General features: G+C 68.2%; 45 protein-coding genes and 4 tRNA genes. 40 read left to right on the top strand and 9 right to left on the bottom strand.

All coding sequences use genetic code 11. From position 1 onward, the window contains the following. Nucleotides 1-165 precede the first annotated feature (165 nt). Together ACFWP7_RS12480 and ACFWP7_RS12485 are read right to left on the bottom strand one after the other, a co-directional pair. Nucleotides 166-1,521 carry a sensor histidine kinase gene (locus ACFWP7_RS12480; RefSeq protein ID WP_384380278.1) on the bottom strand — a complete coding sequence of 452 codons (1,356 nt, stop codon included), beginning with the start codon at nt 1,519-1,521 and terminating at the stop codon, nt 166-168. A gap of 246 nt (nt 1,522-1,767) precedes the next feature. Next, nucleotides 1,768-3,009 carry a sensor histidine kinase gene (locus ACFWP7_RS12485; protein ID WP_384380281.1) on the bottom strand — a complete coding sequence of 414 codons (1,242 nt, stop codon included), beginning with the start codon at nt 3,007-3,009 and terminating at the stop codon, nt 1,768-1,770. A 232-nt stretch (nt 3,010-3,241) separates the two neighbouring features. Between ACFWP7_RS12485 and ACFWP7_RS12490 the strand changes: the two genes are divergently transcribed. The 14 genes from ACFWP7_RS12490 (at nt 3,242) to ACFWP7_RS12555 (ending at nt 17,171) form a co-directional block, all read left to right on the top strand. Then, nucleotides 3,242-3,715 carry an NADH-quinone oxidoreductase subunit A gene (locus ACFWP7_RS12490; RefSeq protein WP_384380283.1) on the top strand — a complete coding sequence of 158 codons (474 nt, stop codon included), beginning with the start codon at nt 3,242-3,244 and terminating at the stop codon, nt 3,713-3,715. Next, the gene (locus tag ACFWP7_RS12495; RefSeq protein WP_384380286.1) at nt 3,706-4,452 is read left to right on the top strand and encodes an NADH-quinone oxidoreductase subunit B; all 747 of its coding nucleotides are present in this window, start codon (nt 3,706-3,708) and stop codon (nt 4,450-4,452) included. Before ACFWP7_RS12490 ends, ACFWP7_RS12495 begins: the two co-directional genes overlap by 10 nt. Next, a complete protein-coding gene (locus tag ACFWP7_RS12500) occupies nt 4,449-5,822 on the top strand; it encodes an NADH-quinone oxidoreductase subunit C (protein WP_384380289.1) in 1,374 nt (457 codons plus the stop codon). The genes ACFWP7_RS12495 and ACFWP7_RS12500 overlap by 4 nt, the downstream gene beginning before the upstream one ends. Further along, nucleotides 5,819-6,787 (top strand): NADH-quinone oxidoreductase subunit H, encoded by a 969-nt coding sequence (locus ACFWP7_RS12505; protein WP_384380292.1) that lies wholly within the window; start codon nt 5,819-5,821, stop codon nt 6,785-6,787. Before ACFWP7_RS12500 ends, ACFWP7_RS12505 begins: the two co-directional genes overlap by 4 nt. 2 nt (nt 6,788-6,789) lie before the next feature. Further along, nucleotides 6,790-7,572 (top strand): 4Fe-4S binding protein, encoded by a 783-nt coding sequence (locus ACFWP7_RS12510; protein ID WP_384380294.1) that lies wholly within the window; start codon nt 6,790-6,792, stop codon nt 7,570-7,572. Nucleotides 7,573-7,607: 35 nt separating this feature from the next. After that, entirely contained in the window at nt 7,608-8,366 is a 759-nt protein-coding gene (locus ACFWP7_RS12515; RefSeq protein WP_384380594.1) for an NADH-quinone oxidoreductase subunit J, read from the top strand. Further along, nucleotides 8,366-8,806 carry an NADH-quinone oxidoreductase subunit NuoK gene (gene nuoK, locus ACFWP7_RS12520; protein ID WP_384380297.1) on the top strand — a complete coding sequence of 147 codons (441 nt, stop codon included), beginning with the start codon at nt 8,366-8,368 and terminating at the stop codon, nt 8,804-8,806. Before ACFWP7_RS12515 ends, nuoK begins: the two co-directional genes overlap by 1 nt. After that, on the top strand, nt 8,803-10,794 hold the full coding sequence (locus ACFWP7_RS12525; protein ID WP_384380299.1) for an NADH-quinone oxidoreductase subunit L: 1,992 nt from the start codon (nt 8,803-8,805) through the stop codon (nt 10,792-10,794). Before nuoK ends, ACFWP7_RS12525 begins: the two co-directional genes overlap by 4 nt. A gap of 6 nt (nt 10,795-10,800) precedes the next feature. Continuing rightward, complete coding sequence (locus tag ACFWP7_RS12530) at nt 10,801-12,378, top strand: NADH-quinone oxidoreductase subunit M (RefSeq protein ID WP_384380302.1); 1,578 nt, start codon at nt 10,801-10,803, stop codon at nt 12,376-12,378. Then, nucleotides 12,375-13,898 (top strand): NADH-quinone oxidoreductase subunit N, encoded by a 1,524-nt coding sequence (locus tag ACFWP7_RS12535; protein WP_384380305.1) that lies wholly within the window; start codon nt 12,375-12,377, stop codon nt 13,896-13,898. Before ACFWP7_RS12530 ends, ACFWP7_RS12535 begins: the two co-directional genes overlap by 4 nt. Before the next feature lie 181 nt (nt 13,899-14,079). Next, nucleotides 14,080-14,943: a zinc metalloprotease HtpX gene (gene htpX / locus ACFWP7_RS12540; protein WP_384380307.1), complete on the top strand. Its 864-nt coding sequence runs from the start codon at nt 14,080-14,082 to the stop codon at nt 14,941-14,943. Beyond that, entirely contained in the window at nt 14,940-15,332 is a 393-nt protein-coding gene (locus tag ACFWP7_RS12545; protein WP_384380310.1) for a YccF domain-containing protein, read from the top strand. The genes htpX and ACFWP7_RS12545 overlap by 4 nt, the downstream gene beginning before the upstream one ends. A 15-nt stretch (nt 15,333-15,347) precedes the next feature. Then, nucleotides 15,348-16,523 carry a barstar family protein gene (locus ACFWP7_RS12550; protein WP_384380312.1) on the top strand — a complete coding sequence of 392 codons (1,176 nt, stop codon included), beginning with the start codon at nt 15,348-15,350 and terminating at the stop codon, nt 16,521-16,523. Nucleotides 16,524-16,604: 81 nt separating this feature from the next. Next, nucleotides 16,605-17,171, top strand: a complete 567-nt coding sequence (locus ACFWP7_RS12555) for an SMI1/KNR4 family protein (protein ID WP_384380315.1) — start codon at nt 16,605-16,607, stop codon at nt 17,169-17,171. Between the two features lie 166 nt (nt 17,172-17,337). Here the strand turns inward: ACFWP7_RS12555 and ACFWP7_RS12560 are convergent, their stop codons facing one another. Further along, nucleotides 17,338-18,636 carry an APC family permease gene (locus ACFWP7_RS12560; RefSeq protein WP_384380318.1) on the bottom strand — a complete coding sequence of 433 codons (1,299 nt, stop codon included), beginning with the start codon at nt 18,634-18,636 and terminating at the stop codon, nt 17,338-17,340. Between the two features lie 196 nt (nt 18,637-18,832). Between ACFWP7_RS12560 and ACFWP7_RS12565 the strand changes: the two genes are divergently transcribed. Next, on the top strand, nt 18,833-19,099 hold the full coding sequence (locus tag ACFWP7_RS12565) for a GlsB/YeaQ/YmgE family stress response membrane protein (RefSeq protein ID WP_384380321.1): 267 nt from the start codon (nt 18,833-18,835) through the stop codon (nt 19,097-19,099). Nucleotides 19,100-19,254: 155 nt separating this feature from the next. On the opposite strand, the gene ACFWP7_RS12570 is transcribed toward ACFWP7_RS12565, so the two are convergent. Continuing rightward, nucleotides 19,255-19,743: a YajQ family cyclic di-GMP-binding protein gene (locus ACFWP7_RS12570; RefSeq protein ID WP_384380324.1), complete on the bottom strand. Its 489-nt coding sequence runs from the start codon at nt 19,741-19,743 to the stop codon at nt 19,255-19,257. A gap of 201 nt (nt 19,744-19,944) precedes the next feature. Between ACFWP7_RS12570 and ACFWP7_RS12575 the strand changes: the two genes are divergently transcribed. Both ACFWP7_RS12575 and ACFWP7_RS12580 read left to right on the top strand, forming a co-directional pair. Next, a tRNA-Tyr gene (locus ACFWP7_RS12575) sits at nt 19,945-20,026 on the top strand. A gap of 116 nt (nt 20,027-20,142) precedes the next feature. Beyond that, entirely contained in the window at nt 20,143-20,355 is a 213-nt protein-coding gene (locus tag ACFWP7_RS12580; RefSeq protein ID WP_384380326.1) for a hypothetical protein, read from the top strand. A 134-nt stretch (nt 20,356-20,489) separates the two neighbouring features. Here the strand turns inward: ACFWP7_RS12580 and ACFWP7_RS12585 are convergent, their stop codons facing one another. Beyond that, on the bottom strand, nt 20,490-21,146 hold the full coding sequence (locus tag ACFWP7_RS12585; RefSeq protein ID WP_384380329.1) for an SDR family oxidoreductase: 657 nt from the start codon (nt 21,144-21,146) through the stop codon (nt 20,490-20,492). A 96-nt stretch (nt 21,147-21,242) separates the two neighbouring features. Here ACFWP7_RS12585 and ACFWP7_RS12590 point away from each other — a divergent pair, with 96 nt between their 5' ends. Continuing rightward, nucleotides 21,243-22,313 carry a hypothetical protein gene (locus ACFWP7_RS12590; protein WP_384380332.1) on the top strand — a complete coding sequence of 357 codons (1,071 nt, stop codon included), beginning with the start codon at nt 21,243-21,245 and terminating at the stop codon, nt 22,311-22,313. Between the two features lie 235 nt (nt 22,314-22,548). Here the strand turns inward: ACFWP7_RS12590 and ACFWP7_RS12595 are convergent, their stop codons facing one another. Further along, nucleotides 22,549-23,787, bottom strand: coding sequence for an amidohydrolase family protein (locus ACFWP7_RS12595; protein ID WP_384380596.1), 1,239 nt, complete (start codon nt 23,785-23,787; stop codon nt 22,549-22,551). 397 nt (nt 23,788-24,184) lie between these two features. On the opposite strand from ACFWP7_RS12595, the gene ACFWP7_RS12600 reads away from it, so the two are divergent. From ACFWP7_RS12600 to ACFWP7_RS12635, 8 genes are all read left to right on the top strand, one after another. Then, nucleotides 24,185-24,257: transfer RNA gene (locus tag ACFWP7_RS12600), tRNA-Thr, on the top strand. A 46-nt stretch (nt 24,258-24,303) separates the two neighbouring features. After that, nucleotides 24,304-24,376 (top strand) — tRNA-Met (locus ACFWP7_RS12605). A gap of 89 nt (nt 24,377-24,465) precedes the next feature. Continuing rightward, nucleotides 24,466-24,630: a 50S ribosomal protein L33 gene (rpmG, locus tag ACFWP7_RS12610; RefSeq protein WP_004571794.1), complete on the top strand. Its 165-nt coding sequence runs from the start codon at nt 24,466-24,468 to the stop codon at nt 24,628-24,630. A gap of 135 nt (nt 24,631-24,765) precedes the next feature. Then, the gene (locus ACFWP7_RS12615) at nt 24,766-25,212 is read left to right on the top strand and encodes a MaoC family dehydratase N-terminal domain-containing protein (protein WP_384380335.1); all 447 of its coding nucleotides are present in this window, start codon (nt 24,766-24,768) and stop codon (nt 25,210-25,212) included. A gap of 2 nt (nt 25,213-25,214) precedes the next feature. Further along, nucleotides 25,215-25,643 (top strand): MaoC family dehydratase, encoded by a 429-nt coding sequence (locus ACFWP7_RS12620; RefSeq protein ID WP_384380338.1) that lies wholly within the window; start codon nt 25,215-25,217, stop codon nt 25,641-25,643. 110 nt (nt 25,644-25,753) lie between these two features. Next, a complete protein-coding gene (locus ACFWP7_RS12625) occupies nt 25,754-26,353 on the top strand; it encodes a TetR/AcrR family transcriptional regulator (RefSeq protein ID WP_384380341.1) in 600 nt (199 codons plus the stop codon). A 132-nt stretch (nt 26,354-26,485) separates the two neighbouring features. Next, complete coding sequence (locus ACFWP7_RS12630; RefSeq protein WP_384380344.1) at nt 26,486-27,925, top strand: MFS transporter; 1,440 nt, start codon at nt 26,486-26,488, stop codon at nt 27,923-27,925. Between the two features lie 146 nt (nt 27,926-28,071). Then, entirely contained in the window at nt 28,072-29,127 is a 1,056-nt protein-coding gene (locus ACFWP7_RS12635; RefSeq protein ID WP_384380347.1) for a UDP-N-acetylmuramate dehydrogenase, read from the top strand. Between the two features lie 4 nt (nt 29,128-29,131). Here the strand turns inward: ACFWP7_RS12635 and ACFWP7_RS12640 are convergent, their stop codons facing one another. Both ACFWP7_RS12640 and ACFWP7_RS12645 read right to left on the bottom strand, forming a co-directional pair. Then, nucleotides 29,132-30,160, bottom strand: coding sequence for an adenosine deaminase (locus ACFWP7_RS12640; protein WP_384380350.1), 1,029 nt, complete (start codon nt 30,158-30,160; stop codon nt 29,132-29,134). A 140-nt stretch (nt 30,161-30,300) separates the two neighbouring features. Further along, complete coding sequence (locus tag ACFWP7_RS12645; RefSeq protein ID WP_384380353.1) at nt 30,301-31,527, bottom strand: pyridoxal phosphate-dependent aminotransferase; 1,227 nt, start codon at nt 31,525-31,527, stop codon at nt 30,301-30,303. Between the two features lie 247 nt (nt 31,528-31,774). Between ACFWP7_RS12645 and ACFWP7_RS12650 the strand changes: the two genes are divergently transcribed. From ACFWP7_RS12650 to ACFWP7_RS12695, 10 genes are all read left to right on the top strand, one after another. Continuing rightward, nucleotides 31,775-31,847: transfer RNA gene (locus ACFWP7_RS12650), tRNA-Trp, on the top strand. 107 nt (nt 31,848-31,954) lie between these two features. Then, nucleotides 31,955-32,236: a preprotein translocase subunit SecE gene (secE, locus tag ACFWP7_RS12655; protein ID WP_384380355.1), complete on the top strand. Its 282-nt coding sequence runs from the start codon at nt 31,955-31,957 to the stop codon at nt 32,234-32,236. 77 nt (nt 32,237-32,313) lie between these two features. Further along, a complete protein-coding gene (gene nusG / locus ACFWP7_RS12660; protein WP_384380357.1) occupies nt 32,314-33,261 on the top strand; it encodes a transcription termination/antitermination protein NusG in 948 nt (315 codons plus the stop codon). 197 nt (nt 33,262-33,458) lie between these two features. After that, complete coding sequence (gene rplK / locus ACFWP7_RS12665) at nt 33,459-33,893, top strand: 50S ribosomal protein L11 (RefSeq protein ID WP_010986329.1); 435 nt, start codon at nt 33,459-33,461, stop codon at nt 33,891-33,893. 94 nt (nt 33,894-33,987) lie between these two features. Beyond that, nucleotides 33,988-34,713, top strand: a complete 726-nt coding sequence (gene rplA / locus ACFWP7_RS12670) for a 50S ribosomal protein L1 (protein ID WP_365442135.1) — start codon at nt 33,988-33,990, stop codon at nt 34,711-34,713. Nucleotides 34,714-34,876: 163 nt separating this feature from the next. Beyond that, nucleotides 34,877-35,746, top strand: a complete 870-nt coding sequence (locus ACFWP7_RS12675; protein WP_384380362.1) for a hypothetical protein — start codon at nt 34,877-34,879, stop codon at nt 35,744-35,746. A gap of 323 nt (nt 35,747-36,069) precedes the next feature. After that, a complete protein-coding gene (rplJ, locus tag ACFWP7_RS12680; RefSeq protein WP_384380365.1) occupies nt 36,070-36,600 on the top strand; it encodes a 50S ribosomal protein L10 in 531 nt (176 codons plus the stop codon). A gap of 110 nt (nt 36,601-36,710) precedes the next feature. After that, the gene (gene rplL / locus ACFWP7_RS12685) at nt 36,711-37,091 is read left to right on the top strand and encodes a 50S ribosomal protein L7/L12 (RefSeq protein WP_384380367.1); all 381 of its coding nucleotides are present in this window, start codon (nt 36,711-36,713) and stop codon (nt 37,089-37,091) included. A gap of 627 nt (nt 37,092-37,718) precedes the next feature. Further along, nucleotides 37,719-41,204 carry a DNA-directed RNA polymerase subunit beta gene (gene rpoB / locus ACFWP7_RS12690; protein WP_384380370.1) on the top strand — a complete coding sequence of 1,162 codons (3,486 nt, stop codon included), beginning with the start codon at nt 37,719-37,721 and terminating at the stop codon, nt 41,202-41,204. A gap of 94 nt (nt 41,205-41,298) precedes the next feature. Further along, nucleotides 41,299-45,198: a DNA-directed RNA polymerase subunit beta' gene (locus ACFWP7_RS12695; protein WP_365442145.1), complete on the top strand. Its 3,900-nt coding sequence runs from the start codon at nt 41,299-41,301 to the stop codon at nt 45,196-45,198. Between the two features lie 149 nt (nt 45,199-45,347). Here ACFWP7_RS12695 and ACFWP7_RS12700 read toward each other — a convergent pair whose 3' ends face one another. Further along, a complete protein-coding gene (locus tag ACFWP7_RS12700; protein ID WP_384380373.1) occupies nt 45,348-46,646 on the bottom strand; it encodes a hypothetical protein in 1,299 nt (432 codons plus the stop codon). Between the two features lie 372 nt (nt 46,647-47,018). Between ACFWP7_RS12700 and rpsL the strand changes: the two genes are divergently transcribed. The 4 genes from rpsL (at nt 47,019) to tuf (ending at nt 51,394) form a co-directional block, all read left to right on the top strand. Continuing rightward, nucleotides 47,019-47,390 carry a 30S ribosomal protein S12 gene (rpsL, locus tag ACFWP7_RS12705; RefSeq protein WP_050372972.1) on the top strand — a complete coding sequence of 124 codons (372 nt, stop codon included), beginning with the start codon at nt 47,019-47,021 and terminating at the stop codon, nt 47,388-47,390. Between the two features lie 2 nt (nt 47,391-47,392). After that, a complete protein-coding gene (gene rpsG, locus ACFWP7_RS12710) occupies nt 47,393-47,863 on the top strand; it encodes a 30S ribosomal protein S7 (RefSeq protein ID WP_055517367.1) in 471 nt (156 codons plus the stop codon). Nucleotides 47,864-47,902: 39 nt separating this feature from the next. After that, nucleotides 47,903-50,032, top strand: coding sequence for an elongation factor G (gene fusA, locus ACFWP7_RS12715; RefSeq protein WP_384380377.1), 2,130 nt, complete (start codon nt 47,903-47,905; stop codon nt 50,030-50,032). A 168-nt stretch (nt 50,033-50,200) separates the two neighbouring features. Then, entirely contained in the window at nt 50,201-51,394 is a 1,194-nt protein-coding gene (gene tuf / locus ACFWP7_RS12720) for an elongation factor Tu (protein ID WP_365442151.1), read from the top strand. Nucleotides 51,395-51,537 lie beyond the last annotated feature (143 nt).

Raw genomic sequence — 51,537 nt, forward strand, 5'->3', positions numbered from 1 at the left:
TCGCTCCTGGACCGGTCACCCCTGGATCGGTCGCCCCTGGATCGGTCGCCCCTGGGCCGGTCGCTCCTGGATCGGTCGCCCCTGGGCCGGTCGCTCCTGGATCGGTCGCCCCTGGGCCGGTCGCTCCTGGATCGGTCGCCCCTGGATCGGTCGTCCCTGGACCGGTCACCCCCGCCAGGGCAGCTCCGCGGTGATCCGCGTGGGTCCGCCCACCGGCGAATCCACCACCAGAATCCCGTCCACCGCCCCGAGCCGCTCCGCGAGCCCCGCCAGCCCCGATCCGGCGGAGCCATCGGCGCCGCCCACCCCGTTGTCCACGACCTGAAGCATCAGCCGGTTCTCGACGCGCCAGACATCCACTGTGGCGCGGGTGGCCCGGGAGTGCTTGCTGACGTTCTGCAGCAGCTCCGAGACCGTGAAGTACGCGATTCCCTCGATCGCGGGCGCGGGCCGGGCCGGCAGATCCACATCGACCTGCACCGGCACGGTGCACCGCGAGGACACCGCGGACAGCGCGGCGTCGAGGCCGCGGTCGGTGAGGACGGCCGGGTGGATGCCGCGGGCCAGATCGCGCAGCTCCTGCAACGCCGTCTTCACCTCACCGTGCGCCTCACCCACCATCCGCGCGGCCGCCTCCGGGTCCTCCGTCAGCTTCTCCTTGGCCAGCCCCAGATCCATCGCCAGGGCGACCAGCCGGGCCTGCGCCCCGTCGTGCAGATCGCGCTCGATGCGCCGCAGGTCGGCGGCGGCGGTGTCGACCACGACCCCCCGGTCCGACTCCAGCTCGACCACCCGCGTCGCCAGCCGCGACGGCCCGAGCAGCCCGCGCACCATCACCCCGTCCACCGTGGTCAGTCCGCGCACGATCCACGGCGTGGCCATGGTGAACAGCAGCCCCACCAGCGCGGTCACGGTGATCTCGAAGGGGTTGTTCAGATAGACGCTGTGCGTGTCGTCGCCGTAGAGCTGGAGCCCGTCCTGCCCCCCGTACATCGGGAAGACCCAGAACCACAGCGGATACGTCAGCAGCGCCCACCCGTACACCCAGAAGTTCAGCGCCACCACGAACGAGAACACCGACCACGGGAACTGCACCACCGCGTACAGCAGATGCCGCCAGGACGCACCGCTCCTGAGCACGGCACCCATCCACGCCATCGCCCCGTGCTTCCGCATCCGCAGCGGCTCGGGCGCGGCCACCTCTACCCCGAGCAGCCGACGCGCCCGCGCCCGCTCCAGCGAGCCGAACCCCCGGCAGCCGGCCAGGGCGCCGGCGAGCACCGGGACTCCGAGGAAGGTGATCAGCAGGCCCGCGCCGAGCGAGAACATCGTGACGGCGTACGTGAACATGAGGATGCCGAGCGGCAGGCTCAGCATCACGTAGCCGAACTCACGCCAGCTGCGGGCCTCGATCGGCGCCCGCAGCGGCGCGGGAAGACGCAGCCGCCGTTCCCCGGCACCCGCCCCGTGGAATCCGGGTCCACCGTGCTGCCCGTACCCCTGTCCGTAATCCGTGGCCATCGGTCCGTCCGTTCTACTCGTCTCGTCCTGCTCGTCGGCTCGTACCTCAACCCTGCTGTCCGGGGCGCCCACCGACCATGGAGCGGGTCGGCGTCCTGGAGCGGGGGTTTTCCCTACCTCGGCGGGTGGGGCGGCGGCCGTACGGGTGCACGCGCCGCATTCGGCCGTACGTTCGAGGTTGCCGCCGCACGCACCCGCGGTGGGCCTCGGGCGGCAGGACGGACGGAGTGACCGCCACCGCAACTGTTACCGCGCGGGCTCGTCCCGCCGATCCTGAGCCTGCTGACCCTGACCCTGGTCCCGGTCCCGCCAGGGCAGCTCCGCCGTGATGAGCGTCGGACCGCCGGGCGGCGAATCGATGACGAAGAGGCCGTCCACGGCGCCGAGCCGGTCGGCGAGCCCCGCCATCCCCGTACCGCCGCCGATGCCGGCCCCGCCGCTCCCGTCGTCCCGCACCTGGATGAGCAGCCGCTCGTCCGTCCGCCACACGTCGACGGACGCGGACCGCGCACCGCTGTGTTTGCTCACGTTCTGCAGGAGCTCGGAGACGGTGAAATACGCGATGCCCTCGATCGCCGCGGCGGGTCGCGACTCCAGGTCGGCCGTCACCTGCACCGGCACGGTGCAGCGCGAGGCGACCGCGGACAGCGCGGCGTCGAGGCCGCGGTCGGTGAGGACGGCCGGGTGGATGCCGCGGGCCAGGTCGCGCAGTTCCTGCAACGCGAGCTTCACCTCGCCGTGTGCCTCGTCGACCATGGCCGCGACGGTGTCGTCGGCCTGGCCCTCCAGGAGCTTCTCCTTGGCGAGCCCGAGCCCCATCGCCAGGTTGACCAGCCGGGCCTGCGCCCCGTCGTGCAGATCGCGCTCGATGCGCCGCAGATCGGCGGCGGCCGTGTCCACCACGACCCCCCGGTCCGACTCCAGTTCGGCGATACGCCGCTCCAGGTCCTCGGAGGGCGACAGCAGCCCGCGCACCATGGCCCGGTCGACGTTCGTCAGCCCCCGCGCGAGGAACGGCAGCACCGGCCACAGCACGAACAGCGACGTGAGCGTGATCGTGAAGGTGAGGATGCCCCAGGGCAGCCGTATGAAGTCGTACAGGACCGTTCGCCAGCCCACCGGATCCTTCAGCGCCAGCCACAACTGGGCGAAGAACCCGCCCCGGCCGCGCAACGGCAGCGGGCTCGGCTCATCGATCCGCAGCCCGAGCAGCGCCCGGGCCCGGGCCCGTTCCATCCTGCCCAGCAGGCGCGCACCCATCAGTCCGGCCGCGAGCAACGGAAGTCCGATCACGGTCACGGTCAGGCCGACGCCCGTGGACAGCACCGTCACCACATAGGTGAATCCGAGCACTGCCATCGGCAGATTGGCCAGCAGATGTGCGATCTCCTTCCACGTCTGCCGGTCGAGGGCGAAGCGTGCGGGAGGGAGCCGGTCAATGTCGGACGTTCTGTCCGGCGGTCCGGGGAGCGGGATGCGTTCGGTCATATCCGCTAGCGTGCCCGGCGGCGAGCCGCGGCGCCATGAGGTGGGCCGCCGGGATCCACTGGGGAAAACCCCACCCCCGGAGCGGACCCGGACAACGACTCCGCCCATGCCCGGACGTGACGGGCTGCTTACCGTTCCTTTAGCAGGCCCTAGACTCCCGTCCGTACAGATCGTCGAACGAAGCGCAGACAGAGTGCGCGACGCCAACGAGGTCAAGGAGTGGGGGGCTGACGTGCCGGAACCGACCGTTGTCACGGCAACGGGGACCGCTGTCGCGGCGGACTCGTTCCACGGGACCGCTGTCGCGGCGGGCTCGTTCCACGGGACCGCTGTCGCGGCGGACTACTTCCAGTCGTACTCGGTCGTCGGACTGCTCGCCGTCGTCGGCGTGTTGTTCGTCGCCGTCGCCTTCGGGGCGGGACGTCTGCTGCGGCCGATCGTCCCCACCCCCGAGAAGCTCCTGACGTACGAGTGTGGCGTCGACCCCGTCGGCGAGGGCTGGGCCCACACCCAGGTCCGCTACTACGTCTATGCATTCCTCTACGTGATCTTCGCCGTCGACTCGATCTTCCTCTTCCCCTGGGCGACCGTCTTCGCCGCACCCGGCTACGGCGCGGCCACGCTCGTGGAGATGTTCCTCTTCCTCGGCTTCCTGGCCGTGGGCCTGCTGTACGCCTACAAGAAGGGCGTCCTGGAATGGACGTGACCCCCGAGACCTCCGGGCAGTTCGAGACCGCTGGGCATCCCGAGAGCGCTGGAAAGTCGGCTACTGCTGGACAGCCGGCTACTGCTGGGCGGCCGGCTACCGCTGGACAGCCGGTGACCTCCGGTCAGCCGGTTTTCGTGCCGGAGCCCCAGCACCTCGGCGCGCTCTCCCGCCTGGCCCCCGAACCGATGAAGGTGGTCCTCAACTGGGGCCGCCGCTACTCGCTCTGGGTCTTCAACTTCGGCCTCGCCTGCTGCGCCATCGAGTTCATCGCCGCGTCCATGGCCCGGCACGACTTCATCCGGCTCGGCGTGATCCCCTTCGCGCCCGGCCCGCGCCAGGCCGACCTGATGGTGGTGTCGGGCACGGTCACGGACAAGATGGCGCCGGCGGTGAAGCGCCTCTACGAGCAGATGCCGGAGCCGAAGTACGTCATCTCCTTCGGCGCCTGCTCCAACTGCGGTGGCCCGTACTGGGATTCGTACTCCGTCACCAAGGGCGTCGACCAGATCATCCCGGTGGACGTCTACGTGCCGGGCTGCCCGCCCCGCCCGGAGGCCCTCCTCCAGGGCATCCTGAAACTCCAGGAGAAGATCGCGCGCGAGTCGCTGGGCGAGCGGTACGGGTCGGCGTCGCGAACGTCGCCGGCCGCCCTCCAGAGCGGTCTGGTCCAGCCGCCGGCCTCGGCTCCGGCCTCCGCCTCGGCCCCGGCTCCGGACTTGGGAGACGCCCGATGACCGGCTGGCTCCCCGCTCCTGTCGAGGAACTGTTCGGCCCCGAGGCCACGGCCGAGGAGTCGTACGAGGTCCTGACGGTCGACGTCCCGCCGGCCTCCTGGACCGCGGCCCTGGAGACCTCGCGCGAGGTCCTGGGCTGTACTTACTTCGACTGGCTCAGCGCCGTCGACGAACCGGCCACGGGCTTCCGCGTCATGGCGCACGTGGCGGCCCTGGGCCCGCTACGGCGCCTCCTCGTGCGTACGACGGTCCCGCACTCCGCGCCCGTCCTCCCGTCGGCCGTATCCGTGTACGCCGGCGCCGGCTGGCACGAGCGCGAGACCCACGAGATGTTCGGCGTCACCTTCGAAGGCCACCCGGGCCTGGACCACCTGCTCCTGCCGGAGAGCTTCGAAGGCCACCCCCTCCGCAAGGACTTCGTCCTCGCCGCACGCGTCGCCAAGGCCTGGCCCGGCGCCAAGGAGCCCGGCGAATCCGAACACGGCGGCCCCAAGCGCCGCCAGATGCTCCCGCCCGGCGTCCCCGACCCCAACGAGTGGGGCCCCCTCAAGGGCCAACTCCCGCCGGCCCCGGCCCGCCCCGCCCGCGGCACCGCCCGCCCGCCCGGCGACCGCCCGGTACGCCGGGCGCGTACGGCGGGGGAGGGCTCGGCCAGCCAGGAGACGGGTGCGGGTCCTGCGGAGGCGGGCTCTGCGGATACGGGATCGGTGGGTGCGGGCGCGGGCTCTGCGGACATGAGCTCTGCTGGTGCTGGTGCTGGTGCTGGTACCGGGGCCGGAGATCCGGGGGCGCCGCGTCGGGCTCGGAGCGCGAGTCAGGGGTCGGCCAGCCAGCAGGGGGCGACACCTGTCCCGGGGGCTGGGGCAACTCCGGACGCGCCGGTAGCCGCTGAGCCGGTAGCCGCTGAACCGGCGGCCCCTGAGCCGGCGGCCCCTGAGCCGGCGGCCCCTGAGCCGACGGCTCCGGCCGGTCCACGCCGCGCACGCAGCGCGAGCCAGGGCTCGGCGACCCAACGGGCGAAGGCCAACGAACCGACGGCCCCCACGGCGCCTCCAAGCCCCGCCGCGCCGCGCAGCTCGGACGCCCCTTGGCACCAGGCGCGCCCTGCTTTCGACGAGCAGGAGCGGGAGCGGGAGCAGGAGCAGAAGCGGGAGCAGAAGCCGGAGACGCCTCCGGAGCCATCGGCTGCCCGGGATCGCGAGGCCCACGCCCCGAGGACCCCGAGGACCCCCAGGACCCCGAAGCCCGCCCCCTCCCCAGAACCCGAAGCCACCCCGAAACAGCCGCCCGTACCCCCCGACCCCGACCCCGACCCCGAGACCTCCACCCCAACCGCAGACCCCGACGACCCCTCCGGAGGCACGCAGTGAACGACGCTCTCGACGTCGCCCTGCGACTCCTCGTCGTCTTCGTCGTGTTCCTGACCTTTCCTCTGATCGTCGGTCAGGCCGAGCACAAGGTGATGGCCCACATGCAGGGCCGCCTGGGCCCGATGTATGCGGGCGGTTTCCACGGCTGGGCCCAACTCGTCGCGGACGGAGTCAAGTTCGCGCAGAAGGAAGACATCGTCCCGGCAGGGGCGGACCGTCGTATCTTCCAACTCGCCCCCGCCGTGGCCCTCCTCCCGTACCTCCTGGTCCTCCTCGCGATCCCCATCGGCCCGGGCGAGGGCGCCGTCGGCGAGGTCGTCGACGCGGGCATCTTCTTCGTACTCGCCGTCATGGGCGTGGGCGTCCTCGGCTCACTCATGGCGGGCTGGGCCTCGGCCAACAAGTTCTCCCTCCTCGGCGGCCTCCGCACCGCCGCCCAACTCCTCGCGTACGAACTCCCGATGCTCCTTACCGCCGCCTCCGTCGCGATGGCGGCCGGCACCGTCTCCCTCCCCGGCATCGTGGACGCCTTCGAGTGGTGGTGGCTGCCCTGGCAGATCGTCGGCGGGATCGTCTTCTTCGTGGCCGGCCTCGCGGAGCTGCAACGCCCCCCCTTCGACATGCCCGTCGCCGACTCGGAGATCATCTTCGGCGCGTACACCGAGTACACCGGCCTTCGCTTCGCCCTGTTCCTCCTCGCCGAGTACGCCGGAATCGTCGTCCTGTGCGGTCTGACCACCGTCCTCTTCCTGGGCGGTTGGCACGGCCCCTGGGGCGCCGACGGCCTCGGCTGGGTCTGGACCCTCCTCAAGGCAGCCGTGCTGGCCTTCGTCGTCATCTGGCTGCGCGTCACCTACCCCCGCCTCCGCGAGGACCAGCTCCAGAAACTCGCCTGGACCCTCCTCGTCCCCCTCGCCCTCGCCCAGATCGCCCTCACCGGCATCGTCAAGGTGGTGATCTCCTAACCATGGCCCCCATTCCCGGCTCCGGCCTCGCCAAGGGCCTGGCCGTCACCCTCCGCACGATGACGAAGAAGACCGTCACCGCGCAGTATCCGGACGCCCAGCCCGAACTCCCCCCCCGCACCCGCGGTGTCATCGGCCTCTTCGAGGAGAACTGCACGGTCTGCATGCTCTGCGCCCGCGAGTGCCCGGACTGGTGCATCTACATCGACTCCCACAAGGAGACGGTGCCGCCCGCCGCCCCCGGTGGCCGCGAGCGCAGCCGCAACGTCCTCGACCGCTTCGCCATCGACTTCGCCCTGTGCATGTACTGCGGTATCTGCATCGAGGTCTGCCCTTTCGACGCGCTGTTCTGGTCCCCGGAGTTCGAGTACGCCGAGACCGACATCCACGAACTCACCCACGAACGCGACAAGCTCCGCGAGTGGATGTGGACGGTTCCCGCTCCGCCCGCCCTGGACCCCGCCGCCGAGGAACCGAAGGAACTCGCCGCCGCCCGCAAAGCAGCCGAGAAGCTCACGGCAGCCCAAACCGCCCCCCGGCCCCCGGCCTCGGCTGAACCGCCCACCCGTCCCGAGCCCCCAGCCAAGCCCGAGTCTTCCGCGCGCCCTGAACCGTCTGCCAAGCCTGAGTCTTCCGCGCGCCCTGAACCGTCTGCCAAGCCTGAGTCTTCTGCGCGGCCTGAACCGTCTGCCAAGCCTGAGTCTTCTGCGCGGCCTGAACCGCCCACCCGGCCCGAGCCCTCCTCCCAGCCCGACTCCGCCAATCCGCAGGAGGGCGAGTCGTGAGCGTCGCAGCAGCCACGGTCACCGCGGCGCACGCCGTGACCACTACCGCAACCGCCACCACCGCAACTGCCGCCACCACAGCTGCCGCCGAAAGCCACGGCTTCCTCTCCCCGACCGGCGTCGAGATCGCCTTCCTCCTCGTCGGCCTGGTCACCCTCGGCGCCGCGATCGCCAGCGTCACCACCAAACATCTGGTGCACGCCGCCCTGTGGCTGGTGGTGGCGCTCGGCGGCCTCGCCGTCGAATACCTCCTGCTCACCGCGGAGTTCATCGCCTGGGTGCAGGTCCTCATCTACGTCGGTTCCGTCGTCGTCCTCCTCCTGTTCGGTCTGATGCTCACCAAGGCCCCCATCGGCCGCTCCCCGGATGCCGACTCCGGCAACCGCTGGGCCGCCCTGACTGTGGCCGTCGCCTCCGCGGCCGCCCTGGTCTGGGTCGTCGTCGACGCCTTCCGCACGACCTGGATGGACCTGGAAGGCGCAGCCGCCGGCTCCACCGAGGTGACCGGCAAGGCCCTCTTCCAGAACTGGGTCCTCCCCTTCGAGGCCCTCTCCGTCCTCCTCCTCGCCGCTCTGGTCGGCGCGATCGTCCTCTCCCGCAAGGCGAAGGAGGACGCGGCGACCACAACCGGCGCCCCGCGCCCCAGGAGCATCCCGACCACCGGGACCGCCCCCACCGCCCCGACCACCGGGACCGCCCCCACCGCCCCGACCACCGGGACCGCCCCCACCGCCCCGCCGGCCCGGAGCGAGACGCCTCCGACCTCCCGGAGCGAGAAGGAAGGCACCCGCTGATGCATCTCGCCTACCCCGCCGTGCTCTCCGCCCTCCTCTTCTGCATCGGCCTGTACGGAGTCCTCGCGCGCCGCAACGCGATCCTGGTCCTGATGTCCGTCGAGCTGATGCTCAACGCCGTCAACCTCAACCTCGTCGCCTTCGACGTATGGCTGAGCAGGACCGCCCAGGACACCCTGCACTCCGGCCAGGCCCTGACCCTGTTCACCATCGCCATCGCCGCCGCCGAGATCGGCATCGGCCTGGCGATCGTCCTCGCCGTCCACCGCAACCGCGGCACCTCGGACATCGACAAGCTCCGCGACACAGCCGAGGGCCCGGAAACAGACGGCCCCGACGACCGCCCTGACGACGACGGCTCCGACAGCGACGGACCCGGCAGCGGTGGCCCCGAATCAGCCGCCGCCCGGCCGGTCGAGAAGGCTGAGGCCACCGCGTGACCACGACCACCCTCGCCGTCCTCGTCCCCCTCCTTCCGTTCCTGGGCGCCGTGGCCGGCCTCCTCCTCGGCCGCACGGCCCCCGGTTTCGTACGCCCCCTCGCCGTACTCCCCACTCTCGCGGCATTCGCCCTCGCCGTAGTGGTCGCCGTACGCCAGGGCGGCGACCAGGCCGTCGACGTCGCCACCGAGCTGACGCCCACCGGGTCCGTCCCCATCGAACTCGCCCTGCACATCGACGGCTTCGCCGCCCTCGTCGCCGTTCTGGTGGGCATGGTCGCCTCCTGCGTGCAGATCTACTCGACGGGCTACCTGCGCGACGACCCGCGCTACCCCTCGTACGCCGCTCTCGTCTCCCTCTTCACCTCCGCGATGCTGCTCGTCGTCTACTCCGGCGACCTGATCGTGCTCCTGGTCGGCTGGGAGATCATGGGCATCTGCTCGTACTTCCTGGTAGGCCACTACTGGGAGACTCCCGAGGCCCGCGCCGCCTCGATCAAGGCCTTCCTGGTCACCAAGCTCGGCGATGTCCCCTTCCTGATCGGCCTGTTCGCCCTCGCCACCGACGCCGGGTCCTTCCGCATCACCAAGGTCCTCGGCGCCGTCGCGAGCGGCGGCCTCGACCACCCGACGCTGATCGCGCTGCTCCTGCTCGCCGGTGTGGCGGGCAAGTCGGCGCAGTTCCCGCTGCACACCTGGCTGCCCGACGCGATGGCGGGCCCAACTCCCGTCTCCGCGCTGATCCACGCCGCGACGATGGTCACCGCCGGTGTCTACTTCATCGCCCGGCTTCTTCCCGTCTTCCAGGCTTCCTCGGCCGCGATGGTCGTCCTCGCTGTCATGGCCGCCGTCACGATGGCCGGTTCGGGGCTCGCCGCGCTCGCCCAGGACGACATCAAGCGCGTCCTCGCCTACTCGACGATCGGCCAACTCGGCTACATGACCGGCGCGCTCGCCGTCGGCGACCGCGGTGCCGCCGTCTTCCACCTCCTGTCCCACGGCGCCTTCAAGGCGCTGCTGTTCCTCGCCGCAGGCGTGGTCATCCACGCCTCCGGCACCAACTCGCTCGCCGCCATGTCCCGTATGAAGGACCTGCGTTCCCGCGTCCCCGACGCCTACTGGACGATGACCGTGGCGCTGCTCGCGCTCATCGCGATCCCGCCGTTCAGCGGCTTCTTCTCCAAGGAAGCCGTCCTCGGCGCCGCCGAGCACGTCGCCACCGGCCACACCGAACACGCCCCCGGCGTCGCGGGCTGGATCGTCCTCGTCGCCGGTCTGGTCAGCGCCGTACTCACAGCCGCATACGCCACCCGGCTGTGGCTGCTCGCCTTCCGCGGCCGGGGCATCGAGGCCCCCGACCACGGCAGGCAGCCGTTCACCATGACCGCCGTGCTGTGGGTGCTCGCCGTCCCTTCGCTCGGGCTCGGTCTGGCGTACGGCCCGCTGCCTGACTGGTTCGACGGCCGCGATCTGACGCCGGTGCTCACCACCTCCGTCCTCGGCACGGGGCTCGCGATGGTCGGCGTGATCGTCACCTACGGCGCCTGGCAGCACACCAGCACGCTGGCCGCCCAAGTCCCCCTGGGTGCGGTCGCGGCCCACCCCGACGCCGATGCCGGTCTGGTCGAAGCCGAGGCGATCGCAAGCCACGCGCCCGCCTACGGAGACGTGGCCTACACCCCCGACCCGGCGGACCCGGGCCGATTGCTCCTCGGCCCACTGCACCGCCACGCGGCCGTCGGCTTCCACCTCGACGCCGTGTACACGGCACTGTTCGTCCGCCCGGTACAGGCCACGGCCGCCCTCGTCCAGTTCCTCGACCGTGAGGTCGTCGACACCTACGTACGGGGCGCGGCCGCCCTGCCCCGCTGGCTCGGCGAGGCCGTCCGGCGCGCCCAGACCGGCAATGTGCAGACCTATGTGAGCGCGCTGCTCGCCGGCACCGTCGTCCTGGTGGTCGCCGCCCTCCTAGTCGCCACGGGAGCGTGAGCAGGCGTGATCGATATCAGTGAATCCGTGATGCAGATCCTTCTGGCATTCATCGTCGTCGGCCCGCTCATCGGCGCCGCCGCGGCTCTTCTGCCGGCTCCGCCCGGACTGAAGGGAAAGTCGCCCGAGCAGGCAGTGCTGCGGCACGGTGTGACCGTCACCGGCGCGGTGCTCATCGCCGCGATCGTCCTTACGCTCGGTTTCGACCACGACCACCCGTCAAGGATGCAGGCCACGACGGACATCAGCTGGATCCCCGCACTCGACGTGCGGATCCACCTCGGCATCGACGGCATTTCCCTCCCCCTTCTCGTCCTTACCGCGCTGCTGACCTTCCTCTGCGCGCTGTACAGCTACTTCAAGATGCCTGCGGGCCCGACCCCGAAGGCCTTCGTCGCACTCGTCCTCGTCCTCGAGTCCGGCACCCTCGCCACCTTCGCCGTCCTCGATCTGCTGCTGTTCTTCCTCGCGTTCGAGATGGTGCTCATCCCGATGTACTTCCTCATCGCCCGCTGGGGCGGTGAGCAACGGACCCAGGCCGCTTGGAAGTTCATCCTCTACACACTGCTCGGCTCCGTCGTCATGCTGCTGGGCCTGCTCCTGATCGGATTCAAGTCCGGCACATTCGACATGGTGGCACTCGCCACTGACAACGGCCGTTCGCTGACCACATCCGTGCAGGTCATCGCCGTTTTGGCGATCGGAATCGGGCTCGCGGTCAAGACGCCGATGTGGCCGCTGCACAGCTGGCTGCCCGACGCCCACACCGCCGCGCCCACCGTCGGCTCGGTCCTGCTGGCCGGCGTCATGCTGAAGATGGGCACGTACGGATTCGTCCGCATTCTGCTGCCGATCGCACCCGAAGGCATGCACACCTTCGCCCCGTACCTCGCCGCCTTCGCCGTCGTCGGGATCATCTACGGATCCCTGGCCTGCCTCGCCCTCGCCAAACAGGGCGCGAAGGGCGACCTCAAGCGGCTCATCGCGTACTCGTCCGTCGGCCACATGGGCTTCGTACTGCTCGGCATCGCCACGATGACCCCGACCGGAGTGAACGGCGCGCTGTTCGCCAACATCGCCCACGGCCTCATCACCGGTCTTCTCTTCTTCCTGGTCGGCGCGCTCAAGGACCGCACGGGCACCACCGACCTCGACGCCCTCGCCGAGGAGACCGGCGCCGCCCTCTACGGCAAGGCCCCCCGCTTCGGCGGCCTCCTCGCCTTCGCCGCGGTCGCCTCGCTCGGACTGCCGGGCCTCGCCGGATTCTGGGGCGAGATGCTGGCACTGTTCGGCGCGTTCAAGCCCGCCGACGACCTCAGCCGTCCCACGTTTGTGACGTTCATGGCGATCGCCGCCTTTGGCACACTGCTCACCGCCGCCTACATGCTCCTCGTCGTACGCCGCGTCTGCATGGGCGCCACCCCGCAGCCGGAGAGCCCGAAGCTCGCCGACATCAAGGGCTACGAATTCGCCGCCTGGGCCCCGCTCGTCGCCCTCACGGTCGTCGCCGGACTCTGGCCCAAGGCCCTCCTCGGTCTGACCGACCCGGCCGTACAGCAGCTCTTCGCAGGAGGTACCCGATGAGCTCCCTGGCCCAGCCCGCGGCTCAGTCCCTCGTCCAGTCCGTCGACTGGCTCGCGATCGCGCCCCCCACCATCGCCGCGGTCGTCGGACTCGTCGTACTCGTAGCCGACCTCTTCCTCGGCGACGCAAAGAAACCGATGCTCGGCTGGGTGTCGGTCGCGGGACTCGGCGCCGCCACGCTCATGCTGCTGCCCCTCCTGGACGGCGACCGCGCCACCTTCTGCGTGACCGGCGACAGCGACGTCTGCAGCTACACGGCGGACCGCTTCACGCTCGTCATCCAGCTCCTGGTCCTCGGCGGCGCACTCCTGACGGCACTGCTCTCGGTCACGGCCCTGAAGGACGCCAACAGGGAACTCCCCGAAGGGGAGTACTGGTTCCTGTTGCTCTCCTCCGCCGCGGGCGCCGCACTGCTCCCCGCCTCGCGCGACCTCGCAACCCTCATCGTCGCCCTGGAAGTCGCCTCTCTGCCCGCCTTCGCCCTCGTCGGCATCAAGCGCGGCGACAGGAAGTCCTCCGAAGCAGCCCTGAAGTTCTTCCTGTCCTCCGTCACCGCGACCGCCGTGAGCCTGCTGGGCGTCAGCTTCGTCTACGCCACGACCGGCACCCTCTACCTCACCCAGATCGCGGACAGGATCCAGCAGGTCGACAGCCAGTTCCACACGCTCGCCCAGGCGGGCGTCGCCCTCACCCTCGTCGGCTTCGCCTTCAAGACGGCCGCCGTGCCCTTCCACTTCTGGGTGCCCGACACCTACGTAGGGGCGCCTTTGCCGATCGCCGCCTACTTGTCGGTCGTCGGCAAGGCGGTCGGCTTCTCCGGGCTGATCCTCGTCACCGTCGTCGCCTTCCCGTCGTACGCCGACGTCTGGGGCCCCGCGCTAGCCGCCCTGGCCGCCCTCACCATGACGGTCGGCAACGTCGGCGCCCTACGGCAACAGGCCACGCGCGCGTACAGCGCGGTACGGCTGCTCGCCTGGTCCTCCGTCGGCCAGGCCGGCTACCTCCTGGTGCCGATCGCGTCCGCCGCGTACTCCAAGGACGCCGAGAAGGCCATCGGCTCCACCGTCGCGTACGCCCTGATGTACGCAGCCGTGAACCTCGGCGCCTTCGCCGTGGCCGCCCTGGTCGCCCGTACAAGCCCCCTCAACCGAGTCAGCGACTACCGGGGCCTGTACGCGACGAGCCCCCTGTCGGCGCTCCTCCTCGGCTTCTTCCTGCTCTGCCTGGCCGGCCTGCCCCCGGGCATCATCGGCCTCTTCGCCAAGGTCACCGTCTTCTCGGCGGCCGTCGACGCCGGCCTCGGCTGGCTGGCCGTGGTCATGGCCGTCAACGTCGTGATCGCGCTCTTCTACTACCTGCAATGGACGACGCTGTTGTTCCGCGCCCCCGAGGGCGAACCCGCCAAACATCCCGTCCCGGCCCCGCTCACGGCGGCGATCGCCCTGACCGCCGTCCTCGGCATCGCCCTCTCCGGAGCACCACAGCTGGCCCTGCGCTTCTCGGCAACCGCCCTTTTCTGACGTCCATCGGGCACGCGCGCGCGTGGACCGTCACCCGGACGGACCACGCCCGCAGGTGCGCGCACAAGGGAACTAGTGCTCCTCGTCTGGCGTTGACCAGTACGGGAGGGTCCACTGAAGAGTGGACGCAGAGCATCAGTAGGCAGAGGGTTCCCCTGCGGCACCATTTGGAGGGCGTACCGTGCACCGCCGGCACAACGGGCTCAGGACCGCTGTTCTCCTCGGGGGACTGTCCGCACTCATCATCGTCATCGGCAGCTTCTTCGGGCGCACCGGCCTCGTCATCGCACTGGTCATCGCTATCGGCACGAACGCCTACGCGTACTGGAACAGCGACAAACTGGCTCTACGCGCGATGCGCGCGCGCCCGGTGAGCGAATTCGAGGCCCCGGTGCTGTACCGCATAGTCCGCGACCTCTCCACGCAGGCCCGCCAGCCCATGCCACGCCTGTACATCTCGCCGACGGAGGCACCGAACGCGTTCGCCACGGGCCGCAACCCGCGCAACGCGGCCGTGTGCTGCACCGAAGGCATCCTGCGCATCCTCGACGAGCGGGAACTGCGCGGCGTCATCGGCCACGAACTCAGCCACGTCTACAACCGCGACATCCTGATCTCGTCGGTCGCCGGGGCCCTCGCCTCCGTGATCATGTTCCTGGTCAACTTCGCCTGGCTGATCCCGATCGGCCGCTCGAACGACGATGACGGACCGGGCATCCTGGGCATGCTGATGGTTATGATCCTTGGCCCGCTCGCCGCGTCCCTCATCCAGCTCGCCATCAGCCGCTCCAGGGAGTACGAGGCGGACGCGTCCGGCGCCCAGCTCACCGGCGACCCCCTCGCCCTCGCGAGCGCCCTGCGCAAGCTCGACGCGGGCACGAAACAACTGCCGCTGCCCCCCGAGCCGCGCATCGAGACCGCAAGCCACATGATGATCGCCAACCCCTTCCGCCCCGGACAGGGAATGTCGAAGATGTTCTCCACCCACCCGCCCATGGCGGAGCGCATCGCCCGGCTCGAGAAGATGGCAGGTCACCACCAGTGAAGACAATCCTGAACGTCATCTGGCTCGTCCTGAGCGGCTTCTGGCTGTTCCTCGGGTATGTGTTCGCGGGCGCGCTGCTGTGCGTCACCATCATCGGCATTCCGTTCGGCATCGCCGCGTTCCGCATCGGCGTCTACGCCCTGTGGCCCTTCGGCTATACGACGGTGGAGCGCCCCGACGCGGGCGCGCCGTCCTGCATCGGCAACGTCCTGTGGCTGGTGCTCGCCGGCTGGTGGCTCGCCCTCGCCCACATCGTCACCGGCGTCGCCCTGTGCCTCACGATCATCGGCATCCCGTTCGGCATCGCCAACTTCAAGCTCATTCCCGTATCGCTGCTCCCTCTGGGACGCGAAATCGTGCGCACAGACCAGCCGTTCGCGACGCGCTAGCGGGCGGGCCCGGGGGTGGAGTCGCCGAAGTACCTACTGGTCTCCTACGACGCCGAAGCCGAGTTCAACGGCGACGACGGGTACGCGGAGGCGTGGTCGTCGTGCGCGGAGGCCGAGGGACTCTTCAGCGATCCGCCCCGCCCCGAGCGAGGGACGTACGAACTGCTCGGATGCGCCCTGGAAGGCGAGTTGCGGACAGCCTTCACGCGCGCGCGTGCCGATGGTTCGGCGCCGCTCGGCCTTCTCGTCCTGGAAGTCCTGGACAAGAAGGGCGAGTGCCTCGTCGAGTGGGAGCTGGACGACGCGCGTGTCATCGACGACCGCCCGTGCGCGCGTGACCTGGCGCTCCGCGACATCACCGTGGAGGCGTCGGAGTCCGTCGACAACGCGTCCGACTATCCCCAATGCCCGCCGCTCTCCCCGGGCTACCGGTTGTCCGGCGCGGGGAACCGTCCCTGGGGCACCTGCAAGGACCTGGCGCACGTCCGCACCGGGCCGTCCGGACCGTCCGGACCGTCCGAACCGCTGGAGCCGCCACTGCGACTGCTCGGCTGCTCCCCGAGCGGGGCGCTGCGCGCAGCACTGGACGCCGGCGAGGAGGACCTGGGACATGCCAAGGTGCTGCGACTCGACGCGCACGGCCGCACCGTGCAGCCGGCCGTCGAGGGCGAACTCACCGCGTGGATCCCGTCGGCGCGCGGCCGAGGCCTGGTCGACCTCACCCTCGAACCCTGGTCGGAGCGTCCACCGACCGCGGCCTCCGAGGTCTGGGACCTGTGGTGGGCCGGACGCCCGTCCGAGCCCAACGTGTGGGCGCAATGCACTGCAGAAGGCCGCGAGTTCTGGCTCCGTACGGCCCTGACGAACCACACTTACGGCGAGCCCGACAGACCGCCCGGCACCACCTATCACCTCGACGGCCGGCACATCACGGACGCCCGCGGATTCTTCTGCGCGATCGGCGAAGCCGTGAACGGGCCCGGCGGATACTTCGGCTGGGGCCTCGACGCCCTCAACGACTGCCTCCGGGGACGCTGGGGCGCCGACGCACCCTTCACTCTCGTCTGGCACGGCGCGCACATCGCCCGCACCTGCCTCGGCGTCACCCCGCACACCGGCAATCGCCCGGTGACCTTCGAAGAACTGCTTGTCTTCTTCGCCGAAAAACACATCGACGTCCGTCTCGCCTGACGGCGCCGGACCATGCCTGACGGTGCCCGAGGGTTATCCACAGGCTGCCCGATTGTCAGTGGCGCGCTGCATCATGAACCCATGACCGAAATCGAGCAGTTGCTGCAGAGGGTGGCGGAAGGGGCCCGCAACACCCGCCCGTGGGGCTGGCCCTCACTTCCGGAGCCCGTGGACACGACCGCGGTCGCCCGCGCCGAAGCCACCCTTGGTTTCCCGCTGCCCGCGCTGCTCGCCGCGCTCTACCTGCGTATAGGGGACGGCGGATTCGGCCCGGAGTACGGCCTGCTGCCCCTGCTCGACGGCTCTGCCTCCGGCGAACCTGCCGCCGTCCCGCAGTACCTCGCCAACAGAAAAAGCGGCCGCAAGGACCCGGACTGGCCCTGGCCCGAGGGCGTCCTGCCGATATCCCACTGGGGCTGCGGAATGTACGCGTGCGTGGACTGTCAGAACCCGGACGGCACGGTCCTCTTCTTCGAGCCGAACGCGGACGAGGCCGACCACGCCTGGTACGTGGACGCGCCCGACCTCGCGACCTGGCTGCACACCTGGCTCGACGGAGCCGGTTGGTACGAGGAGTCCAACGACGACATGGACATGGCCCCCTGGCCCGAGTTCCGCATACGCACGGCGGCGCCACGAGCCTCGTAGCGCCGCTCAAGGAACCACGGTCGGCCACGCCCTGCCGCCTGCGCCACGGAGGCGACCGCGCCGCCTCCAACGGCCCCGTCCCACGCCAACTGCGCCCGCCGCCCTCCGGCAGATGCCTGCTTCCCGCTGCCCGCCGCCCGTGGGCAGCAGCCCACTGCCGCCGCCCCTACTGCTGCTGTGAACCGCCCGCCCATCGCCGTACGCCGTAGGCAGCCGCCCCCACCGCCAGCACAGCCGCACCCAGCACCACGGAATCCCCAGGCAGCGCGAACGCCAGTGTCACGCACCCGACCAGTCCCATCGCCGGCACCACCCGCGACACCGGAGCCGAACTCAACGTCCAGGCCGAGGCGTTCGCCACCGCGTAGTACGCCAGCACACCGAAGGAGGAGAAGCCGATCGCACCCCGTACATCCACCGTCGCGGCCACCACGGCGACCACCGCGCCCACGGCCAGCTCTGCCCGGTGCGGTACCTGGTAGCGCGGATGTACGGCGGCCAGGGCGCCCGGCAGATGACGGTCACGGGCCATGGCCAGCGTCGTCCGCGAGACCCCCAGGATCAGGGCGAGGAGTGAGCCGAGCGCGGCCACGGCGGCGCCCACCCGCACCACCGGCACGAGCCCCGGCACCCCGGCCGCCCGCACCGCGTCGGCCAGCGGCGCCGAGGTCTGCCCGAGCCCACCCGACCCCAGTACGGAAAGGACAGCGACCGCCACCACCGCGTACACCACGAGCGCGATACCCAGAGCCACCGGGATCGCGCGGGGAATGGTGCGCGCAGGATCCCGCACCTCCTCACCGAGCGTCGCGATCCGCGCGTATCCGGCGAACGCGAAGAACAGCAGCCCGGCCGCCTGAAGCACCCCGCCCGCGCCGGTGGAGAGCCCGACATCCAGCCGCGCGGCGTCGGAGGCGTCCGAGCCGAGGCACCCGACCACCACGGAAGCGAGGACCGCGAGGACCACCGCCACGATCGCCCGCGTCAGCCAGGCCGACTTCTGTACGCCGCCGTAGTTCACCGCGGTCAGGGCCACCACGGCCGCGACCGCCACCGCGTGCGCCTGTCCCGGCCAGACGTACGCGCCCACGGTGAGCGCCATCGCCGCACAGGAGGCCGTCTTGCCGACGATGAACGACCAGCCCGCCAGGTACCCCCAGAAGTCCCCGAGCCGTTCGCGCCCATACACATATGTGCCGCCCGAGGCGGGATATCGGGCGGCGAGCCGAGCCGAGGACATCGCGTTGCAATAGGCGACCACGGCGGCGACCGCGAGTCCGAGCAACAGTCCGGACCCGGCCGCCCGCGCCGAGGGGCCCAGCGCCGCGAAGATCCCGGCACCGACCATCGACCCGAGACCGACGACAACCGCGTCCCCGACACCCAGCGTCCGGCGCAGCTCCGCACTGGCCCGCGAGCTGTCGCCCTCCTGCCCACGGGGCCGTCCGGCACCGGAATGTGTCATACGCCGCACCCTACTGATCGATGCAACCGAGCAGCGTCGACAAGGCGTCCTCCCCGGCAACAAGCCACCAACACACGCGCGACCAGCGGCTTGAGGGCATGGAAGGCATCAAGGCGTCGCGGCATCAAGGCATGAGCACAGCCTGGCCGGAGCAGGAGTACAGCGCAGGCACAGTACGGAGAGGCAGGTTCGGGGCATGGGCATCATCAGCTGGATCATTCTGGGGCTGTTGGCCGGGGCCATCGCCAAATTCCTGCTGCCGGGCCGCGACCCGGGCGGCTTCATCGGAACGACGGTCATCGGCGTCGCGGGCGCCTTCATAGGCGGCTGGATCTCCGCCCGCTGGCTGGACCACCCCATCACCAAGCAGTTCTACGACGGTGCCACCTGGGCCGCCGCGATCGGCGGTTCGCTCGTGCTGCTGGTTCTCTACCGCATCCTGTTCGGCGACTCGCGCCGCTGAGCGCGTACCCCCAAGGCCGCAGTCAGCAGGCGAGAAGGGTGGGCGCCCAGGGACTCCGGGTGCCCACCCATTCTCGTAAGCGCAACGGACCGACCACTGCCGTCAGCCGACGAAGCAACTGCTACCTCTGCCTGGCGCAGCATGGGCAGTGAGGACTACCGGTAGTTCACGTACTGCAGGGCGAAGTCGAAGTCCTTGCCCTTGAGCAGTGCCTGGACGGCCTGCAGGTCGTCACGGCTCTTCGAGCTGACGCGAAGTTCCTCGCCCTGCACCTGAGCCTTGACGCCCTTGGGGCCCTCGTCACGAATGATCTTCGCCACCTTCTTCGCGTTGTCCTGGGAGATGCCCTCCTCGATCGACGCGAAGATCTTGTACTCCTTGCCGGAGAGCTGCGGCTCACCGGCGTCCAGCGCCTTCAGCGAGATACCGCGCTTGATCAGCTTGGTTTCGAACACATCGAGGATGGCTTTGACCCGCTCCTCGGAGTTCGCCTCCATGAGGATCTTCTCGCCGGACCAGGAGATGGAGGCGCCCACGTTCTTGAAGTCGTAGCGCTGTGAGATCTCCTTGGCGGTCTGGTTGAGGGCGTTGTCGACCTCCTGCCGCTCGACCTTCGAGACGATGTCGAAACTGGAGTCGGCCATGTCCTGTGGCTCCTTGTATCGGGGTGCGTAAGGGCGGCCGTCGAGCCCGGCATGGTCCCCGGCCGCATCCCCATAAGCCTAGCCACCCCCTCCCCTCCGGGGGCTGATCAATCGGGTGGCGAAGCACCCCCGGTCATCAGGTATCGTTTACGTCGTTGCCACAGAGCACCGTCAAAAACGGTCCTCCCGGCAGCAACCCCTGGCGGTGTGCCCGAGCGGCCAAAGGGAGCAGACTGTAAATCTGCCGGCTTAGCCTTCCGTGGTTCGAATCCACGCGCCGCCACATGGGAAACAAAGGCCCCGTGACCTGCCCTCTACGCAGGTCACGGGGCCTTTGTCATGCGCTTCGCGCGAGTGGGGAGCCGACGGTTTGTCGGTCGTGGCGGGCACACTGGTGTCATGTCTACGCGTCGTAGGAACTGCCCCGAGTGCCGTCGGGAGATCGCCGTTGTCGCGGGGCGGTTCGCTCGGCATGATCCACCCGGTGCGCGGGGGAACGGGGAGCTGGTCTCGTGCCCGGGGTCGCGCAATCAGGCTCAGCTCGGAGCGGCTCAGTCGGCGCTGGACGGGTACACCGTGCCTGACTTCTCCGGACAACTTCCCCTGTTCTGACCTGTGGTCGTGACTCCAGCAGTCGTGACTCCAGCAGTCGTGACTCCAGCAGCCACGACCACAGCAGTCACGACCACAGCAGTCACGACCCCTGGGCCCGACCTCCGGTCCCGACCGCTGTCTCCCCGGTTCCCCTAGTTCCCCGCCACCGACTTGACCGCCACCGAGATCGGGGTCGAACCGCTGATCAGTTCCAGCGTCAGGCCGACCGTCGCCGGGGTGTCCACGAGCTCGGCCAGGACCGCGGCGACGTCGTCGCGTGGGATCGGGCCGCGGCCGGTGGAGGCCTCCAGGCGTACGAGGCCGGTGCCGGCGTCGTCGATCAGGCTGCCCGGGCGCAGGATCGTCCAGTCCAGGGCCGCACGGCTGCGTACGTACTCGTCGGCCTCGCCCTTGGCGCGCAGGTAGACGTCGAAGATGTCGTCGCCCGGGTGCGCAGGGTCCGCGCCCATCGAGGAGACGACGATGTGACGGCGTACGCCCGCGCGTTCCGCCGCGTCCGCGAACAGGACGGCTGCGCCCCGGTCCACTGTGTTCTTGCGGCCCACGCCGCTGCCCGGCCCCGCGCCCGCCGCGAAGACGGCCGCGTCCGCACCCTGCAGATGCGCGGCGACCTCCTCCGGCGAGGCGGACTCCAGGTCGCACAGGACCGGCTCGGCACCCGCCGCCCGCAGATCGTCGCTCTGTTCGGCGCGGCGGATGATCCCCGCGACCTCGTCACCGCGCGCGGTGAGCAGGCGCTCCAGCCGCAGCGCGATCTGACCATGACCTCCAGCGATAACAATGCGCATGTTTCCGACCGTACGCCCGGATGGACGCGTTCGCCGCACAACCCTGTGAGCGACTCATGGGTCACATGGGTGATCACTGTGAACAAGGGGGACGTCGTGCCAGTCGCGCTGCGTCGTAGGGAGAACGCCATCACCGTCATACGCAAGACCGTCATCGCGGTCGGCAGCGCCGCCGTTCTGCTCGCCACGGCGGCCGCCTGTGGCACGGTTCAGAATCTCAGCGCAGGTCAGAAGGTGGACCAGGCCGTCGACCGGCTCGGTGAACAGAAGTCGCTGGCCTTCGAGTTGGACCTGGACGCCGATTCCGACGCGCTCACGACGCTGGCGGGCGAGGCCGGTTCCGAGGAGGAATTGCCGCCGGAGGTCGCGAAGTTCCTGGCGGGGCTGCGCGTCGAGGTCTCCGTCAAGTCGAAGAAGGCGCTCGCGGATTCGGGTGAGAAGGATCTCATCGGTACGAGTGTCAGGATCGAGGGCGCCGAAGGCGTCCTGGCCGAGTACCGGGTCGTCGGCGACTTCACGTACTACCGGGCCGACATGAGGGCCCTCGGCGAGACCATGGGTATGCCCGTGCCTACGGCCGAGCAACTCCCTGAGAGCGAGAAGGAGTTCAGGAAGGTACTTGAGGGCGAGTGGGTCAAGATCGACACCAGTGCCCTGGAGGAGGCCCAGAAGTCGGAGTCGTCCTCGGGTGGCGCCGACGAAACCGCCGGGATCGACGCCAAGACGCAGCAGAAGATTATCAATGCCGTACGTGGTGTCTTCGCGCACGAGGTCACCCTCAGCACGAAGGACGCCGGCGACGGCACCGAACACATCGTCGCCAAGGCCAACTTCCGTGACCTGATCACAGGAATCATCGACAAGCTCGGACCGTTGGAGGGCGAACTTCCGCCGGGCACCGAACTCCCCACCGCCAAGGACCTGAAGGACGCACCGAACAAGAAGGTCGCGGTCGACCTCACCCTGAAGAACGGCGACCTGACCCAGGTCGAGGTCGACCTCGCCGTCCTCGCCGACGCCCCGAAGGGCACCAAGCTCCCGCTGGTCATGAAGTTCACCGATGCGGGCGACGTCAGTGCGCCGTCGGGGGCCACGGCGATCCCCACGGACATGGTGCCTGGGGGCAGCCCGTTCGCCGGTGGCCTGTTGGGCGGCGGCGAGTTCTGAGCACCGGGCGCGCAGATCGACGGAGAAGTCGGCGAGTTCTGAGCACCGGGCGCGCAGGCCGACGGAGAAGTCGGCGAGTCCTGAGCACCGGGCGCGCAGGCCGGCGGAGAAGTCGGCGAGTCAGGGAGCGCGCCAGATAGCCGTCAGTCGGTGGGCACGCGCGCGTGGACGTACACAAACCCGCCCCGCGCGCGTGCACTCACAAAAACCGGTCCCCGGCCCACTCCAACCCCCGTCAAGACGGCTCCCCCCGCCCCTGCCGCGGCAGATCCAACCCCGCCGCCGAGTTGCAGTACTCCCGTACCGCGCTGGTCCGCGCCACCACGCGCCCCCGGTGCACCACGATCCGGCTGTACGCCAGTGACAGTGCCCCCGCGAGCCGGTCCCCGCGTACGGCGAGCAACTCGGCCGGAAAGCCCGCCTCCACACGCACCTCGGACAGTCCGAGGGCGGTCCGGGCGACGGAACTCACGGCGTCGTACGCGTCCTCGGGCCGCAGCCCGTCTCGCGAGGCCAGCAGATAGGCGGCCTCCAGCGGGTCGCCGCGGCCCACCGGATTCGCCACGTCGCGCAGGGCGCCGCTGCCCGCGGCGACGCGGACCCCGGCGGCCCGCAACAGCCGTACCGGAGCTGTGCCGCGGCGGTCCACGGGTCCGCACCCGCCCTGCGGCAGACACACGACGGTCACTCCGGCCGCTGCGAGTTGCTCGGCGGCGCGGGAGGCGACCTCGGCGGGCAGCCGGCCGAGTGCGCCGCACGGACCGAGCGTCACTCCGGGGCGCAGGCCGCCCGCCATCGCCGCGAGCCGTCCGAGCCGGGCGGGGTCCGCGGCGTCCGTGTGCAGGTCGACCGGGCAGCCGTGCTCGGCGGCGAGCTCCAGGACCGCCTCGACGTACCCCGTCGGATCGGGGTCGGCGTCCGGGTATCCGCCCACTACGGAGGCGCCCATTTTCACCGCGTCCCGCAGCATCGCGAGCCCGTCCGCCCCGGCGATCCCGGTCAGCAGCCGAGGCATCGCCACCGCGGTCAGCTCGGTGAGCCCGCGCAGCGACCGCCGCGCCTGGAGCACCGCGGCCAGCGCGTCGAGTCCCTGTACGTCGCCGACATGCACGTGTGAGCGCAGCGCCGTGGCCCCGTGCCCGAGTTGCAGCAACGCGGCCTCGGTGGCCCGGCGCTGGACCTGCTCCGCGTCGTACGAGGCGGGGCCGTCGCCCTCGGCGGTCAGGGCCGTGTCGCCGTGGGCGTGCGGCTCGGCCGGGGCCGGCAGCAGGAGGTAACCGCTCAGGTCCACACGCGCGGCGTGCGCGCTGAGGCTCCCGGCGGTGCCGACCGCCTCGATGCGTCCGCCGCCCAGCCGTACGTCCACGGTCCGGCCGTCGGTGAGCCGTGCCCCGCACAGCAGGAGGGTGGCCGTGTCGGTCTGTCCCGACACGGAGGACGAGGAGCGCGGCGGCTGCGGCTGACTGTCGGGCATCGGACTCTCGGGCATCGCGCTCCTGGGGCTCGGGGGCGGCTGCGGGATGGGTGACTGCGGAGAGTGGAGACGCAAGATCACACAGCGTGAGCCGAGCCTAGGGCGGCGACCCGCCCGCATCGGGGAGGAGCGAAATAGTCGTACCGGGTGTGGGTCCGTCGGGGAGAATCGGGGAGAATCGGGGAGAAAGGGCCGAGAGCACAGGCCGACAGGCCGAGGCGATCAACCGGCCTGATGGTGGGGATCAACTGCCCTGACGAGGGGGATCACCGCCGTGGTTAGTGGTGCCCGAGAGGCGCACGGGAACGCCTGCGGACCAGCGGGGAACAGGCCGGGGCGGTTGCCGCGAAACGGATTTGGGCGATCGGTGGCCAACCGTGTAATGTCTTCATCGCTCGCCCCAATAGCTCAGTCGGTAGAGCGTCTCCATGGTAAGGAGAAGGTCTACGGTTCGATTCCGTATTGGGGCTCTGGTGTGGGAGGTTCCTGTCGCAAGGCGGGAACCGATCGCATCTCAGCGGTGTAGCTCAGTCGGTAGAGCAAGCGGCTCATAATCGCTGTGTCACCGGTTCAAGTCCGGTCACCGCTACTGACAGTAGCCGATTGTGGGGTCGGTCCTTCGGTCGGCTACTCTTCTATGCGTTAATCGTCCTATCTGTTTCGTCAAGGAGCACTCCTGTGGCTGCCACCGACGTCCGCCCGAAGATCACGCTGGCCTGCGTGGAGTGCAAGGAGCGGAACTACATCACCAAGAAGAACCGGCGCAACGACCCGGACCGACTGGAGATGAAGAAGCACTGCCCGCGTTGCAACGCGCACACCGCGCACCGCGAAACGCGATAAGTTTCAGGCTCGTACACGAGGCCGTCCCCTTCGCGGGGGGCGGCCTCGCGTCGTTGCGCGGCGCTCGTCGCACAACGCTTCGTCGCACCACGTTCGTTTCGTCTCACCGGCTGAAAGCCAGGAGGTGCCGAGTCCATGGCGCTCGACCAGTCCTTCGTCGGGCGGTCCTATCCGCCCACCGACCCTTACGAGGTCGGGCGGGAGAAGATCCGGGAGTTCGCGGAGGCCGTGGGGGACACCAACCCGGTCTACACGGACCCGGAGGCCGCCAAGGCGCTCGGATACCCGGATGTGATCGCCCCGCCGACCTTTGTCTTCGCGATCAGTTTCAAGGCCGCGGGGCAGGTCATCGAGGATCCCCAACTGGGGCTCGACTACAGCCGCGTGGTGCACGGCGACCAGAAGTTCGCCTACAGCCGCCCGGTGCGCGCGGGTGACCGGCTCACGGTCACCTCGACCATCGAGGCGATCAAGTCCATGGCGGGCAACGACATCCTGGACATCCGCGGCGAGGTCCACGACGAGGCGGGCGAGCACGTGGTGACCGCGATCACCAAGCTCGTGGCGCGGGCGGAGGGCTGATCATGACGGCGAAGATCGCGTACGAGGACGTCGAGGTCGGCACCGAGCTGCCGGCCCAGTCCTTCCCCGTGACCCGGGCCACGCTCGTGCGCTACGCGGGCGCCTCCGGGGACTTCAACCCGATCCACTGGAACGAGAAGTTCGCGGTCGAGGTCGGGCTTCCCGACGTCATCGCGCACGGCATGTTCACCATGGCCGAGGCGATCCGCGTCGTCACCGACTGGGCCGGCGACCCGGGCGCGGTCGTCGAGTACGGCGTCCGCTTCACCAAGCCGGTCGTCGTCCCGAACGACGACAAGGGCGCGACAGTCGAGGTCAGCGCCAAGATCGGTGCCAAGCTCGACGACAACACCGTCCGCGTCGACCTCGTCGCGACCAGCGCCGGCCAGAAGGTGCTGGGCATGTCACGAGCGGTCGTACGGCTGCCCTGAGGGGGGCGTGTGGCATAGGTGACTTGGGTAAGGGGCGCCCGCGATGGAGGGCGCCCCTTACGTGTGACTATCCCTTGACCTAGTTAGTGATTGAGTACTAACTTACTCGCATGGTCAGGATGAGCGCAGTGGAAAGGCGCGAGAGTGTCATCCGCGCGGCGATGAGCGAGTTCGCCCGCGGCGGCTACAGCGGCACCTCCACCGAGGCGATCGCCAAACGCGTGGGTGTTTCGCAGCCGTACCTCTTCCGGCTGTTCCCGAGCAAGAAGGCGATCTTCCTTGCGGCGTCCGAACGCTGCATGGAGCTCTTCCGGCAGACGTTCGAGGAGGCCTCCAAGGGGCTGGAGGGCGAAGAGGCCCTGCGCTCCATGGCCAACGCGTACACCAGGGTCATCACGGAGGAGCCCGAGCGGCTGCTCATGCAGATGCAGACGTACGCGGCGGTGGCCGCCGCCGAGGAGTCCGGCGACCCCGAACTCGGTGAGATGGTGCGGGACGGCTGGATGCAACTCTGGGACACCGCCCACATCCCGCTCGGTGCGGACCCGAACGAAACCACGACCTTCATGGCGTACGGAATGCTCGTCAACTGCCTGGTGGCCATGGGCTTCCCGCTGGAGCACCGGGTCTGGGAAGGGCTCTATCCGTCGGCGCGGGCGAAGGGGCGGCTCGAAGTCGGTCCCTCGGAAGTCGCTGCGGGCGAAGGCTGAACAAGGAAACCGGAATGAAGAGGGCGGAGATCCGCGCCTCTTCATGAGCACAAAAGTTAGTCATCAATAACTAACCACCGTTGGTAACCCTTCGTTGGTAGCCGTCGATAGTGATCACCCTCTGGGGGAGCGATGTCACAGCAGAAGGAACGTCGCGGGGGAGCCGTCTGGGCCCTCGTCATCACCAGCGTCGCCGGGTTCATGGCGGCTCTCGACAACCTCGTCGTCACCACCGCCCTGCCGTCGATCCGTGAGGACCTCGGGGGAGGGCTGGACGACCTGGAGTGGACCGTGAGCGCGTACACGCTCACCTTCGCCGTGCTGCTGATGTTCGGCGCGGCCCTGGGGGACAGGTTCGGCCGTCGGCGGCTCTTCCTTGTCGGCCTCACCGTCTTCACCGGCGCGTCCGCCGCCGCGGCCATGGCGCCCGGCATCGACTCACTGATCGCCGCCCGTGCGGTCCAGGGCGTCGGCGCGGCGATCATGATGCCGCTGACGCTGACCCTGCTGACGGCTGCGGTTCCGGCGGCCAAGCGCGGTATGGCGTACGGGATCTGGGGTGCCGTCAATGGCCTCGCGGTCGCCTCCGGGCCCCTCATCGGCGGCAGCCTCACCGAACACGCGTCCTGGCAGTGGATCTTCTGGCTGAACGTTCCGCTGGGTCTCGCCCTGCTGCCGCTCGCCCGGCTGCGCCTCGCCGAGTCGCATGGCACCGGTGCCCCGCTCGACATCACCGGCACCGTGCTCGCGAGCGGCGGTCTCTTCGGGGTCGTGTACGCGCTGATCCGCGGCAACGTCGACGGCTGGACCAGCACTCCCGTGCTCACCGGCCTGATCGCGGGCGGCGCGCTGCTCGCCGGCTTCGTCCGGCACGGGATCCGCGCCAAGAACCCGATGCTGCCGATGCGGCTCTTCCGCAGCCGCGCCTTCTCCGCGATCAACGCCGCCAGCCTGCTGATGTTCGTCGGAATGTTCGGCTCGATCTTCCTGCTGAGCCAGTTCCTGCAAGGTGTCCTCGGCTACTCGCCGACCGAGGCGGGCCTGCGGATGCTCCCGTGGACCGGTATGCCCATGATCGTCGCTCCGATAGCCGGGTATCTGTCGGACCGGATCGGCGGGCGCCCGGTCGTCACGGCGGGCCTGGCACTGCAGGCCGTCGGGCTCGGCTGGTTCGCCCTGGTCGTCTCGCCCGAGATGTCGTACGCGGTTCAGCTGCCCGCCCTGATCATCAGCGGCGTCGGCATGGGCCTGTACTTCGCCCCGTCCGCCGCCCTGGTGATGTCCAGCGTCCTCCCGTCCGAGCAGGGCATCGCCTCCGGCGCCAACAACGCCCTCCGCGAGGTCGGCGGCGCACTCGGTATCGCGGTCCTGGCCTCGGTCTTCTCCGCCCAGGGCGGCTACGAGTCCGCGCAGCGCTTCGTGGACGGCCTCTCGCCCGCACTGTGGGTGGGCGCCGCCGTGGTCGGCATGGGCGCGGTGGCTGCCGCGCTGCTGCCCCGCCGGCGGCCGACGATGGGGACCCAGGTCGCGGCCTCCGCCCCGACACGCAGCATCGACACCGTCTCCCGCTGACGCCGCCGGGCGCGGATGCTGCGGCGCTTCGACCGAGCCACTGATGACGTACGGATGGCACGGAAGGGCCCCGTCGGACAGGCGGGGCCCTTCTCCCGGTGTACGGCCGGCCGGGCGCCACCGCTCCTTCTCGTAGTCTTGAGCCCGTGCAGGTACTCCATGACGCCCCGCTCGCCCCGTTGACCACCTTCAGGCTCGGGGGTCCGGCGACCCGGCTGATCACCGCCACGACCGACGCCGAGGTGATCGCCGCCGTTCGTGAGGCCGACGACGCCGGTACGCCGCTCCTGGTGATCGGCGGCGGATCCAACCTGATCATCGGCGACAAGGGTTTCACCGGGACCGCTCTGCGGATCGCGACGAGCGGCTTCGAACTCGACGGCGGGAGGCTGGAGCTGGCCGCGGGCGAGGTGTGGACCGACGCGGTCGCCCGCACGGTCGAGGCGGGGCTCGCCGGCATCGAGTGCCTCGCGGGCATCCCCGGCTCCGCGGGTGCGACACCGATCCAGAACGTGGGCGCGTACGGCCAGGAAGTGTCGTCGACCATCACCGAAGTGATCGCGTACGACCGGAGGACGCGCGAAACGGTCACGCTGACGAACGCCGAGTGCGCCTTCTCGTACCGCCACAGCCGCTTCAAGGCCGACCCCGAGCGCCATGTCGTACTCCGCGTCCGCTTCGAACTGGAGGACGCGGAAGGGCTCAGCGCGCCCGTCAGGTACGCCGAGACGGCTCGCGCGCTGGGTGTCGAGCCCGGCGACCGCGTGCCGCTGGACAAGGCCCGGGAGACCGTTCTGAAGCTGCGCTCCGGCAAGGGCATGGTGCTCGACCCCGAGGACCACGACACCTGGTCGGCCGGGTCGTTCTTCACCAACCCGATCCTCACGGACGAGGAGTTCGCCGCCTTCCACGCGCGCGTGGAGGAGCGCCTCGGCGCCGAGGCCGCACCACCTGCCTACCCGGCGGGCGACGGACACACCAAGACGTCCGCGGCCTGGCTGATCGACAAGTCGGGCTTCACCAAGGGCTACGGCAACGGCCCCGCCCGGATCTCCACCAAGCACACACTGGCCCTCACCAACCGCGGCGGAGCCACCACCGAAGACCTCCTCGCCCTCGCCCGCGAGGTCGTCGCCGGAGTACATGACGCCTTCGGAATCACCCTGGTCAACGAGCCGGTGACCGTCGGAGCGGAGCTCTAGTACGTCAGGAGACCGGGCCGGCGAGCCACTTGTCGACCCCGGCCAGCAGCTTCTCCCGTACGTCCTCAGGGGCGGCCGAAGCGCGGACGGACTGCCGTGCCAGTTCGGCCAGTTCGGGGTCCGTGAAGGCGTGGTACTCGCGGGCGATCTCGTACTGGGCGGCGAGCCGTGAGCCGAAGAGGAGGGGGTCGTCGGCGCCCAGGGCCAGGGGGACGCCGGCTTCGAAGAGGGTGCGCAGGGGGACGTCCTCCGGCTTTTCGTAGACGCCCAGCGCGACGTTGGAGGCCGGGCAGACCTCGCAGGTCACCTGGCGGTCCGCGAGGCGTTTCATCAGGCGGGGGTCCTCCGCGGCGCGCACCCCGTGGCCGATCCGCGTGGCGTGCAGGTCGTCCAGGCAGTCGCGGACCGAGGCAGGACCCGTCAGCTCGCCGCCGTGCGGCGCGGCCAGCAGACCGCCCTCACGTGCGATCTCGAAGGCCCGGTCGAAGTCCCGCGCCATGCCCCGCCGTTCGTCGTTGGAGAGCCCGAAACCGACGATGCCCCGGTCCGCGTACCGCACGGCCAGGCGGGCCAGTGTGCGGGCCTCCAGCGGGTGCTTCATACGGTTCGCGGCCACCAGGACCCGCATCCCGAGCCCGGTCTCCCGCGCGGCGGAGTCCACCGCGTCCAGGATGACTTCGAGAGCCGGGATCAGACCGCCCAGCCGGGGGGCGTACGACGTCGGGTCGACCTGGATCTCCAGCCACCCGGAGCCGTCCTTCACGTCCTCCTCGGCGGCCTCGCGCACCAGGCGCTGGATGTCCTCGGGCTCTCTGAGGCAGGACCGCGCCGCGTCGTACAGCCGCTGGAATCGGAACCAGCCGCGCTCGTCCGTCGCCCGCAGCTTCGGCGGCTCCCCGCTGGTCAGAGCGTCGGGCAGTCGTACGCCGTACTTGTCGGCCAGCTCCAGCAGGGTCGTGGACCGCATCGACCCGGTGAAGTGCAGGTGCAGATGGGCCTTTGGCAATTCACTTACATCACGTACGCGCTCCATCCCCGGATCTTGCCGTACGCGGATGACGTGCCGGTAGCGCTTTCCCTGATCGTGGGCTTGTCCGAACAGAATCCCTAACGAAGAAAAACGGGGCACCCACTTCGAAAAGTGGGTGCCCCGCGCGCGGAGCGCGAAAAACATCAGTCAGTGGCCTCGGCCAGCAGCTTCTGGAGGCGTGAGACACCCTCGACGAGATCCTCGTCACCCAGCGCGTACGACAGACGCAGATACCCAGGAGTGCCGAAGGCCTCGCCGGGGACCACCGCGACCTCGACCTCCTCCAGGATGAGCGCGGCCAGCTCGACCGTGTCCTGGGGGCGCTTGCCGCGGATCTCCTTGCCGATCAGGGCCTTCACCGAGGGGTACGCGTAGAAGGCGCCCTCCGGCTCGGGGCAGAGCACGCCGTCGATCTCGTTCAGCATGCGCACCATGGTCTTGCGGCGGCGGTCGAAGGCCTCGCGCATCTTCTCGACGGCCGTCAGGTCGCCCGAGACGGCGGCGAGAGCGGCGACCTGGGACACGTTCGAGACGTTCGAGGTGGCGTGCGACTGGAGGTTGGTCGCGGCCTTGATGACGTCCTTGGGGCCGACTACCCAGCCCACGCGCCAGCCGGTCATGGCGTACGTCTTGGCGACGCCGTTCACGATGATGCACTTGTCGCGCAGCTCGGGCACGACCACCGGCAGGGAGTGGAACTCCGCGTCGCCGTAGACCAGGTGCTCGTAGATCTCGTCGGTCAGGACCCACAGGCCCTTCTCGGCGGCCCAGCGGCCGATCTCCTCGATCTGCTCGCGGGAGTAGACCGAGCCCGTCGGGTTGGACGGGGAGACGAAGAGCAGCACCTTGGTGTTCTCGGTGCGGGCGGCCTCGAGCTGCTCGACCGTGACGCGGTAGCCGGTGGTCTCGTCGGCCACGACGTCGACGGGGACACCGCCGGCGAGACGGATCGACTCCGGGTACGTCGTCCAGTACGGCGCGGGGACGATGACCTCGTCGCCCGGGTCGAGGATCGCGGCGAAGGCTTCGTAGATGGCCTGCTTGCCGCCGTTGGTGACCAGGACCTGGGAGGCCTCAACCTCGTAGCCGGAGTCGCGCAGCGTCTTCGCGGCGATCGCGGCCTTCAGCTCGGGCAGGCCGCCGGCCGGCGTGTAGCGGTGGTACTTCGGGTTCGAGCAGGCTTCGATGGCGGCCTGGACGATGTAGTCCGGGGTCGGGAAGTCCGGTTCACCGGCGCCGAAGCCGATCACCGGCCGCCCGGCGGCCTTGAGGGCCTTGGCCTTGGCGTCCACGGCGAGGGTGGCGGACTCGGAGATCGCGCCGACTCGGGCGGAGACCCGGCGCTCGGTGGGAGGGGTTGCTGGGCTCATGACCCCATCGTTTCAGACCGGAAACCTCCCCGGCACGCGGGTTTCACAGACTGAACAGCGACTGAACAACCGTCCGGATCGAGGCGGTGGGCTGGACGATCTTCCGCGATCAAAGTCCGTACGGACGCTTTCTGTTCGACGACCGGCCCCGGAGCACGTACACTCTCTCCTCGTTGGCCTTCACCGGCCGCACTCAACCGGTGCACACCGAGCACTCGGGCGGATGCGGTACGTTGGGGGAAATCAAAGGGTCGTAGCTCAATTGGTAGAGCACTGGTCTCCAAAACCAGCGGTTGGGGGTTCAAGTCCCTCCGGCCCTGCTACACAATCCGTTCGCCAGGATGTGTGCGCAATACGTACTGCTTTGCACCGCCGTGCGGCCTGGCCGGGCACGGCGCAGCCACGACCCGGAATCAGGTGAGGACGAGTGACGGACGCCGTGGGCTCCATCGACATGCCTGATGCCGAGGCACCGGAGTCCGATAAGAAGACTCGCAAGGGCGGCAAGCGTGGCAAGAAGGGCCCTCTGAGGCGCCTCGCCACCTTCTACCGCCAGATCGTCGCGGAGCTCCGCAAGGTCGTCTGGCCGACGCGTAATCAGCTGACGACGTACACCACAGTGGTCATTGTCTTCGTGGTCATCATGATCGCCCTGGTGACCGTGATTGACTATGGACTCGACCACGCCGCCAAATACGTATTTGGCTGAGCCAAACGCGAAGGGCGCCGTCACCGGCGCCCCTTTCGTGTGTTCCACCCCCATGTATCCAGGAAGAAGCAGCCACCGTGTCTGACCCGAACCTGAACGACGCCATCGAGTCGGTCGAGTCCGTTGAGGACGAGCTCGACATCGTGGAGGGCGCGGACACCGCGGACACCGAGAACTCTGACGAGGTCGAGGCTGCCGACGCCGCCGCGGGTGAGCCCGCCGAAGAGGCGGCCCTGCATGTCGAGGACGAGTCCGGCGGGGACGTCGAGTCCGGCGGAGATGTCGAGTCCGGCGGGGACGTCGAGTCCCTTGAGGACGAAGACGTTTCGGACGAGGCCCTTGCCGTCGAGGACGAGGACTCCGAAGCCGAGGAAGCCGAAGAAGAGGCCGAGCCCGAGCCCGAGCCCGTCGATCCCGTCGCCGCCCTGCGTGACGAACTCCGCGCTCTCCCCGGCGAGTGGTACGTCATCCACACGTACGCCGGTTACGAGAACCGCGTGAAGACCAACCTCGAGCAGCGTGCCGTCTCGCTGAACGTCGAGGACTTCATCTTCCAGGCCGAGGTGCCGCAGGAAGAGGTCGCGCAGATCAAGAACGGCGAGCGCAAGACCGTCCGGCAGAACAAGCTGCCCGGCTATGTGCTGGTGCGGATGGACCTGACGAACGAGTCCTGGGGTGTCGTCCGTAACACCCCCGGCGTCACCGGCTTCGTGGGCAACGCCTACGACCCGTACCCGCTGACCCTGGACGAGATCGTCAAGATGCTCGCCCCGGAGGCCGAGGAGAAGGCCGCCCGCGAGGCTGCCGAGGCCGAGGGCAGGCCCGCTCCGGCCCGCAAGCTGGAGGTCCAGGTGCTGGACTTCGAGGTCGGCGACTCGGTCACCGTCACCGACGGTCCGTTCGCCACCCTCCAGGCGACCATCAACGAGATCAACGCCGACTCGAAGAAGGTCAAGGGCCTTGTCGAGATCTTCGGCCGCGAGACCCCGGTCGAGCTCTCCTTCGACCAGATCCAGAAGAACTAGCAGCTTCTGGACGTACGTCTTCCGAACAGGTCAGGCGGCTCTCGCAGCCGTCTGACCTCTCGGTTTTTGGCCGCGCATGGATACCCGTTATCGTTGTGCGGTATGCCTCCATCCGGGTCGGATTCAGTGGTTCGGTTGAAGGCAGCCGTCCGGGCGTGTCTCGGACGTAGGTAGGCGAAAACGAAAGAGGACCCGGAATGCCTCCCAAGAAGAAGAAGGTCACGGGGCTTATCAAGCTCCAGATCCAGGCCGGCGCCGCCAACCCGGCTCCGCCGGTCGGCCCCGCGCTCGGTCAGCACGGTGTCAACATCATGGAGTTCTGCAAGGCCTACAACGCCGCGACCGAGTCGCAGCGTGGCTGGGTGATCCCGGTGGAGATCACGGTCTACGAAGACCGCTCCTTCACCTTCATCACCAAGACTCCGCCGGCCGCCAAGATGATCCTCAAGGCCGCGGGTGTCGAGAAGGGCTCCGGCGAGCCGCACAAGACCAAGGTCGCCAAGATCACCCAGGCGCAGGTCCGCGAGATCGCCACGACCAAGCTGCCCGACCTCAACGCCAACGACCTGGACGCCGCGTCGAAGATCATCGCCGGCACCGCCCGTTCCATGGGCATCACGGTCGAGGGCTGACACCCACCGTCGTAGGAACCATGCGGTCTCGGCCGCACGTGGCAGGGCCTGCTCGGTCCGCACCACGACTCCTCAGAACACATCAGGAGAAGAAGTGAGCAAGCGCAGCAAGTCTCTCCGCGCTGCGGACGCCAAGATCGACCGGGAGAAGTTCTACGCCCCGCTCGAGGCCGTCCGTCTCGCCAAGGAGACCTCCACCTCGAAGTTCGACGGCACCGTCGAGGTCGCCTTCCGTCTGGGTGTCGACCCGCGCAAGGCCGACCAGATGGTCCGTGGCACCGTGAACCTCCCGCACGGCACCGGTAAGACCGCCCGGGTCCTGGTCTTCGCGACCGGTGACCGTGCCGAGGCCGCACTCGCCGCGGGCGCCGACATCGTCGGCTCCGACGAGCTCATCGACGAGGTGTCGAAGGGCCGTCTGGACTTCGACGCCGTCGTCGCCACCCCGGACCTCATGGGCAAGGTCGGCCGCCTCGGCCGCGTCCTCGGCCCGCGTGGTCTGATGCCGAACCCGAAGACCGGCACCGTGACCCCGGACGTGGTCAAGGCCGTGACCGAGATCAAGGGCGGCAAGATCGAGTTCCGCGTCGACAAGCACTCGAACCTCCACTTCATCATCGGCAAGACCTCGTTCGACGAGACCAAGCTGGTGGAGAACTACGGCGCCGCGCTGGACGAGATCCTTCGTCTGAAGCCGTCGGCCGCCAAGGGTCGCTACATCAAGAAGGCCGCGATCAGCACCACGATCGGCCCCGGCATTCCGCTCGACCCGAACCGCACCCGCAACCTCCTCGTCGAGGAGGACCCGGCCGCCGTCTGAGCCTCCCGCTCATCCCGGTGACCGCGTCGCGTACGCGTATCTGATGCGGGCCCCGCAACCTTTCGAGGTGCGGGGCCCGTTGCCGTTTGCGGGAGATGCGGCCACCGGTGCCGCACGCCGGAGTTAGCGTGGACCTCACGGGGCGCACAAGGGGGCACGGACGATGCACAGAACGGTGGGGCGAGGGGTACTCCCGATCGCACTGATGGCCGCGTTGACCACGGTCACCGCCTGCGGTTTCTGGGGGGACTCGGACAGCCACGCCGAAGAGACCCCCGCCGGGAGTGAGCGTGCCGACGCCGGTTCGGTGGCCGCGCTGCGGACCGCGGAGAAGGCCACCGGCAAGGCAGGTTCCGCCAGGATCACCTCCACGACGGTCATGGGCGACATGCTCTCCATGGAGACGGACGGCACCCTCGGCTGGTCCGGCGCCTCGACCGGCAGGCTCCGGCTCACCTACACGGGCGGTCAACTGGCCGAGACCATGCGGAAACTGGGCAGTACGTCGATGGAGGCCCGCCTGCTGCCCGACGCCTACTACGCGAAGGTCGGCGACGGGTTCGCGGCCCAGATGAACGGCAAGCACTGGATCAAGTACGCCTACGACGACCTGGAGAGCCTCCCGGGAGGCTCGGGGACCTACCTGAAGGAGCAACTCGCGAACACCGCCCCGGTGCCGCCGGTCAAGCTCCTGCTCGTCTCCAAGGACCTGCACAAGGTCGGCGAGGAGGAGGTGCGCGGCGAGCGGACCACGCACTACTCGGGCACGGTGAACGTGGCGGACATCAAAGGTGCCGACGCCCTCAAGGAGCAGCTGGAACAGGCCGGCGTCACCGCGGAGACGGTCGACGTCTGGGTCAACGGGGACGACCTGCTGGTCAAGAAGGTCGAGAAGGGCAAGCTGACGAGCGGCTCGATGTCCGCGACGGCCTACTACAGCGAGTACGGCGTGCGGGTCTCCGCGCAGGAGCCCCCGGCGAGCGACACCGCCGACTTCAAGGAGCTGCTGCAGTCGCAGGGTGCCACGCAGTGAGCGCCGCGGGGCGTCACCCCCTGAGGGCGCCGGACCGAGCCGGTGAGCACTGCTTACGGGCGGATTTGCCTGACGCGCGGCCGCTCACGTACTCTTCCGGAGAAGCCAAAGACCGCTGGTCGTTGTCTTGTGCTCGCAAGAGGACAGGGTGACCGAAGGATCCGCTGAAACTGCGGACGACCCGCGTAGGTGACTGTGGACATGCTCCTGGAATTCTCCCAAGGAATTCAAGTTGAGCTACGCCCCGTGCGCCTGCGCCGGGGCGTTTCGTTTTCCTCAGCCCCTTCTGAGCGGTCCTCATCACCCGGAAGGAGGCCACGCTTATGGCAAGGCCCGACAAGGCTGCCGCGGTAGCCGAGCTCGCGGACCAGTTCCGTAGCTCGAATGCCGCTGTGCTGACCGAATACCGGGGTCTCACCGTGGCGCAGCTCAAGACGCTGCGTCGTTCGCTCGGTGAAGACGCCCAGTACGCCGTGGTGAAGAACACGCTGACCAAGATCGCGGCCAACGAGGCCGGGATCTCTACGCTCGACGACCTGTTCAACGGTCCGACGGCGGTCGCCTTCATCACCGGTGACCCGGTGACGTCGGCGAAGGGTCTTCGTGACTTCGCCAAGGACAACCCCAACCTCGTCATCAAGGGCGGTGTCCTTGACGGCAAGGCACTGTCCGCCGACGAGATCAAGAAGCTCGCGGATCTCGATTCCCGCGAGGTTCTGCTCGCCAAGCTGGCGGGTGCCTTCAAGGGCAAGCAGTCTCAGGCTGCCTCGCTCTTCCAGGCGCTGCCGTCGAAGTTCGTCCGCACTGCGGAAGCGCTTCGCGTCAAGCTGGACGAGCAGGGCGGTGCCGAGTAATTCGGCTCGCGCATTGACCGCCGTCTGAGGCGACGGTCGCAGCGGGCCGAACGTACGCCCGCCTCACCAGTACATACCGGCACCTGCCGAATTAGTGGAAGGACGCCATCATGGCGAAGCTGTCCCAGGAAGAGCTGCTCGCGCAGTTCGAGAACCTCACCCTCATCGAGCTTGCCGGGTTCGTGAAGGCCTTCGAGGAGAAGTTCGACGTCACCGCCGCCGCCGCGGTCGCCGTCGGTCCCGCCGCCGCCGCTGCGCCGGTCGAGGCCGAGGCCGAGCAGGACGAGTTCGACGTCATCCTCACGGGTGCCGGCGAGAAGAAGATCCAGGTCATCAAGGTCGTGCGTGAGCTGACCTCGCTGGGTCTGAAGGAGGCCAAGGACCTCGTCGACGGCGCTCCGAAGCCGGTCCTCGAGAAGGTCACCAAGGAGGCCGCCGAGAAGGCTGCCGAGTCCCTCAAGGGCGCCGGCGCCGGCGTCGAGGTCAAGTAATACCTCGCGAGTCCCCACCGGACTCCAGCGCGCTGGCACAGCCGCTCACGTAGCGCTGTAACGCTGACGCACCGAAGAGCGATCACCCAACTGGGTGGTCGCTCTTCCGCGTTCCTGGGGGTCCGCAAGCGGCTGCCTTGCGCTGGTGGTCGCGACGAGTAAGGTGATCTTCGTTGTGCCTCCGGCCGCCCCAGTGACGGGCTGCAAGACAGGCTGTGCGTGACAATCGCTGCACTCGGTTTGGGCATGGGGGGCCTTGACGAACCGCACGCAGCGCGCAATTCTCAGGACGCGTCGTCACAACGATCCGGATCCGAGGCATGGATCGGTGGCGAAGAGGGCAGTATCGATGTGCATCGAGGGCGTGGCTTGCAGCAGGGGTTGAGAACAACGAGGGTCTTCAAAAACCCGCACTGGACATCAGTGGGCCTAGTGGCTACACTGACCCTTTGCGCTGCCTGTTAGCTGCCTCCTGCCCGTCACCAGGGGCATACTCGTGTACGAACACTGGGGAATGGATCGTCTCTGACCTGGCCTTTTCTGGCCGATTCGGGAACGCCTCAACTCTGTGTCCGACATGGGACCGGTACGCGCGTAGTGAGTCCGAGCCCTCGGAAGGACCCCCTCTTGGCCGCCTCGCGCACTGCCTCGACCGCGAATACGAACAACGGCGCCAGCACCGCCCCGCTGCGCATTTCCTTTGCAAAGATCAAGGAGCCCCTCGAGGTTCCGAACCTTCTTGCGCTGCAGACCGAAAGCTTCGACTGGCTGCTCGGCAACGCCTCGTGGAAGGCTCGTGTCGAGGCGGCTCTGGAAAGTGGACAGGACGTCCCCACCAAGTCCGGTCTTGAGGAGATCTTCGAGGAGATCTCTCCGATCGAGGACTTCTCAGGGTCGATGTCCCTGACGTTCCGCGACCACCGCTTCGAGCCCCCGAAGAACTCGATCGACGAGTGCAAGGACCGTGACTTCACGTACTCCGCGCCACTCTTCGTCACCGCCGAGTTCACCAACAACGAGACCGGCGAGATCAAGTCCCAGACGGTCTTCATGGGCGATTTCCCGCTCATGACCAACAAGGGCACCTTCGTCATCAACGGCACCGAGCGTGTCGTCGTGACACAGCTGGTCCGTTCGCCGGGTGTCTACTTCGACTCCTCCATCGACAAGACGTCCGACAAGGACATCTTCTCGGTCAAGGTCATCCCGTCCCGGGGTGCCTGGCTGGAGATGGAGATCGACAAGCGCGACATGGTCGGTGTCCGCATCGACCGCAAGCGCAAGCAGTCCGTCACCGTTCTCCTGAAGGCTCTCGGTTGGACGACCGAGCAGATCCTCGAGGAGTTCGGCGAGTACGAGTCCATGCGCGCCACCCTGGAGAAGGATCACACCCAGGGCCAGGACGACGCGCTGCTCGACATCTACCGCAAGCTGCGTCCCGGCGAGCCGCCGACCCGTGAGGCCGCGCAGACTCTGCTCGAGAACCTCTACTTCAACCCCAAGCGCTACGACCTGGCCAACGTCGGCCGTTACAAGGTCAACAAGAAGCTGGGCGGCGAAGCCCCGCTGGACGCCGGGATCCTGACCGTCGAGGACATCATCGAGACGATCAAGTACCTGGTGAAGCTGCACGCCGGTGAGACCGAGACCGTTGGTCCCAACGGCGCCTCGATCGTCGTCGAGACCGACGACATCGACCACTTCGGCAACCGTCGTCTGCGCAACGTCGGCGAGCTCATCCAGAACCAGGTCCGCACGGGTCTGGCTCGTATGGAGCGCGTCGTCCGCGAGCGCATGACGACTCAGGACGTCGAGGCGATCACGCCGCAGACCCTGATCAACATCCGGCCGGTCGTCGCCTCCATCAAGGAGTTCTTCGGCACCAGCCAGCTGTCGCAGTTCATGGACCAGAACAACCCGCTGTCGGGTCTGACCCACAAGCGCCGTCTGAACGCGCTGGGCCCTGGTGGTCTGTCCCGTGAGCGGGCCGGCTTCGAGGTCCGCGACGTTCACCCGTCGCACTACGGCCGCATGTGTCCGATCGAGACCCCTGAAGGCCCGAACATCGGTCTGATCGGCTCGCTCGCCTCCTACGGCCGGATCAACGCGTTCGGTTTCGTCGAGACCCCGTACCGCAAGGTCACCGGTGGTGTCGTCACCGACGAGGTCGACTACCTCACGGCTGACGAAGAGGACCGATTCGTCATCGCGCAGGCCAACGCGCCGCTCACCGAAGAACTCCGGTTCGAGGAGTCCCGCGTGCTGGTCCGCCGTCGTGGCGGAGAGGTCGACTACGTCCCCGGTGACGACGTCGACTACATGGACGTCTCGCCGCGCCAGATGGTGTCGGTCGCGACCGCCATGATCCCGTTCCTCGAGCACGACGACGCCAACCGTGCCCTGATGGGCGCGAACATGATGCGTCAGGCCGTGCCGCTCATCAAGTCCGAGGCGCCGCTGGTCGGCACCGGCATGGAGTACCGCTGCGCGGTCGACGCCGGTGACGTCCTGAAGTCGGAGAAGGACGGTGTGGTCCAGGAGGTCTCCGCGGACTACATCACCACCGCCAACGACGACGGTACGTACACCACGTACCGCCTCGCGAAGTTCTCCCGCTCGAACCAGGGCACCTCCGTCAACCAGAAGGTTGTCGTCGACGAGGGTGACCGGGTCGTCGCCAGTCAGGTTCTGGCCGACGGTCCGGCGACCGAGAACGGCGAGATGGCGCTCGGCAAGAACCTGCTCGTGGCGTTCATGCCGTGGGAGGGTCACAACTACGAGGACGCGATCATCCTGTCGCAGCGCCTCGTACAGGACGACGTCCTCTCCTCGATCCACATCGAGGAGCACGAGGTCGACGCCCGTGACACCAAGCTCGGCCCCGAGGAGATCACCCGGGACATCCCGAACGTCTCCGAGGAGGTCCTCGCCGACCTCGACGAGCGCGGCATCATCCGTATCGGTGCCGAGGTCGTCGCCGGTGACATCCTCGTCGGCAAGGTCACGCCCAAGGGCGAGACCGAGCTGACCCCCGAGGAGCGCCTGCTCCGCGCGATCTTCGGTGAGAAGGCGCGCGAAGTGCGCGACACCTCGCTGAAGGTGCCGCACGGCGAGATCGGCAAGGTCATCGGCGTCCGCGTCTTCGACCGTGAAGAGGGCGACGAGCTGCCGCCGGGCGTGAACCAGCTGGTTCGTGTCTACGTGGCGCAGAAGCGCAAGATCACGGACGGTGACAAGCTCGCCGGCCGCCACGGCAACAAGGGCGTCATCTCGAAGATCCTGCCGATCGAGGACATGCCGTTCCTGGAGGACGGCACCCCGGTCGACATCATCCTCAACCCCCTCGGTGTCCCGTCCCGAATGAACCCGGGACAGGTCCTGGAGATCCACCTCGGCTGGCTCGCCAGCCGCGGCTGGGACGTCTCCGGGCTCGGCGAGGACTGGGCGCAGCGCCTCCAGGCCATCGGCGCCGACAAGGTCGCTCCGGGTACCAACGTCGCCACCCCCGTCTTCGACGGTGCGCGTGAGGACGAGCTGGCCGGCCTGCTCCAGCACACCATCCCGAACCGCGACGGCGACCGCATGGTGCTCCCGACCGGCAAGGCAAGGATGTTCGACGGCCGCTCCGGCGAGCCGTTCCCGGAGCCGGTCTCGGTCGGCTACATGTACATCCTGAAGCTCCACCACCTGGTCGACGACAAGCTGCACGCCCGCTCGACCGGTCCGTACTCGATGATCACCCAGCAGCCGCTGGGTGGTAAGGCCCAGTTCGGTGGCCAGCGCTTCGGTGAGATGGAGGTGTGGGCGCTTGAGGCTTATGGCGCCGCGTACGCCCTCCAGGAGCTCCTGACCATCAAGTCCGACGACGTCACCGGCCGCGTGAAGGTCTACGAGGCCATCGTCAAGGGCGAGAACATCCCAGAGCCCGGCATCCCCGAGTCCTTCAAGGTGCTCATCAAGGAGATGCAGTCCCTGTGCCTCAACGTGGAGGTGCTGTCCTCGGACGGCATGTCCATCGAGATGCGCGACACCGACGAGGACGTCTTCCGCGCGGCGGAGGAGCTCGGCATCGACCTGTCCCGGCGCGAGCCGAGCAGCGTCGAAGAGGTCTGACGGGAGTCCGGCGGGCTCAGGGATGAGCCCGCCGGCCCCAGGACCCCCGTATCAGACCCCTAAGACTTACAACCCTGAGAGGGATTGACGCATAGTGCTCGACGTCAACTTCTTCGATGAGCTCCGGATCGGTCTGGCCACCGCTGACGACATCCGTCAGTGGAGCCACGGCGAGGTCAAGAAGCCTGAGACCATCAACTACCGCACCCTCAAGCCCGAAAAGGACGGACTCTTCTGCGAGAAGATCTTCGGTCCGACCCGGGACTGGGAGTGCTACTGCGGCAAGTACAAGCGCGTCCGCTTCAAGGGCATCATCTGTGAGCGCTGTGGCGTAGAGGTCACTCGTGCCAAGGTGCGCCGTGAGCGGATGGGCCACATCGAACTGGCCGCGCCCGTCACCCACATCTGGTACTTCAAGGGCGTTCCGTCGCGTCTTGGCTACCTGCTCGACCTCGCTCCGAAGGACCTGGAGAAGGTCATCTACTTCGCGGCGTACATGATCACGTACGTCGACGACGAGCGTCGTACGCGTGACCTGCCCTCGCTGGAGGCGCACGTCTCCGTCGAGCGTCAGCAGGTCGAGAACCGTCGCGACTCCGACCTCGAATCCCGTGCCAAGAAGCTTGAGGGCGACCTGGCCGAGCTTGAGGCCGAGGGCGCCAAGGCCGACGTACGCCGCAAGGTGCGCGAAGGTGCCGAGCGTGAGATGAAGCAGCTGCGTGACCGTGCGCAGCGCGAGATCGACCGTCTCGACGAGGTGTGGAGCCGGTTCAAGAACCTCAAGGTCCAGGACCTGGAGGGCGACGAGCTCCTCTACCGCGAGCTGCGCGACCGCTTCGGCACGTACTTCGACGGTTCGATGGGTGCCGCGGCGCTGCAGAAGCGCCTGGAGTCCTTCGACCTGAACGAAGAGGCCGAGCGGCTTCGCGAGATCATCCGTACCGGCAAGGGCCAGAAGAAGACCCGTGCGCTCAAGCGCCTGAAGGTCGTCTCCGCGTTCCTGCTGACCAGCAACAAGCCCAAGGGCATGGTCCTCGACTGTGTCCCGGTCATCCCGCCGGACCTGCGTCCGATGGTGCAGCTGGACGGTGGCCGCTTCGCGACCTCCGACCTGAACGACCTGTACCGCCGCGTGATCAACCGCAACAACCGTCTGAAGCGACTCCTTGACCTCGGCGCCCCCGAGATCATCGTGAACAACGAGAAGCGCATGCTTCAGGAGGCCGTCGACGCGCTCTTCGACAACGGCCGTCGTGGTCGCCCGGTCACGGGCCCCGGCAACCGTCCGCTGAAGTCGCTGTCGGACATGCTCAAGGGCAAGCAGGGTCGTTTCCGTCAGAACCTGCTCGGCAAGCGTGTGGACTACTCCGCGCGTTCCGTGATCGTCGTCGGTCCGCAGCTGAAGCTGCACCAGTGTGGTCTGCCCAAGGCCATGGCGCTGGAGCTCTTCAAGCCCTTCGTGATGAAGCGGCTCGTGGACCTCAACCACGCGCAGAACATCAAGAGCGCCAAGCGCATGGTCGAGCGCGGCCGCACGGTCGTGTACGACGTCCTGGAAGAGGTCATCGCCGAGCACCCGGTTCTGCTGAACCGTGCGCCGACGCTGCACCGCCTCGGCATCCAGGCCTTCGAGCCGCAGCTGGTCGAGGGCAAGGCCATCCAGATCCACCCGCTCGTCTGCACCGCGTTCAACGCGGACTTCGACGGTGACCAGATGGCCGTGCACCTGCCGCTCTCCGCGGAGGCGCAGGCCGAGGCCCGCATCCTGATGCTGTCCTCGAACAACATCCTGAAGCCCGCCGACGGCCGCCCGGTCACGATGCCGACCCAGGACATGGTCCTCGGTCTGTTCTTCCTGACCACGGACGGCGAGCTGCGTGACGTCAAGGGCGAGGGCCGGTCCTTCGGCTCCACGGCCGAGGCGATCATGGCGTTCGACGCCGGCGAGCTCGCGCTCCAGTCGGCCGTCGACATCCGCTTCCCGGTGGGCACCATCCCGCCGCGTGGCTGGGTGCCGCCGGTCCGCGAAGAGGGCGAGTCCGAGTGGCAGCAGGGAGACGTCTTCCGTCTCCGTACGACGCTGGGCCGTGCGCTCTTCAACGAGCTGCTGCCCGAGGACTACCCGTTCGTCGACTACGCGGTCAGCAAGAAGCAGCTCTCCGAGATCGTCAACGACCTCGCCGAGCGCTACCCCAAGGTCATCGTGGCGGCGACGCTCGACAACCTGAAGGCGGCCGGCTTCTACTGGGCGACCCGTTCCGGCGTCACCGTGGCCATCTCCGACATCGTCGTTCCCGAGGCGAAGAAGGAGATCGTCAAGGGCTACGAGGCGCTGGACGAGAAGGTCCAGAAGCAGTACGAGCGCGGTCTGATCACCAAGGACGAGCGCACGCAGGAGCTCATCGCGATCTGGACCAAGGCGACCAACGAGGTTGCCGAGGCGATGAACGCGAACTTCCCGAAGACCAACCCCATCTTCATGATGGTTGACTCGGGTGCCCGAGGAAACATGATGCAGATGCGTCAGATCGCCGGTATGCGTGGTCTGGTGTCGAACGCCAAGAACGAGACGATCCCGCGCCCCATCAAGGCCTCCTTCCGTGAAGGCCTGTCGGTGCTCGAGTACTTCATCTCGACTCACGGTGCTCGTAAGGGTCTGGCCGACACCGCCCTGCGTACCGCCGACTCGGGTTACCTGACCCGTCGTCTGGTGGACGTCTCGCAGGACGTCATCATCCGCGAGGAGGACTGCGGCACCGACCGCGGCCTCAAGCTGAAGATCGCGGAGCGCGGCGCGGACGGTGTGCTGCGGATGGCGGAGAACGTCGAGACCAGCGTGTACGCACGTGCGCTGGCCGAGGACATCGTCGTCGACGGTGTGGTGCTGGCTCCGGCCAACACCGACCTGGGCGACGTCCTCATCGACGAGGTCGTCAAGCACGGCATCGAGGAGGTCAAGACCCGCTCGGTCCTGACCTGCGAGTCCGCCGTCGGCACCTGCGCCATGTGCTACGGCCGTTCGCTGGCCACCGGCAAGCTGGTCGACATCGGTGAGGCGGTCGGCATCATCGCCGCCCAGTCCATCGGTGAGCCCGGCACGCAGCTGACGATGCGTACCTTCCACACCGGTGGTGTGGCCGGTGACGACATCACCCAGGGTCTGCCCCGTGTCGTCGAGCTCTTCGAGGCTCGTACGCCCAAGGGCGTCGCCCCGATCTCGGAGGCGGCCGGCCGCATCCGTATCGAGGAGACCGAGAAGACCAAGAAGATCGTCGTCACCCCGGACGACGGCAGCGACGAGACGGCGTTCCCGATCTCGAAGCGTGCCAAGGTCATGGTGCGTGAGGGTGACCACGTCGAGGTGGGCCAGAAGCTCACCTTCGGTGCCACCAACCCGCACGACGTGCTGCGGATCCTCGGTCAGCGCGCGGTCCAGGTCCACCTGGTCGGCGAAGTCCAGAAGGTCTACAACTCGCAGGGTGTGTCGATCCACGACAAGCACATCGAGATCATCATCCGGCAGATGCTGCGCCGTGTGACGATCATCGAGTCGGGCGACGCGGAGCTGCTGCCCGGCGAGCTGGTCGAGCGTTCGAAGTTCGAGACCGAGAACCGTCGTGTGGTCCAGGAGAGCGGTCAGCCCGCCTCCGGCCGTCCGCAGCTGATGGGTATCACCAAGGCCTCGCTCGCCACCGAGTCGTGGCTGTCGGCGGCGTCCTTCCAGGAGACGACCAGGGTTCTGACGGACGCGGCGATCAACGCCAAGTCCGACTCCCTGATCGGCCTCAAGGAGAACGTCATCATCGGCAAGCTCATCCCGGCCGGTACGGGCCTGTCCCGCTACCGCAACATCCGGGTCGAGCCGACCGAGGAGGCCAAGGCCGCGATGTACTCGGCCGTCGGCTACGACGACATCGACTACTCGCCGTTCGGCACCGGCTCCGGCCAGGCCGTCCCGCTGGAGGACTACGACTACGGTCCGTACAACCAGTAAGGCGTACGTCTGCCGAAGGGCGGCCACTCCGTTTCGTACGGGGTGGCCGCCCTTCGGCGTGTCATTGCGTGTCGTCGGTGGGCCCAGGGCCTGTACGGGCCCTTCAGTGGCGCTGAGGGCTGTTCTGTGACCCGCTCGCCCTACGGAATCTATGGAATCCCCAACTCGAAGATCACGTAGTGCGCGTACCACCCCGATGCCACCGCGGCCGTCGTGAAGAACACCAGCAGGGTCGGCAGCTTGAGGCGGCTCATCGCGGCTGCCGGGGCGAGGAGCAGGGGGAAGCAGGGGAGCAGGTAGCGCGAGGTGTTGCCGAACATCTGCTGGGTGCCCAGGACGGAGACGATGCCGGCCAGCGTGTAGGCGACCAGCACCAGGGGCGGTCGCTTGCGCAGCATCAGTGCGATCAGGAAGGGCAGGGCCAGCACCAGTTGTACGGCGAGCAGGTCCGGGACGCTGAACGCGAAGATGTAGTCGTGCCTGCCGACCGCCGTGTTGCGCAGGACGTCGTACGTGTAGTGGCCGAAGTCGAAGTAGTGCGCCCACCCCTCCTTCTGGAGTGTGAAGTACGCCGTGAGGTCGCCCATGCTGAGGCCGACCCAGGTGATGTAGGTGAGCAGGCCGAGCGGCGCGGCGAAGATGGCGTACACCGGGCCCGCGACTCCGTGTTCTCGTCTGCTCTCGCGCCGGGCGAGCGTGACCAGCGCGGCCAGTCCCACGGCGCCGATGAGCGCGGCGGACGTCGGCCTGCTGAGCCCGGCGGCGAAGGCGAGCAGTCCGGCCGCCACCCACCGGCGTTTCATCACGGCGTAGCAGCACCAGGCCGCTATCGCCACGAACAGGGACTCCGAGTACACCGCCCACTCGGTGCCGGCGCCGGGTGACACGGCCCACAGCCCGGCGGCGATCGTGCCCGCACGGGCCCCCGCGAGCAGCGAGATCACGGCGTAGACGCCGGCCGCGGCGACGAACGAGGCCAGGACCGAGACCAGCAGGCCGGACCCGAACAGGCCCAGGCCGGTGATCTCGGACACTGCCCGGATCAGACCCGGGTAGAGCGGGAAGTAGGCGACCGAGTTCTGTTTGACCGTGAACATGCCGCCCGGATCGAGCCGCTCCAGCGGGTGGGGGTCGTACCCCTTCTCCGCGACCTGGAGGTACCACCAGCCGTCCCAGCTGCCGAGCACGTCCCACCAGTGGGTGCCGCCCCCGAAGCGCGGGTTCTTCTCGTGGTACTCGTCGGCGCTTTCCAGCAGCCGGGCGAAGACGCCGAGTCCGACGAGCTTGGTGACGCCGTAGAGGATCAGGGGGGCGGCGTACGGTCGTACGCCTGCCGGCAGTGCGAGGTGGCCGGCCAGGTGGCCGCCCGGTATTCGCGATCGCCAGTCCCGCCGCTGCCGGTCCGGTATGCCGGACTCCTTCGCCGCGCTGTCGGAGATCGTGCTCATGACGGTTCCCCCCGTCCGGCCACCGACCCAGAGTGTGACTCACTGTCCCGGTGGTTGTGAACTGCCTGTACGTAAGATCGCGACAGACTCGCACATCCCGGTCCGGACCCGTCCGGAACCCCCCGTGTGCCGACCGCTGGGCATTTGTTTTGACCACAGCGAATGAGGTAGGTACGCTCATACCTTGTGCCTGGGGTGTGCCCTGGCTCCGCTGCGTGCCTTCGAACCGCAGCGGAAGTCGTAAGCGGCCACCGTGAATCTGCGCCCTTTTCGCCTTGCGGCGGGAGTCTGCAGGCTTCGACACACCCGACCGCGTGGGTCGGCGACGTTCCAGGTTAGCTTCACCATCGGCACACAGAAACCGGAGAAGTAGTGCCTACGATTCAGCAGCTGGTCCGGAATGGCCGGCAGGACAAGGTCAAGAAGAACATGACGCCCGCGCTCGAGGGTTCGCCCCAGCGTCGCGGAGTCTGCACGCGTGTGTTCACGACCACCCCGAAGAAGCCGAACTCGGCCCTGCGTAAGGTCGCGCGTGTGCGTCTGACCAGCGGGATCGAGGTCACTGCTTACATTCCGGGTGAGGGACACAACCTGCAGGAGCACTCGATCGTGCTCGTGCGCGGCGGCCGTGTGAAGGACCTGCCCGGTGTTCGCTACAAGATCATCCGTGGTTCTCTCGACACCCAGGGTGTCAAGAACCGCAAGCAGGCCCGCAGCCGCTACGGCGCCAAGAAGGAGAAGTAGAAATGCCTCGTAAGGGCCCCGCCCCGAAGCGCCCGGTCATCATCGACCCGGTCTATGGATCCCCTCTTGTCACGTCGCTCATCAACAAGGTGCTGATGAACGGTAAGCGCTCCACCGCCGAGCGCATCGTCTACGGCGCCATGGAGGGCCTGCGCGAGAAGACCGGAAACGACCCGGTCATCACGCTCAAGCGCGCTCTGGAGAACATCAAGCCGACCCTCGAGGTCAAGTCCCGCCGCGTCGGCGGTGCGACGTACCAGGTGCCGATCGAGGTCAAGCCCGGTCGCGCCAGCACGCTCGCGCTGCGCTGGCTCGTCGGTTACTCCCGCGCCCGCCGCGAGAAGACCATGACCGAGCGTCTGCTCAACGAGCTTCTCGACGCCTCCAACGGCCTTGGTGCCGCTGTGAAGAAGCGCGAGGACACCCACAAGATGGCCGAGTCCAACAAGGCCTTCGCGCACTACCGCTGGTAGTCGCTACCCCCATCGAGACCGAGAGAAGACCGAAGCCTTATGGCTACCACTTCACTTGACCTTGCCAGGGTCCGCAACATCGGGATCATGGCTCACATCGACGCGGGCAAGACGACCACCACTGAGCGGATCCTCTTCTACACCGGCGTCAGCTACAAGATCGGTGAAGTCCACGACGGCGCTGCCACCATGGACTGGATGGAGCAGGAGCAGGAGCGTGGCATCACGATCACCTCTGCTGCGACCACCTGTCACTGGCCGCTCGAGGACAACGACTACACGATCAACATCATCGACACCCCGGGGCACGTCGACTTCACGGTCGAGGTGGAGCGCTCGCTGCGCGTCCTCGACGGTGCCGTCACGGTGTTCGACGGTGTCGCCGGCGTTGAGCCGCAGTCCGAGACGGTGTGGCGTCAGGCCGACCGCTACGGCGTGCCGCGTATCTGCTTCGTCAACAAGCTCGACCGGACCGGCGCGGAGTTCCACCGCTGTGTGGACATGATCAAGGACCGGCTTGGCGCCGTTCCGATCATCATGCAGCTGCCGATCGGTGCCGAGATGGACTTCAAGGGCGTTGTGGACCTGGTCCGCATGAAGGCGCTCGTGTGGTCCGCCGAGGCGGAGAAGGGCGAGATGTACGACGTCGTCGACATCCCCGCCACGCACGCCGAGGCTGCCGAGGAGTACCGCGGCAAGCTGGTCGAGACCGTCGCGGAGAACGACGACGAGATCATGGAGCTGTTCCTGGAGGGCCAGGAGCCCACCGAGGAGCAGCTGTACGCCGCGATCCGTCGCGTCACCATCGCGTCCGGCAAGTCCAACGACGTCACGGTCACCCCGGTGTTCTGTGGCACCGCGTTCAAGAACAAGGGCGTTCAGCCCCTGCTCGACGCGGTCGTGCGTTACCTCCCGACTCCGCTTGACGTCGAGGCCATCGAGGGCCACGACGTCAAGAACCCGGAGATCGTGATCAAGCGCAAGCCGTCGGTGGACGAGCCGCTGTCCGCGCTCGCGTTCAAGATCATGAGCGACCCGCACCTGGGCAAGCTCACCTTCGTCCGGGTTTACTCGGGCCGCCTGGAGTCCGGCACCGCGGTGCTGAACTCCGTCAAGGGCAAGAAGGAGCGCATCGGCAAGATCTACCGCATGCACGCGAACAAGCGTGAGGAGATCGAGTCGGTGGGCGCCGGCGACATCGTCGCCGTGATGGGCCTGAAGCAGACCACCACCGGTGAGACGCTCAGCGACGACAAGAACCCGGTCATCCTGGAGTCCATGGACTTCCCGGCGCCGGTCATTCAGGTCGCCATCGAGCCCAAGTCCAAGGGTGACCAGGAGAAGCTGGGTGTAGCCATCCAGCGTCTCGCGGAGGAGGACCCCTCCTTCCAGGTTCACTCGGACGAGGAGACCGGCCAGACCATCATCGGTGGTATGGGCGAGCTGCACCTTGAGGTGCTGGTCGACCGTATGCGCCGTGAGTTCAAGGTCGAGGCCAACGTCGGTAAGCCGCAGGTCGCCTACCGTGAGACGATCCGTAAGGCCGTCGAGCGCGTGGACTACACCCACAAGAAGCAGACCGGTGGTACCGGTCAGTTCGCCAAGGTGCAGATCGCGATCGAGCCCATCACCGAGACCGATGGTCCGGCGTACGAGTTCGTGAACAAGGTCACCGGTGGCCGTATCCCGCGGGAGTACATCCCGTCGGTGGACGCCGGTGCGCAGGAGGCCATGCAGTTCGGCATCCTGGCGGGCTACGAGATGACTGGTGTTCGCATCACGCTTCTCGACGGTGCCTACCACGAGGTCGACTCCTCCGAGCTGGCGTTCAAGATCGCCGGTTCGCAGGCCTTCAAGGAGGGTGCGCGCAGGGCCAGCCCCGTGCTGCTCGAGCCGATGATGGCCGTCGAGGTCACCACGCCCGAGGACTACATGGGCGATGTCATCGGCGACATCAACTCGCGCCGTGGCCAGATCCAGGCCATGGACGAGCGTGCCGGTGCTCGTATCGTGAAGGGCCTCGTGCCCCTCTCGGAGATGTTCGGCTACGTCGGCGACCTCCGCAGCAAGACCTCGGGTCGCGCAAGCTACTCGATGCAGTTCGACTCCTACGCCGAGGTTCCCCGGAACGTCGCCGAGGAGATCATCGCGAAGGCCAAGGGCGAGTAACACACCCCGTTTGCACGCTTTAGGCTTGACACCGACCGCCGGGGGTTTCAACCCGGCCGAGGGACGAGCGATCGTCCCCGGGACAGAACCCCGGCGGGCGGCATCCCAGCAAAGATCACCTGGCGCCGATGAGTAAGGCGTACCAGAACCACTCCGCAGGAGGACCCAGTGGCGAAGGCAAAGTTCGAGCGGACTAAGCCGCACGTCAACATCGGCACCATCGGTCACATCGACCACGGTAAGACGACCCTCACGGCCGCCATTACCAAGGTGCTGCACGACGCGTACCCGGACCTGAACGAGGCCTCGGCCTTCGACCAGATCGACAAGGCTCCCGAGGAGCGCCAGCGCGGTATCACGATCTCGATCGCGCACGTCGAGTACCAGACCGAGACGCGTCACTACGCCCACGTCGACTGCCCCGGTCACGCGGACTACATCAAGAACATGATCACGGGTGCGGCGCAGATGGACGGCGCCATCCTCGTGGTCGCGGCCACCGACGGCCCGATGCCGCAGACCAAGGAGCACGTGCTCCTGGCCCGCCAGGTCGGCGTTCCGTACATCGTTGTCGCCCTGAACAAGGCCGACATGGTGGACGACGAGGAGATCCTGGAGCTCGTCGAGCTCGAGGTTCGTGAGCTCCTCTCCGAGTACGAGTACGCGGGCGACGACCTTCCGGTCGTCAAGGTCTCGGCGCTCAAGGCTCTTGAGGGTGACAAGGAGTGGGGTCAGACCGTCCTCGACCTGATGAAGGCCGTCGACGAGAACATCCCGCAGCCCGAGCGTGACGTCGAGAAGCCGTTCCTCATGCCCATCGAGGACGTCTTCACGATCACCGGTCGCGGTACGGTCGTCACCGGCCGTATCGAGCGTGGTGTCCTCAAGGTCAACGAGACCGTCGACATCGTCGGCATCAAGACCGAGAAGACCACCACCACGGTCACCGGCATCGAGATGTTCCGCAAGCTGCTCGACGAGGGCCAGGCGGGCGAGAACGTCGGTCTGCTCCTCCGTGGCATCAAGCGCGAGGACGTCGAGCGCGGCCAGGTCATCATCAAGCCCGGTTCGGTCACGCCGCACACCGAGTTCGAGGCCCAGTCCTACATCCTGTCCAAGGACGAGGGCGGCCGCCACACGCCGTTCTTCAACAACTACCGTCCGCAGTTCTACTTCCGTACGACTGACGTGACCGGTGTCGTGACCCTCCCCGAGGGCACGGAGATGGTCATGCCGGGCGACAACACCACGATGACCGTTTCGCTCATCCAGCCCGTCGCCATGGAAGAGGGCCTGAAGTTCGCCATCCGTGAGGGTGGCCGGACCGTGGGCGCCGGCCAGGTCATCAAGATCAACAAGTAGTCCTACTTGTTGGCTTGAACGCCTGGTAGCTCCTTCAAGAGCTCCGAGAAGGGGCCGGGGGAAACCCGGCGGTCCGGCCCGTCAGCCAATATCCGGAAAAACCCGAGTCCGGGTGTGTCCCCCGGGCCCCGGGCAACGGTGGC

Origin of the sequence: Streptomyces sp. NPDC058470 (assembly GCF_042721055.1) — a bacterium.
Lineage (GTDB): Bacteria > Actinomycetota > Actinomycetes > Streptomycetales > Streptomycetaceae > Streptomyces.

Bases quoted from the DNA above. Each gene is read 5' to 3' on its own strand.
- ACFWP7_RS12480 (WP_384380278.1), bottom strand. From the start codon at position 1,521: ATGGCCACGGATTACGGACAGGGGTACGGGCAGCACGGTGGACCCGGA.
- ACFWP7_RS12485 (WP_384380281.1), bottom strand. From the start codon at position 3,009: ATGACCGAACGCATCCCGCTCCCCGGACCGCCGGACAGAACGTCCGAC.
- ACFWP7_RS12495 (WP_384380286.1), top strand. From the start codon at position 3,706: ATGGACGTGACCCCCGAGACCTCCGGGCAGTTCGAGACCGCTGGGCAT.
- ACFWP7_RS12500 (WP_384380289.1), top strand. From the start codon at position 4,449: ATGACCGGCTGGCTCCCCGCTCCTGTCGAGGAACTGTTCGGCCCCGAG.
- ACFWP7_RS12510 (WP_384380294.1), top strand. From the start codon at position 6,790: ATGGCCCCCATTCCCGGCTCCGGCCTCGCCAAGGGCCTGGCCGTCACC.
- nuoK (WP_384380297.1), top strand. From the start codon at position 8,366: ATGCATCTCGCCTACCCCGCCGTGCTCTCCGCCCTCCTCTTCTGCATC.
- ACFWP7_RS12535 (WP_384380305.1), top strand. From the start codon at position 12,375: ATGAGCTCCCTGGCCCAGCCCGCGGCTCAGTCCCTCGTCCAGTCCGTC.
- ACFWP7_RS12555 (WP_384380315.1), top strand. From the start codon at position 16,605: ATGACCGAAATCGAGCAGTTGCTGCAGAGGGTGGCGGAAGGGGCCCGC.
- ACFWP7_RS12560 (WP_384380318.1), bottom strand. From the start codon at position 18,636: ATGACACATTCCGGTGCCGGACGGCCCCGTGGGCAGGAGGGCGACAGC.
- ACFWP7_RS12565 (WP_384380321.1), top strand. From the start codon at position 18,833: ATGGGCATCATCAGCTGGATCATTCTGGGGCTGTTGGCCGGGGCCATC.
- ACFWP7_RS12570 (WP_384380324.1), bottom strand. From the start codon at position 19,743: ATGGCCGACTCCAGTTTCGACATCGTCTCGAAGGTCGAGCGGCAGGAG.
- ACFWP7_RS12580 (WP_384380326.1), top strand. From the start codon at position 20,143: ATGTCTACGCGTCGTAGGAACTGCCCCGAGTGCCGTCGGGAGATCGCC.
- ACFWP7_RS12585 (WP_384380329.1), bottom strand. From the start codon at position 21,146: ATGCGCATTGTTATCGCTGGAGGTCATGGTCAGATCGCGCTGCGGCTG.
- ACFWP7_RS12595 (WP_384380596.1), bottom strand. From the start codon at position 23,787: ATGCCCGACAGTCAGCCGCAGCCGCCGCGCTCCTCGTCCTCCGTGTCG.
- ACFWP7_RS12615 (WP_384380335.1), top strand. From the start codon at position 24,766: ATGGCGCTCGACCAGTCCTTCGTCGGGCGGTCCTATCCGCCCACCGAC.
- ACFWP7_RS12620 (WP_384380338.1), top strand. From the start codon at position 25,215: ATGACGGCGAAGATCGCGTACGAGGACGTCGAGGTCGGCACCGAGCTG.
- ACFWP7_RS12625 (WP_384380341.1), top strand. From the start codon at position 25,754: ATGGTCAGGATGAGCGCAGTGGAAAGGCGCGAGAGTGTCATCCGCGCG.
- ACFWP7_RS12630 (WP_384380344.1), top strand. From the start codon at position 26,486: ATGTCACAGCAGAAGGAACGTCGCGGGGGAGCCGTCTGGGCCCTCGTC.
- ACFWP7_RS12640 (WP_384380350.1), bottom strand. From the start codon at position 30,160: ATGGAGCGCGTACGTGATGTAAGTGAATTGCCAAAGGCCCATCTGCAC.
- ACFWP7_RS12645 (WP_384380353.1), bottom strand. From the start codon at position 31,527: ATGAGCCCAGCAACCCCTCCCACCGAGCGCCGGGTCTCCGCCCGAGTC.
- rplK (WP_010986329.1), top strand. From the start codon at position 33,459: ATGCCTCCCAAGAAGAAGAAGGTCACGGGGCTTATCAAGCTCCAGATC.
- ACFWP7_RS12675 (WP_384380362.1), top strand. From the start codon at position 34,877: ATGCACAGAACGGTGGGGCGAGGGGTACTCCCGATCGCACTGATGGCC.
- rplJ (WP_384380365.1), top strand. From the start codon at position 36,070: ATGGCAAGGCCCGACAAGGCTGCCGCGGTAGCCGAGCTCGCGGACCAG.
- rplL (WP_384380367.1), top strand. From the start codon at position 36,711: ATGGCGAAGCTGTCCCAGGAAGAGCTGCTCGCGCAGTTCGAGAACCTC.
- ACFWP7_RS12700 (WP_384380373.1), bottom strand. From the start codon at position 46,646: ATGAGCACGATCTCCGACAGCGCGGCGAAGGAGTCCGGCATACCGGAC.
- rpsG (WP_055517367.1), top strand. From the start codon at position 47,393: ATGCCTCGTAAGGGCCCCGCCCCGAAGCGCCCGGTCATCATCGACCCG.
- fusA (WP_384380377.1), top strand. From the start codon at position 47,903: ATGGCTACCACTTCACTTGACCTTGCCAGGGTCCGCAACATCGGGATC.